General features: G+C 28.9%; 53 protein-coding genes, 1 tRNA gene and 3 pseudogenes. 32 read left to right on the forward strand and 25 right to left on the reverse strand.

Annotated elements, in window-relative coordinates:
• A pseudogene (locus tag JG780_RS02480) lies at positions 1–246 on the forward strand (methyl-accepting chemotaxis protein); the annotation flags it as partial.
• Between the two features lie 251 nt (positions 247–497).
• Here the strand turns inward: JG780_RS02480 and JG780_RS02485 are convergent.
• The 6 genes and pseudogenes from JG780_RS02485 to JG780_RS02510 form a co-directional block, all read right to left on the reverse strand.
• The gene (locus JG780_RS02485; protein ID WP_287569112.1) at positions 498–1,595 is read right to left on the reverse strand and encodes an S-layer homology domain-containing protein; all 1,098 of its coding nucleotides are present in this window, start codon (positions 1,593–1,595) and stop codon (positions 498–500) included.
• 24 nt (positions 1,596–1,619) lie between these two features.
• Positions 1,620–2,656 (reverse strand): annotated as a pseudogene (locus tag JG780_RS02490) (protein-glutamate methylesterase/protein-glutamine glutaminase).
• Positions 2,638–3,117, reverse strand: coding sequence for a diacylglycerol kinase family protein (locus JG780_RS02495; protein ID WP_004103474.1), 480 nt, complete (start codon positions 3,115–3,117; stop codon positions 2,638–2,640). Before JG780_RS02495 ends, JG780_RS02490 begins: the two are co-directional and overlap by 19 nt.
• A complete protein-coding gene (locus JG780_RS02500) occupies positions 3,080–3,682 on the reverse strand; it encodes a 2-oxoacid:ferredoxin oxidoreductase subunit gamma family protein (RefSeq protein WP_287569113.1) in 603 nt (200 codons plus the stop codon). Before JG780_RS02500 ends, JG780_RS02495 begins: the two co-directional genes overlap by 38 nt.
• Before the next feature lie 3 nt (positions 3,683–3,685).
• Positions 3,686–4,510: a 2-oxoacid:ferredoxin oxidoreductase subunit beta gene (locus JG780_RS02505; protein WP_012579345.1), complete on the reverse strand. Its 825-nt coding sequence runs from the start codon at positions 4,508–4,510 to the stop codon at positions 3,686–3,688.
• A complete protein-coding gene (locus tag JG780_RS02510) occupies positions 4,497–5,009 on the reverse strand; it encodes a deoxycytidylate deaminase (RefSeq protein WP_004103479.1) in 513 nt (170 codons plus the stop codon). Before JG780_RS02510 ends, JG780_RS02505 begins: the two co-directional genes overlap by 14 nt.
• A 184-nt stretch (positions 5,010–5,193) precedes the next feature.
• On the opposite strand from JG780_RS02510, the gene JG780_RS02515 reads away from it, so the two are divergent.
• Genes JG780_RS02515 through JG780_RS02570 form a run of 12 tightly spaced genes read left to right on the forward strand, consistent with a single transcriptional unit; the run spans position 5,194 to position 15,362 of the window.
• Positions 5,194–6,396: an adenosylhomocysteinase gene (locus JG780_RS02515; RefSeq protein WP_004103485.1), complete on the forward strand. Its 1,203-nt coding sequence runs from the start codon at positions 5,194–5,196 to the stop codon at positions 6,394–6,396.
• 4 nt (positions 6,397–6,400) lie between these two features.
• Entirely contained in the window at positions 6,401–7,798 is a 1,398-nt protein-coding gene (locus tag JG780_RS02520; protein WP_012579346.1) for an Rne/Rng family ribonuclease, read from the forward strand.
• A 15-nt stretch (positions 7,799–7,813) separates the two neighbouring features.
• Positions 7,814–9,490 carry a nucleoside kinase gene (locus JG780_RS02525; RefSeq protein ID WP_012579347.1) on the forward strand — a complete coding sequence of 559 codons (1,677 nt, stop codon included), beginning with the start codon at positions 7,814–7,816 and terminating at the stop codon, positions 9,488–9,490.
• Positions 9,487–10,389, forward strand: coding sequence for a DUF4941 domain-containing protein (locus JG780_RS02530; RefSeq protein ID WP_287569114.1), 903 nt, complete (start codon positions 9,487–9,489; stop codon positions 10,387–10,389). The genes JG780_RS02525 and JG780_RS02530 overlap by 4 nt, the downstream gene beginning before the upstream one ends.
• Complete coding sequence (locus JG780_RS02535) at positions 10,386–10,844, forward strand: GerMN domain-containing protein (RefSeq protein WP_287569115.1); 459 nt, start codon at positions 10,386–10,388, stop codon at positions 10,842–10,844. The genes JG780_RS02530 and JG780_RS02535 overlap by 4 nt, the downstream gene beginning before the upstream one ends.
• 4 nt (positions 10,845–10,848) lie before the next feature.
• Positions 10,849–11,103 carry an RNA chaperone Hfq gene (hfq, locus tag JG780_RS02540; protein WP_287569116.1) on the forward strand — a complete coding sequence of 85 codons (255 nt, stop codon included), beginning with the start codon at positions 10,849–10,851 and terminating at the stop codon, positions 11,101–11,103.
• Positions 11,090–12,166 (forward strand): GTPase HflX, encoded by a 1,077-nt coding sequence (gene hflX / locus JG780_RS02545; protein WP_287569117.1) that lies wholly within the window; start codon positions 11,090–11,092, stop codon positions 12,164–12,166. The genes hfq and hflX overlap by 14 nt, the downstream gene beginning before the upstream one ends.
• Positions 12,167–13,132 (forward strand): M23 family metallopeptidase, encoded by a 966-nt coding sequence (locus tag JG780_RS02550; RefSeq protein ID WP_004103494.1) that lies wholly within the window; start codon positions 12,167–12,169, stop codon positions 13,130–13,132.
• A 2-nt stretch (positions 13,133–13,134) separates the two neighbouring features.
• Entirely contained in the window at positions 13,135–13,455 is a 321-nt protein-coding gene (locus JG780_RS02555; protein ID WP_287569118.1) for a hypothetical protein, read from the forward strand.
• On the forward strand, positions 13,452–14,639 hold the full coding sequence (gene metK / locus JG780_RS02560; RefSeq protein ID WP_287569119.1) for a methionine adenosyltransferase: 1,188 nt from the start codon (positions 13,452–13,454) through the stop codon (positions 14,637–14,639). The genes JG780_RS02555 and metK overlap by 4 nt, the downstream gene beginning before the upstream one ends.
• A 21-nt stretch (positions 14,640–14,660) precedes the next feature.
• The gene (gene rpsT, locus JG780_RS02565; RefSeq protein WP_287569121.1) at positions 14,661–14,939 is read left to right on the forward strand and encodes a 30S ribosomal protein S20; all 279 of its coding nucleotides are present in this window, start codon (positions 14,661–14,663) and stop codon (positions 14,937–14,939) included.
• 15 nt (positions 14,940–14,954) lie between these two features.
• Entirely contained in the window at positions 14,955–15,362 is a 408-nt protein-coding gene (locus tag JG780_RS02570) for a hypothetical protein (RefSeq protein ID WP_012579353.1), read from the forward strand.
• A gap of 44 nt (positions 15,363–15,406) precedes the next feature.
• Here the strand turns inward: JG780_RS02570 and JG780_RS02575 are convergent, their stop codons facing one another.
• On the reverse strand, positions 15,407–16,219 hold the full coding sequence (locus JG780_RS02575; RefSeq protein ID WP_287569124.1) for a hypothetical protein: 813 nt from the start codon (positions 16,217–16,219) through the stop codon (positions 15,407–15,409).
• Positions 16,220–16,300: 81 nt separating this feature from the next.
• Between JG780_RS02575 and JG780_RS02580 the strand changes: the two genes are divergently transcribed.
• The 5 genes from JG780_RS02580 to JG780_RS02600 all read left to right on the forward strand — a co-directional run bounded on the left by JG780_RS02580 (position 16,301) and on the right by JG780_RS02600 (position 22,445).
• A complete protein-coding gene (locus JG780_RS02580) occupies positions 16,301–16,933 on the forward strand; it encodes an HAD family hydrolase (protein ID WP_287569125.1) in 633 nt (210 codons plus the stop codon).
• Positions 16,934–16,956: 23 nt separating this feature from the next.
• The gene (gene rgy / locus JG780_RS02585; protein WP_287569126.1) at positions 16,957–20,052 is read left to right on the forward strand and encodes a reverse gyrase; all 3,096 of its coding nucleotides are present in this window, start codon (positions 16,957–16,959) and stop codon (positions 20,050–20,052) included.
• Entirely contained in the window at positions 20,049–20,753 is a 705-nt protein-coding gene (locus JG780_RS02590) for a KaiC domain-containing protein (protein ID WP_287569127.1), read from the forward strand. The genes rgy and JG780_RS02590 overlap by 4 nt, the downstream gene beginning before the upstream one ends.
• Before the next feature lie 14 nt (positions 20,754–20,767).
• A complete protein-coding gene (locus JG780_RS02595) occupies positions 20,768–21,202 on the forward strand; it encodes a transcriptional regulator (RefSeq protein WP_004103513.1) in 435 nt (144 codons plus the stop codon).
• A 127-nt stretch (positions 21,203–21,329) separates the two neighbouring features.
• Positions 21,330–22,445: an ROK family transcriptional regulator gene (locus JG780_RS02600; RefSeq protein ID WP_287569128.1), complete on the forward strand. Its 1,116-nt coding sequence runs from the start codon at positions 21,330–21,332 to the stop codon at positions 22,443–22,445.
• On the opposite strand, the gene JG780_RS02605 is transcribed toward JG780_RS02600, so the two are convergent.
• The 9 genes from JG780_RS02605 to JG780_RS02645 form a co-directional block, all read right to left on the reverse strand.
• Entirely contained in the window at positions 22,432–23,382 is a 951-nt protein-coding gene (locus JG780_RS02605) for a sensor histidine kinase (protein WP_004103519.1), read from the reverse strand. The two genes, JG780_RS02600 and JG780_RS02605, sit on opposite strands and share 14 nt — an antisense overlap.
• Positions 23,375–24,043, reverse strand: a complete 669-nt coding sequence (locus tag JG780_RS02610) for a response regulator transcription factor (RefSeq protein ID WP_004103521.1) — start codon at positions 24,041–24,043, stop codon at positions 23,375–23,377. The genes JG780_RS02605 and JG780_RS02610 overlap by 8 nt, the downstream gene beginning before the upstream one ends.
• Positions 24,021–24,689 (reverse strand): phosphate signaling complex protein PhoU, encoded by a 669-nt coding sequence (gene phoU, locus JG780_RS02615; protein ID WP_004103524.1) that lies wholly within the window; start codon positions 24,687–24,689, stop codon positions 24,021–24,023. Before phoU ends, JG780_RS02610 begins: the two co-directional genes overlap by 23 nt.
• A gap of 14 nt (positions 24,690–24,703) precedes the next feature.
• Complete coding sequence (pstB, locus tag JG780_RS02620; RefSeq protein WP_004103526.1) at positions 24,704–25,456, reverse strand: phosphate ABC transporter ATP-binding protein PstB; 753 nt, start codon at positions 25,454–25,456, stop codon at positions 24,704–24,706.
• Positions 25,443–26,264 carry a phosphate ABC transporter permease PstA gene (gene pstA, locus JG780_RS02625; protein ID WP_004103528.1) on the reverse strand — a complete coding sequence of 274 codons (822 nt, stop codon included), beginning with the start codon at positions 26,262–26,264 and terminating at the stop codon, positions 25,443–25,445. Before pstA ends, pstB begins: the two co-directional genes overlap by 14 nt.
• Entirely contained in the window at positions 26,257–27,117 is an 861-nt protein-coding gene (locus JG780_RS02630; protein WP_004103529.1) for a PstC family ABC transporter permease, read from the reverse strand. Before JG780_RS02630 ends, pstA begins: the two co-directional genes overlap by 8 nt.
• 11 nt (positions 27,118–27,128) lie before the next feature.
• Positions 27,129–27,950, reverse strand: a complete 822-nt coding sequence (locus JG780_RS02635) for a phosphate ABC transporter substrate-binding protein PstS family protein (RefSeq protein WP_114702412.1) — start codon at positions 27,948–27,950, stop codon at positions 27,129–27,131.
• Between the two features lie 282 nt (positions 27,951–28,232).
• Entirely contained in the window at positions 28,233–29,570 is a 1,338-nt protein-coding gene (locus tag JG780_RS02640; protein ID WP_287569129.1) for an aldehyde dehydrogenase family protein, read from the reverse strand.
• Positions 29,567–30,097, reverse strand: a complete 531-nt coding sequence (locus JG780_RS02645; RefSeq protein ID WP_004103537.1) for a GNAT family N-acetyltransferase — start codon at positions 30,095–30,097, stop codon at positions 29,567–29,569. Before JG780_RS02645 ends, JG780_RS02640 begins: the two co-directional genes overlap by 4 nt.
• A 175-nt stretch (positions 30,098–30,272) precedes the next feature.
• On the opposite strand from JG780_RS02645, the gene JG780_RS02650 reads away from it, so the two are divergent.
• Positions 30,273–30,701: a MarR family winged helix-turn-helix transcriptional regulator gene (locus tag JG780_RS02650; protein WP_012579363.1), complete on the forward strand. Its 429-nt coding sequence runs from the start codon at positions 30,273–30,275 to the stop codon at positions 30,699–30,701.
• Positions 30,698–31,714, forward strand: a complete 1,017-nt coding sequence (locus JG780_RS02655; RefSeq protein ID WP_287569130.1) for an NAD-dependent epimerase/dehydratase family protein — start codon at positions 30,698–30,700, stop codon at positions 31,712–31,714. Before JG780_RS02650 ends, JG780_RS02655 begins: the two co-directional genes overlap by 4 nt.
• On the opposite strand, the gene JG780_RS02660 is transcribed toward JG780_RS02655, so the two are convergent.
• From JG780_RS02660 to JG780_RS02675, 4 genes are all read right to left on the reverse strand, one after another.
• A complete protein-coding gene (locus JG780_RS02660; protein ID WP_287569131.1) occupies positions 31,679–32,602 on the reverse strand; it encodes a 1-phosphofructokinase family hexose kinase in 924 nt (307 codons plus the stop codon). The genes JG780_RS02655 and JG780_RS02660 overlap by 36 nt on opposite strands.
• 96 nt (positions 32,603–32,698) lie before the next feature.
• Positions 32,699–33,442: a 3-oxoacyl-[acyl-carrier-protein] reductase gene (fabG, locus tag JG780_RS02665; RefSeq protein ID WP_004103556.1), complete on the reverse strand. Its 744-nt coding sequence runs from the start codon at positions 33,440–33,442 to the stop codon at positions 32,699–32,701.
• A 90-nt stretch (positions 33,443–33,532) separates the two neighbouring features.
• Positions 33,533–34,276, reverse strand: a complete 744-nt coding sequence (locus JG780_RS02670) for an energy-coupling factor transporter transmembrane component T family protein (protein WP_012579366.1) — start codon at positions 34,274–34,276, stop codon at positions 33,533–33,535.
• Between the two features lie 13 nt (positions 34,277–34,289).
• Positions 34,290–36,431, reverse strand: coding sequence for a sodium-translocating pyrophosphatase (locus tag JG780_RS02675; protein ID WP_012579367.1), 2,142 nt, complete (start codon positions 36,429–36,431; stop codon positions 34,290–34,292).
• A 210-nt stretch (positions 36,432–36,641) separates the two neighbouring features.
• On the opposite strand from JG780_RS02675, the gene JG780_RS02680 reads away from it, so the two are divergent.
• Genes JG780_RS02680 through coaE form a run of 8 tightly spaced genes read left to right on the forward strand, consistent with a single transcriptional unit; the run spans position 36,642 to position 44,214 of the window.
• On the forward strand, positions 36,642–37,361 hold the full coding sequence (locus JG780_RS02680) for a winged helix-turn-helix domain-containing protein (protein WP_004103564.1): 720 nt from the start codon (positions 36,642–36,644) through the stop codon (positions 37,359–37,361).
• 4 nt (positions 37,362–37,365) lie between these two features.
• On the forward strand, positions 37,366–38,640 hold the full coding sequence (locus tag JG780_RS02685; protein WP_287569132.1) for a sensor histidine kinase: 1,275 nt from the start codon (positions 37,366–37,368) through the stop codon (positions 38,638–38,640).
• Positions 38,627–39,931 (forward strand): thymidine phosphorylase, encoded by a 1,305-nt coding sequence (locus JG780_RS02690; protein WP_004103566.1) that lies wholly within the window; start codon positions 38,627–38,629, stop codon positions 39,929–39,931. The genes JG780_RS02685 and JG780_RS02690 overlap by 14 nt, the downstream gene beginning before the upstream one ends.
• 9 nt (positions 39,932–39,940) lie before the next feature.
• The gene (locus tag JG780_RS02695; RefSeq protein WP_287569134.1) at positions 39,941–41,548 is read left to right on the forward strand and encodes a phosphodiester glycosidase family protein; all 1,608 of its coding nucleotides are present in this window, start codon (positions 39,941–39,943) and stop codon (positions 41,546–41,548) included.
• A 20-nt stretch (positions 41,549–41,568) separates the two neighbouring features.
• Positions 41,569–42,081: an adenine phosphoribosyltransferase gene (locus tag JG780_RS02700; protein ID WP_004103571.1), complete on the forward strand. Its 513-nt coding sequence runs from the start codon at positions 41,569–41,571 to the stop codon at positions 42,079–42,081.
• 32 nt (positions 42,082–42,113) lie between these two features.
• Entirely contained in the window at positions 42,114–43,463 is a 1,350-nt protein-coding gene (locus JG780_RS02705) for a glucose-6-phosphate isomerase (protein ID WP_004103575.1), read from the forward strand.
• Positions 43,463–43,678 (forward strand): hypothetical protein, encoded by a 216-nt coding sequence (locus JG780_RS02710; RefSeq protein WP_004103577.1) that lies wholly within the window; start codon positions 43,463–43,465, stop codon positions 43,676–43,678. The genes JG780_RS02705 and JG780_RS02710 overlap by 1 nt, the downstream gene beginning before the upstream one ends.
• The gene (gene coaE, locus JG780_RS02715) at positions 43,675–44,214 is read left to right on the forward strand and encodes a dephospho-CoA kinase (RefSeq protein WP_004103579.1); all 540 of its coding nucleotides are present in this window, start codon (positions 43,675–43,677) and stop codon (positions 44,212–44,214) included. Before JG780_RS02710 ends, coaE begins: the two co-directional genes overlap by 4 nt.
• Before the next feature lie 14 nt (positions 44,215–44,228).
• Here the strand turns inward: coaE and JG780_RS02720 are convergent, their stop codons facing one another.
• From JG780_RS02720 to JG780_RS02740, 5 genes are all read right to left on the reverse strand, one after another.
• Positions 44,229–45,041 carry a GGDEF domain-containing protein gene (locus tag JG780_RS02720; RefSeq protein WP_004103581.1) on the reverse strand — a complete coding sequence of 271 codons (813 nt, stop codon included), beginning with the start codon at positions 45,039–45,041 and terminating at the stop codon, positions 44,229–44,231.
• Between the two features lie 50 nt (positions 45,042–45,091).
• On the reverse strand, positions 45,092–47,077 hold the full coding sequence (uvrB, locus tag JG780_RS02725; protein WP_287569135.1) for an excinuclease ABC subunit UvrB: 1,986 nt from the start codon (positions 47,075–47,077) through the stop codon (positions 45,092–45,094).
• Positions 47,070–48,734 carry an Rqc2 family fibronectin-binding protein gene (locus JG780_RS02730; protein WP_287569136.1) on the reverse strand — a complete coding sequence of 555 codons (1,665 nt, stop codon included), beginning with the start codon at positions 48,732–48,734 and terminating at the stop codon, positions 47,070–47,072. Before JG780_RS02730 ends, uvrB begins: the two co-directional genes overlap by 8 nt.
• An 80-nt stretch (positions 48,735–48,814) precedes the next feature.
• Positions 48,815–50,659, reverse strand: a complete 1,845-nt coding sequence (locus tag JG780_RS02735) for an ABC transporter substrate-binding protein (RefSeq protein WP_004103587.1) — start codon at positions 50,657–50,659, stop codon at positions 48,815–48,817.
• 112 nt (positions 50,660–50,771) lie between these two features.
• A complete protein-coding gene (locus JG780_RS02740; RefSeq protein WP_012579374.1) occupies positions 50,772–51,860 on the reverse strand; it encodes a hypothetical protein in 1,089 nt (362 codons plus the stop codon).
• A 77-nt stretch (positions 51,861–51,937) separates the two neighbouring features.
• Here JG780_RS02740 and JG780_RS02745 point away from each other — a divergent pair.
• The 4 genes and pseudogenes from JG780_RS02745 to JG780_RS02760 form a co-directional block, all read left to right on the forward strand.
• Positions 51,938–52,012, forward strand: a tRNA-Val gene (locus tag JG780_RS02745).
• A 66-nt stretch (positions 52,013–52,078) separates the two neighbouring features.
• Positions 52,079–52,528, forward strand: a complete 450-nt coding sequence (locus tag JG780_RS02750; protein WP_004103592.1) for a hypothetical protein — start codon at positions 52,079–52,081, stop codon at positions 52,526–52,528.
• Positions 52,525–53,796 carry a nucleotidyltransferase gene (locus tag JG780_RS02755; protein WP_114702402.1) on the forward strand — a complete coding sequence of 424 codons (1,272 nt, stop codon included), beginning with the start codon at positions 52,525–52,527 and terminating at the stop codon, positions 53,794–53,796. Before JG780_RS02750 ends, JG780_RS02755 begins: the two co-directional genes overlap by 4 nt.
• A gap of 1 nt (position 53,797) precedes the next feature.
• Positions 53,798–54,097, forward strand: a pseudogene (locus JG780_RS02760) (DEAD/DEAH box helicase); the annotation flags it as partial.

Here is a 54,097-nt window from a genome sequence, read left to right on the forward strand (position 1 = left end):
AACATCTCAACAATGACAAATGATTTGGCAGCAACAAGTGAAGAGCAAAGTGGAGCATCAGAAGAAGTAAGTGCAGCAATAGATAGAGTAACAAGAACGTTAGATGAGGTAGAAAATGAAATAAAACAAATGGCAATGGATGTTGAAGAACAAGCAAAACAGGCAAGTGAAGTAAAAACTTACTCTGACGACTTAAATGTTGCTGTATCTTCTTTGAATGAATACCTTTCTAAGTTTAAAATATAATTTATACAATTTGATTATTGCATTTATACCCCCTGATTAGTATTAATTTATTCAGGGGGTTTTTGTTTTTATATGATCAACAGCTTCTTCTAAATAAAGTTAAATAAAATTTATTTAACATAGCATAAATTAAACTTTTTATGGTATTATTTCTTTGATATTTTTCTGATAATAATTCATTTATTAAATTAAAAACTCCACCCCTAAACTTTAATGGGTGGAGTTTTCATCTTTTAAAATCTAAACTTTATTTACTTACTTAAAATTAAATAAATTGCCACTCCTGAAACTGCGACAGAAATTACAGAAAGAATCATTGAAAAAGTGCTTAATGTAGAATTCGAAGAATTTTCTAAATTTTCAACTTTTTGTGTTAATTTTTCTACTGAATTGTTTGTGTCATCTTTAAATTGATTAAAATCACTTTCAATTGTTTCAATCTTTGCAACTGTTTGCTCCATACTATTTACCTTTTCATTTAATGAATTAATTTGTTTTTCGAATTGGCTAATTTTTACGTCATTTTGTGAAGTATAAGTTTGGAAATCTACTTTTAATTGTGTAATATCACCAGATAATGCAGATATTCTAGTATCCCATGCTTTAGTTTTTGCATTAATATATTCTTCTAAACCTGTGACTTTATCATTTATACTATCTATCACTGCTATTTTTTCTTTCAATGTTTCAAGGTCTGTTTTTATAACTGATATTTCTCCCTCGAGTCCTGAAATTTTATTTTCCATTGTTGCTTGAAAATTGCTAAATTGAGAGTTTATACTATCCTTAAATGCATTATATTCGTTAAAACTAACTTTGCTGTCTAATATTGTTTTTAAATTGTTACCTGACAATGCCGCTTCTAAATCTTCTAATTTTCTTGAATTATCGGCAACTGAATTTTTAATCGATGATAAATCTATCGAAAGACTTTTTACATCATTCTTTGTATTTACTATTGAAGTTTTTAACTCACTTAAATCCGATGAAAGAACTTGTACAGTATCTTTAATCGTTGCTAGATCTTCAATTTTATTCATTGCCGTACTTACAATATCCGAAAGTGTTAATATCTGCTCTCTTAAACTACTAATATTTGAAGTATTTGAAACAGCTTTATCTATTTTTTCCTGCAAATAGTTCATAGTTCTATAAATTGCCACTGCCACTTGATACCTTGTCATTGCTTGATTTCCTTGAAATGTTCCATCAGGCATTCCACTAATTATACCTAATTTACTTAACTCATTTACAGCATCGTATGCCCAATGATTAACAGGAACATCTTTAAAACTTGCAAAAGTTAAAAACGATAAAAGTAAAGTAATGACAATCAAAACTTTTTTCATATTCTACACCTCCCAAATTTATTTTTATACAATTTCTACCAATTTCTCTGGTATTTTGTATGCCGGAAGCTCAAAATCAGCATATCCTTCCTCAACAACAGATTTTGGCATGCCATAAACAACGCAAGTTTCTTTTGATTCTGCAATAACTATTCCTTTATAATACTTTACCTTGAATGCTCCTTTAGTTCCATCTTTTCCCATTCCAGTTAATATAACTGCAATTGTCTTATCCTTATAAATCTCCGCAACTTTATCAAGAGTAAAATCTACTGCAGGTCTAACATTATTAATCTTTTCACTCTTTTCAAGGTAAACCACACTCTTCTTATCATGTTGCTTAATTCCAAGATGATAATCTCCCGGAGCAATATAAACTTTGCCAGGTTCTAAAACGTCACCTTCTTCAGCTTCTTTAACATAAAGGTTAGAAATTTTGTTTAATCTTTGAGCCAAAGATTTTGTAAAACCAGCAGGCATATGCTGAACGATTATTATAGGTGCTGGATAATTTTCTGGTAGAGGTGGAATAACCAAATCTAACGATTTTGGTCCACCGGTTGATGATCCAATTACAACAATTTTACTTGAAACCAAACTCTTTAAATTTAACTTTTTAGATGTATAAGTAGCCTTTCTCACTAATGACTTTACATCAACTTGCATTGCTGCTCTTATCTTTTGAATTAAGTCACCCGCAATTTTTCTAAAATTCATTGAAATACTTCCGGCCGGTTTAGTAATAAAATCTACTGCTCCAAGTTCCAATGCGGTAATAGTAATATCAGCACCTTCTTCAGTAAGACTACTTACCATAATTACTCTCGTAGGTGCTCTTTTCATTATTTCTTTTAATGCCTCAATGCCATTTAACTTAGGCATTTCAACATCCAAAGTAATGATATCAGGTTTTGTTTTTATCGCAAGTTCTATCGCTTCCATACCATCTTTTGCAATTCCCACAATTTGCATATCTTTTTCTTTTTCCAATACATCCTTTAAAACCATTCTCATAAATCTGAATCATCAACAATTAATATCCTTATCTTTTTTTCTTCCACTTTCTCACTCCTAAAATTAAATATATTAATGGAAAAGCTGTCACAAAGACAAATCCAACAACTTTAGCTATTAATACATTCCAATTAAATAAATAATTTCCAATAATTGCAATACCCACTACCACAGAAAAAAGAGCCGCCCATAAAACTACGCCAGAACTTATATCCTTTATTACTTTAACTATTGGATGATATTCTGGAACAAACAAATCTAAAATTTTTTCTATTAATGTATTAATTAATTCAGAAATTATCACAAAAAATACTGCAAAAAAAATCCATATGTAATTATTTTTATCAATAGGTAAAAACAATGTTATAAAAAGAATTACAAAACCAACAAAAAAATGTATTCTTAAATTTCTTTCACTTGATAACGCATATATAATACCTTCAATTGCATGTTCAAAAGATTCTTTTAAATTATTCGAAGCCAATCGTCCGTTTAATTTTTCTTTCAATTCTTGGTTTGTATACTTTTTCTGTGAGGGTTGTTCCATACTTCACCGCCTCAATATTTTTTTCAACATATTTTGGATTCATATTTTCTTTAATTGATTCAATCAAACTGTCAATATCTACCAAAGAAGTCGCCTTTAAAACAACACCTAACATTATCATATTTGCAAACATCTCATTTCCAAACTTTTCCAAGGCCATTTTTGAAACAGGCAGTGCAATCTTTCTTTTAGTCATTCTAAACATATCAGCTGGTAATTCACTAATATGAGTATTATCTATAATAATTATACCATTATTTCTCACATTTTTACACTGCGAAATCATAGATGGATGTAAAATAATTAAAATATCAAACAAAGTTGCTTTAGGAAAATCTATAGGCTGATTTAAAACAAGTAGATCACAATAACTTGGCCCACCCCTAACTTGTGCGGTATAATTCTGAGTCTGAACAACATACTTTCCTGACTTTACAAGTGCCTTTGCCAAAATCAAACCAGAAACTAAATTCCCCTGTCCTCCAATTCCAGCAATTCTTATAGAAAACGGTCTGTTTATTTCCATAAATTACACCTCCGAATTTTTCACAATTGAAAATATTTTTTTGTAATTTTCATAAAAATCTGGTTTCTCTTCTTTTTTAAATTGACCAATTATTATTTTCCCCTCTAGTTCTTCTTTTGATAATTTTTCCGCTTTTTCTTTCATAACTGTATTGTTTTTAAAATATTCATGTATATCCCATGCATTTCTCATTCCATTGTATCTTCCATAATATGTATGACAATTTGTTAAGACTTCTATAACACTCATTCCTCTATGACTTATACCTTCTTTTATATACTTTACAGTTAAAGGATAATGATAAACAGTGCTTCTTGCAACATAAGTTGCTCCTGAAGTTAAAGCTAGTTCAACTATATCGAAAGAATTCTCTATATTTCCATATGGCATCGTACTTGCTATCTTTTCATGCGGAGTAGTAGGTGAGTGCTGTCCTCCAGTCATTCCATAAATCATATTGTTAAAAATAATAACTGTAATATCTAGATTTCTTCTACAAGCGTGTATAAAATGATTCCCTCCAATTGCAGTAATATCACCATCACCGCCCATAACCACTACCTTAAAATCAGGTCTTGCAAGTTTTACACCTGTAGCAAAAGCTATTGCCCTTCCATGAAGGGTGTGCAATGTATTAAAATCTAGATAACCAGTTGCCCTTGAAGAACAACCAATTCCTGAAACAACAGCTACTCTATCCTTTTCTAACTTTAATTCATTAACCGCATCAATAAAAGATTTTAAAATTATTCCATTTCCACAACCGGGACACCAAACTGTAGGCCACCTGTCAATCCTTAAATAATTTATTAAATCATCCCTTTTCATGAATAACACCTCCATGTTTTTCAACAGAAATTTTAGATGTCTTAAACAAAAAATCTGTGAGTGAATCTGGATAATCATTTAAATACACTACCTTTTTGATACCTGCATTAATTATTAGCCTTGCACAAACTGAACATGGTTTATGAGTTACATATATTGTGGCACCATCAGTTGATATACCAAATTTTGCTGCCTGCATCAAAGCATTTTGCTCTGCATGAAGAGCATAACACACTTCTTGATTTTCCCCAGATTTAATATTCAAATCATCCCTAATACAACCTATGTCATCACAATGAGGAAAACCAGAAGGAGGTTGGTTATAACCTGTCGCCAAAATTCTCTTATCTTTAACAATAACAGCTCCAACTTTTCTATGAAAACAAGTAGAACGGGTAGCTATAATTTCAGCAATTTTCAAAAAGTAGCTATCCCAACTTTCACGTTTGTCCATCGATATAGTTATTTTTAAATTTTTTAAATAAGAATCTAAATTCATTTTATTGCTCCCTCCAAAATAACTGTTCTATAAAAGATTTTAATATATATTAAATTAAAAGCAAGTCCCAAATATTTGAAATAGATTGTATTAACTATTTGTATCTACAAAAAATACCTATTTAGTCAATTAATATGATAAAATATCTTTGTAATGACAAAATAGATACATAGGAGGCGATGAAATGGAAAGTGGTAGAAAAAAAATCGAATGGGTTTCAAATTTTATGCCTTTATTAAATTACCTAAAAAAAGAATATAAAGGAGTTTTTAATAGTACTAAAATTGGTATGGCAATCCATTTGGAAGCAAAAACTGCTTATTTAGCAATTACCTTAAAAGAACTTGGAGCTGATGTTTTCGTTACAGGGTGTAATCCATTATCTACGCAAGATGATGTAGCAGCTGCATTATCTGAATATGGTATAACTGTTCACGCAAAAAGAACTCATGACGAAAAAATTTATTTTAACAATCTAAACAAAGTACTTGATCATGAACCTGAACTAATTTTAGATGATGGTGCAGATCTAAGTGTGATTTTGCATACTGAAAGAACAGAGCTTTTAAAAAATGTTAAAGGAATTTCTGAAGAAACAACTACCGGAGTTAGAAGACTTTTAAACCTTCAAGAAAAAGGCCTTTTAAAAGTTCCCGTTATAGCCGTTAATAATGCAAAAATGAAACATTTTTTTGACAATAGATATGGAACTGGACAATCCACTTGGGATTCAATAATGAGAAATACAAATACATTGATTGCTGGTAAAAATGTAGTTGTTGCCGGATATGGCTGGTGTGGTAGAGGTATTGCTATGAGAGCCAAAGGATTGGGGGCAAATGTTATTGTTACTGAGGTAGATCCTATAAAAGCTATAGAGGCACTTATGGATGGGTTTAATGTCATGAAAATGTCAGAAGCAGCTAAAATTGCAGATATAGTGGTAACATCAACAGGTGTAAAAGATGTGGTAAAATATGAAGATATATTAAACATGAAAAATGGTGTTATACTTGCAAATGCTGGTCATTTTAATGTAGAAATTCCAATAGAAAAAATAGAAAAAAATGCTGAAAAAATTTTTGAAGCAAGAGAAAATGTTAAAGGATATATAATAAATGGTAAAAAAATTTTCGTTATTGGAGAAGGAAGACTTGTAAACCTTGCAGCTGGAGATGGTCATCCAATCGAAATTATGGATCTTTCATTTGCACTTCAAACATTATCTTTAATTTATATTCATAAAAATTATAAAAATCTTGAAAACAAAGTTTATCAATATCCTGAAGAATTAGATGAAAAGGTTGCAACATTAAAACTTAAATCACTAGGTATAGAAATTGACAAGTTATCAGAAGAACAAAGGGAGTACCTGAAAGGATATTGATATTATGGAAAAAATTCTAGTATTAAATTCCATTGAAGATAACTTACATTATGCTATAATTGAAAACAATAAATTGGTAGAACTATTTTCTGACGAAGAAAAAAAACTAACTGGAAATATTTATCTTGGAAGAGTTGAAAAAGTTGTCAATGCTCTTGATGCAATTTTTGTCAACATAGGTGAAAAAAAGAATGGATTTTTGAGAATTAAAGATATACCTGAAAAATACTATGATTACTTTTCAGTGAAAGAAATTAAAGAAGGTTCTAAAATACTTATCCAAGTAAAAAAAGATCCAACAGGCACAAAGGGGCCTCAATTAACCGCTAACATAAGTATTGCTGGTAGATATTTAGTAGTTTTCCCTTTTTCAAATGTTAACGGAGTATCTAAAAAGATAGAATCAGAAGACGAACGGCAAAGGTTATACAAAATTGCAAATGAAATATCTAATAACAATGGATTCGGTGTAGTAATAAGAACTGCAGCCGAAGGATTAAATGAAAAATATATTTATTCTGAAGCAATCACTTTAAAAGAAAAACTTGATGATTTATTATCAAATTTTAAAAGAAAAAGAAAAATACAAATATTATATACCGAGGAAAGCTTAATAGATTATATACTACGTGAAAGATTAACCAAAGAAGTCACTCAGGTAATTACAAATAATATAAAACATATAGAAGTTATAAGAAAATATTTAAAAATATTTCCAAAAAGACCTAAAATAGAAATAATAGATGGAGATAGTTTTGAATACACAAATGTAAATAAATATTTTAAAGAGCTAATTAAGAGAACTATAACCTTACCTTCCGGTGGGGAAATAATAATAGATAAAACGGAAGCATTAACAGTAATTGATGTAAACTCAAAGCATTTTACAAAAGGTCTAAATCAACAAGAAACTGCATTTAAAACAAATTACGAAGCTGTTGAAGAAATATTCAGGCAACTTCGTTTAAGGAATATTGGAGGTATTGTAATTATAGATTTTATTGATATGAACAGTGAAGAAAATAAAAACAAAATACTCGAAAAAGTAAATGAAGAAATAAAAAAAGACAAAAGTAAAATTGAAATTTTTGGATTTACAAAACTTGGTCTATTGGAATTATCACGCAAGAGAACAATCAAATCATTTTTCGAAAATTATGTATCTACATGTCCAGTCTGTGGTGGTTCTGGTTTTATCCAATCACCACGGTTCCTTTTAAAAGAAATTTTTGCTAAAATTGAAAACGCTCCAAAAGAAGCAAAGGAAGTAATTATTAAACTTCATCCATATATGAAAAATTACATAGATAAAAGCGAATTAAAAAAAAGAAAAGATTTAAACTATCATATTCATTTTACACATACTGATCCTAAAACATTTGAAATTACTTGGAAAATATAAAAAGGGGGAAAAGATATGGAAAGAATCGAATTAACATTTAAAGATGATGGAAAAAAAATTACTGTTGAAAAAGGAACAACGCTCGAAAGATTTGTAGACGAATATGAAAAATACTACGAATCTCCAATAGTTGCAGCCAAACTTAACAATTCTATAGTTGAGTTGTTTAGGCCTATTATTAGATCTGGCGAAGTTGAATTCTTAGATATAAACTCAACAGATGGCTTTAGAATATATCAAAGAGGATTGCTGTTCATTTTAAAACATACTTTAAAAAAACTTTACCCTGATTATACTCTAAAAGTATCACATAGCGTAGGAAAAGCTATATATTGCGAATTAAAATCAAAAAATAATAAAAAAATACTCTCTGAGAGCGAAATTAAAAAAGTAAAAGACGAAATGATGAAACTAATAAATGAAAACAAAAAGTTTATTAAGCTTGAACTTTTAAAATCAGAAGCTTTAAAATTATTTGAAGAACTTGGATTTAATGACAAAGTAAGTTTATTAAAATATAGAAAGAAAAAAACAGTAAAAGTATATAAAGTTGATGATAACTTTGATTACTTCTATGGTTATATGCCTTTAAGTACTGGAATACTAAAATATTTTGATCTTGCAAAATATGAAGAAGGATTTGTTTTGATTTTACCAACATTCAAAGACAAAAAACCGATAATAGAATTTAAACCTCTACCCAAACTTTCAGCAGTATTTTTAGAATATGAAAAATGGTTAGAAATTATGAATATAGATAGTGTTGGAGACTTAAACGATTTAATTGCAAGAGGAGAAAGAAGTGTTACTGATTTAATAATAATGTCAGAAGCATTGCACGAAAAAAGAATAGCCTTCATTGCTGAAGAAATCAAAAAGAGAAAAAATGTAAGATTAATTCTAATCGCTGGACCATCTTCAAGTGGAAAAACTACCTTTTCAAAAAGACTCATGGTTCAATTGCGCGCAAGCGGGCTAAGGCCTGTTACAATTTCCTTAGATGATTATTTTGTAGATAGGGAAAGAACTCCGCTTGATGAAAATGGAAAGCCTGACTTTGAAGCTTTGGAAGCAATAGATATTGAATTATTTAATAAAAACCTCCTTGATTTATTTGAAGGAAAAACTGTTGAAATACCAAAATTCGACTTTACTACGGGTAAAAGAAAAGAAAAAGGTACTCTAATGAAAATATCTAAAGATCAACCAATAATTGTTGAAGGTATACATGGTTTAAATCCAAAATTAACAAGCTTAATACCAGAAGAATTAAAATTTAAAATTTATGCAAGCGCTCTAACACAATTAAATTTAGATAATACAAATAGAATCCATACCACTGATACCAGACTTCTTAGAAGAATAGTTAGAGATAGCAAATTTAGAGCTCATGATGCTCTTGCAACTCTAAAAATGTGGCCAAGCGTTAGAAGAGGCGAAGATAGAAATATCTTTCCACATCAAGAAAATGCGGATATAATGTTCAACAGTGCTCTTGTATATGAGATAGCTGTATTAAAGATATTTGCTGAACCTTTGCTTATAGCGGTTCCTGATGATGTTCCAGAAAGTACTGAAGCAACAAGACTTTTAAAAATTCTTGATTACTTCTTGCCAATTACAAATATTGAAGATATTCCAAGAACTTCTCTTATAAGAGAATTTATTGGAAGGAGTGTGTTTAAATATTGAAAAAATTTATTGTTGCTATAGTAATCTTTCTCCTAGCTTTAAATAGCTTTTCAGAAATTATAAAATTTGATAATTATACATTAAATGCAACAAATATAAACTTTGAGACGGTCGAAGAAATTTTAGAAAAGTATTCTAAGTTTCTTTCAACAAGCGAAATTTCGACTGGAACAATTGGCTCATTTAATTACATCGAGTGGGAAGATAAAATTATCTATTTTTCTAAAAATGTAGTTGTCTTAGGAGAAAATGCGTTAGATAATCCAAATTTTGATGACATTTTCAATTTTTTTAATATAAAATACTTAAAAAAAGAAAATGAATATAACTTTGCTGAAATGGTAATAACAAAAGTAGAAGATTTTGGAAGTTATTTACAGTTTGATTATCTCGGCAAAAATTTTATTGATATTGAAGCAACTGATAATGCAATTAATATAATTTCAAAAGGTTTAATATATTTCAAGGATAATCTATACGAACCTGGAAGTATATTATTAACCAAAAATATTGATTCTTCATACAAAACTGAATTAAATATTTTACCTAAACGAACAATCGTGCAATTTATTAAAGAATACAATATTAAAAATATTATCGTAAAGCTTTTTGGCGAAAAAATTGAAAAGTACGATTCTAAAAGTTTTGCTATAATATTCAAAGATAGCAATATAAATGCTGTATTTGTACCAAACTACTCCCCGGATTTTTCCGGAAATGATTGGAAAGTTTTTTCGATATCAGATAAATTTGGAAAACTTGTTTCAAAAAAATTTAATTTAAAACTCTTTTATGTCCCATTTGTTCAAGTTCCAAAAGATCTCCCTGCTATTGTAATCTTTACTTCACAAAATAGCTGGAAACAAATTTCTGAATTTGTTGAAGGTGAGTTACAATGAAAAGGATAATTACATTACTTTTTATACTTATAGCTTCTTTTACATTAGTTGCTTCAAAAATTGCTTTTATTGAAAATAATGGTATAATTCTTTTAGAAGTAGGCGAATTTTCTTCAAATAAGGTTGTAGCTGTACAAGAAATTTTTGAAAAATTTTCAAAAGTTAAATTAAGTGGCAATCAAAAAAACTTTGTACCTCAAGGCATTTTAAATGCTTACTATTTTGTTGATACAGCATTAATAATTGATCTAAATTCTAAAAATATACAAAATTACAGCAGTGAAGAAGAAATCTTTCTATTATTACAAATTCTATATTCACTTTTTGAAAACATAAATGGTATTGATAGAATTTATATATTAGTTGATGGAAAACAAAGTGAAATTTTTATTAGGAGCGTTAATATTTATTTTTCTTTTCCAAAAGATTTATATAAAATTAAAAAGGGGGATTAAAGGTATGGCAGAAAAATTTAATTTACAAGACAGATTTTTAAACATTCTAAGAACTAACAAAATACCAGTTAAAGTTTACTTGGTTAATGGTTTTCAAACTAAAGGAATTATAAGATCCTTTGATAATTTTACAATGCTTTTGGAAAATGGTAGCCAACAAAATTTAATTTATAAACATGCAGTTAGTACAATTATGCCAGAAAGTTTTGTCAAACTAACTAAGCAACAAAACGAAGAATCTGAAGATGATGGAAAGTAAAGCATTAATTATAGGTTTATATAAACCTTCATATACCGAATCTTTTCTAGAGTTGGAAGAGTTGTGTGAAACTATAGGCATAAAAGTTGTAGATAAAATTTTTCAGAAAAGAAACAAACCTAATCCTTCTTTTTACATAGGAAAAGGATTATTAGAAAAAGTTAAGGAATTTTTCATACGTGAAGATATTGATTATTTGGTTATTGATGATAATATATCACATATTCAAAGAAGGAATATAGAAAAATATCTTGAAAAAAAAGTTTATGATAGAACAGAGATTATATTGGAAATCTTTGCAAAACATGCAAAAACAAATGAGGGAAGATTACAAGTTGAAATTGCAAGATTAAAGTATTTGTTGCCATACCTTGTCGGACAGGGGAAGGAACTTTCAAGATTAGGTGGAGGTATAGGAACAAGAGGGCCAGGAGAAAAAAGCTTAGAATATTCAAAAAGATATATTAAAAATAGAATTAAAAAGTTAGAAAGCAAGTTAAAAAAACTTGAATCTATTAGGCAAGTTCAACGAAAAAAGAGAAATCAAAGCAATATTTACAAAGTTTCTATAGTTGGTTATACTAATGCCGGAAAAACTACATTATTATCAAATTTAGCCAAGGAAACTTTGTTGTCAAAAAATGAAATGTTTACAACTCTTTCGCCGGTTTCACGGAGAGTACTACTTCCAAGTGGTAGATATGCAATTTTTTCTGACACAGTTGGTTTCATTAGAAATCTACACCCTTTGATAATAGAAGCTTTTCATTCAACTTTAGAAGAAATAAATTTTTCAGACTTGATAATAATTTTAGTTGATGTAGCTGATAAAAACTTCGAAGAAAAATTAGAAATAATTGATGAAACGCTTGAATCAATAAACATAGCTAAAATAAAGACTTTACTAGTATTCAACAAAATCGATTTATGCCATAAAGATTATATTAAAAATTTGCAAAGAAGATTTTCAAATGCAGTTTTTATATCTGCAAAAAACAAAGAAAACATATCAACACTCTTACATCAAGTAGAAAATTTACTACAGAAGGAGGTCAAAATTTAAATGAAAAAAACAGTCGCGTTTATTCTTTTAATATTAATCACTTTATCATTTTCAAATTTTATTCCACCGGTAGATGATAGTTATATTACTTCTTCCTTTGCTGAATTCAGAAGCACGGGTAATTTACCACATTTTCATGGGGGAATTGATTTCAGCACATTTTCGAAAGAAGGTATACCAATCAAAGCAATTTATGAAGGCTATGTTGTTAGAGTTGAATTAAATGATCCTATCTACGGAAACGTTATTGTTTTACAACATCCTAACGGTTATAGATCTTTATATGCACATCTCAGTAATTTTAATTATACAATCGAAAATATTATAAAAAGTTTACAAGAAGAATTTCAAAACCAAAAAATTGTTATTAATTTTCCAGATAATGAAATTAAATTTTCACAAGGTGATATTATTGCATATTCAGGAAAAACAGGTGAAGCTGTAAAGCCTCATTGTCATCTTGAAATAAGAAATAGTGATGAAACGTTAATGTTTGATCCTATTGATTTTTTAAATGTTCAAGCTCCAAATGGTGAAATAATTTTAAAAGAACTAATTATAAATGGGAAAAGTTATAACTACACTGAAGGTGAAACTTATTCCTTTAAAGGAGAATATCCTAAAATTGAAATAAATTCTTATTTATTTGTTAACAATAATTTGCTTGGTCTTAAAGAAATAAAGCTTTACATTGCAAACAAACTAGTGTATGATATATTACTTGATGAAGTATCAAAAGAAGAATTTTATAAACCATACATTGTTTATTCAAAAGATTCAATTGCAGCAGGGTATATATACAAAACATATTATAAACTTTATCCGGAGATACTTGGTGGACCAATTAAAGTTAATAATTTTCCAACTCTAAATACAAATACAGACTTTTTCCAAGTAAGAATTGAAGCATATGACCCATGGAAAAGAGTTAAAGAATTTACATTTAACCTTAAACGGGAGAGATAGATATGTTTGGTTTTTTTAAGAAAAAAAAGAATATAGAGAAAAATCCATTCTATAACGAAAAAGATTCTTTGGTTATATATATAAAATGTGATAAATGCGGAGAAGTTTTTAGAAGCCACTTAAGAAAGGGTTATGATTTTTTTAATGAATACGACAACCCAAATGTCAGATACAAAATAGAAAAATTATACGTTGGTTCTAAATGTCCAAACAAAATTGAAGTTAGAGCACAATTTACTGGTTCATATAAGCCAGTAAGTTTTGATATATCTGGAGGAAAGTTTATTTCAAAAGAAGAGTATGAAAAGGAGGTTGAGGAATGAAAAGACTATTCACAAGTGAAAGCGTTACTGAAGGTCATCCAGACAAGGTAGCAGATCAAATCAGCGATGCTATCTTGGACGCGATGTTAGAACAAGATCCAAAGTCTAGGGTTGCTGTAGAAACACTAGTTACAACAGGTATTGCTATAGTTTCTGGTGAGGTAACAACAAGAGCATATGTTGATATTCAAGACATAGTAAGAAAAACTATTTTAGATATTGGTTATACCAGGGCAAAATATGGTTTTGATGGTGAAACATGTGCAGTATTGTCATCGATTCACAGTCAATCTCCAGATATTGCACTAGGTGTTGATAAAGCTCTTGAAGCTAAAGAAGGGGAATTAATAGCAGAAGATGAACTCGAACAAGTTGGAGCAGGAGATCAAGGAATGATGTTTGGTTACGCTACAAATGAAACAAAAGAATATATGCCACTTCCAATAATCCTTTCTCATAAGCTTGCTATGAAACTATCTGAAGTAAGAAAAAATGGTACACTTCCATTTTTAAGACCAGATGGAAAGACTCAAGTAACAATTGAATACGACGAAAACGACAAACCAGTAAGAGTCGATACTGTTTTAATTTCCACACAACATGAGCCTGATGTTACAATTTCAGAAATAAAAGAAGCATTAATTAAGCACGTAATTGATCCTATAATTCCAGAAGAACTTAGAGATGACAAAATGAAAATTTTAGTAAATCCCACTGGAAGATTTGTCCTAGGTGGTCCATCAGCAGATACAGGACTAACTGGAAGAAAAATTATCGTTGACACATACGGTGGTGCAGTACCTCACGGTGGAGGTGCCTTTAGTGGAAAAGATCCAACAAAGGTAGATAGATCCGCACACTATTTTGCAAGATACGTTGCTAAAAATGTTGTTGCAGCAGGTCTTGCAGACAAATTCATGATTCAAGTTGCTTATGCAATTGGAAAAGCACAACCAGTATCAGTAATGATCAATACCTTTGGAACTGCTAAAACTGATGAAGATAAAATTTTAAAAGCAATTCTTGAGATTTTTGACTTTAGACCAGGTGCAATAATCAAAAAATTAAATCTTTTAAGACCAATATACAAGAAAACTGCAGCTTATGGTCACTTTGGAAGAGAATTAGAGGAATTTACTTGGGAAAAATTAGATATGGTTAATGAACTTAAGAAAATTTTATAATAAACGGGAGGTATGAGATTTATGCCAAACATAAAATCTGCAAAAAAAAGAGTTAAAGTTTCAGAAAGAAATAGATTAATCAATAAAGCATATAAAACAAGAATGAAAAATTCCATAAAAAAGGTTTTATTAGAACTTCAAGAAGGAAAATCACGTGAAGAAGTTGAACAGTTGTATAAAGTAGCTCAAAGTGCAATTGATAAAGCTGCTAAAATAGGTGCAATACACAAAAACCAAGCATCAAGAAGAAAATCAAGATTAATTGCGAAAATAAACAAACATTTTGCAAGTAAAGAATAATTTTGGAGGTGCAGCATGCCGTTTCATTATACAATAGAAATGCTAGTAAATGAACCAAAAGCTAAATCAATTCTCCAAAATGAAGAAATAATTAACTTAGCAGAAAAAAATGAAACCAAAATAGAATATCAAAACGGAAATCTTATTTTGACTTGTGCTGAAAATCAAGATCTTGACGAGGAATTAGTTAAAAAAATTTTAAGTACTATAAGTGGAAGTGTTACAGCAAAGGCTTATCTAATTGACGGAAAATCAAAAATTGAAATTTTTAATGGAAAACTTGATCCTAAAAACCCGTTTGGAAACTCTCAAGATGACATTCAGGAAAGAACTATTGAAAGCATAGAAGAAGAAATTGATGATAGCGGAATAGTAATCGACGAAGATTTAGAAGACTTCTTAGATTATGATGAAGAAGAATAAAATTAAATTAACATGGCTTTGAGTTAAAACTCAAAGCCATGTTTTTATTTTACAAAACTTGATAAAATTTTAGAAAGAACATTTGCAAAACTAATATACTCATTATTTTCAAAAGCAATTTCACTTTCAAAACTATAAAGTGATAGAAATCCAACGCATTCTTTATCTTTAAATATTGGGATTGATAGTGATGAAGTTAGCCTTAATAAATTACCATGTTTTACCAATTCATTAACTTTTTCCATTCTTTTATTATCCACTTCCAAATAATATTCATCTAAAATCTCATCCAATTTTACTACCATAGGTTTTTTAAATCTTTCAGTATAAATCTCATCTTCAAAGAATAACAATTTTTTCATAAATTCATCATTATCAAATCCATAAGACGATTTAATTTTAAAATAGTTATTTATCTTTTTTGATAATAATGCAGCATCAACTTCAGCTAAATTTTTTACAATTATTTCTAAAAAATTATCTAAACTATTACTTGAAAATAATCCTTCTCTTTCCCATTCTTCATAAAACTTCGTATAAATTAATTCTATCAACTCAAAAAATTTTGCCTTCAAATTATTCTTTAACAATTCACTTGCATTTTTGAAAGTTATAATAAAGTTTAATCCATCTTTTATTATACTTACTTCAAAGATACCATGATCAGTATCAAACGAAAAATTATTTGCATTATCTAACATTTTTATTCGATACTGACTCAAGAAAATTTCTATAATATCCTGAGTTGTATCTAAATCAAATTTTGAATAATAAACTTTGTAGTTATTAACGCTAAATTCTATAACTATATCAAATAATCTACTTAACATTAAATCGCTAATAAAAATCACCTCCATTTTCGTCTATTTATATTATTTTACCATGAAAACTTTATGATACAATCTATTTAGATTAACTTAAAATGAAGGAGGTATAAAATGTATATCTTTGTAGATTATGATGGAACATTAGTTAAAAACAGTGAAGAAAAATTTATGAAAACATACTTTTCTATCCTTTCAAGAAAAGTAAAATTACCTATTGAAAAAATTTTTAATCTAGTAATGGACAGCATTTACGAAATTACAAAAATTGAAGATCCTTCCAAAAATCTTTTTGAAAGATTTTTGGAATCAATTTCTAAAAAAACTGGTAAAAGTAAAGATTATTGGTATAATATTTTTCTTGACTTTTACAAAAATGAATTCGATGAATTAAGAAAGATTATAAAAGTCAACAAAAAACTAACAAATTTTATTAAAAACTCCAACTATAAATTCATATTTGCATCAAATCCATTATTTCCTGAAATTGCTGTAAAAAAAAGAATAGATTTTGCAAATTTATCCCCCGAAAACTTTTTCTACATTGCTACAATGGAAAATTCACATTATGCAAAACCAAATCCAAAATTTTTTGCTGAGATTTTAAAAAAAATTGGTGTTGCTGCTGATAAATGTTTAATGATAGGAGATACTGAAAATGATAAAGCCTCTGAAAAAGTTGGTATTAAATTTATAAATGTGAATAATTTTAAACCAGAACTAATTAAAATATATTTCGAAAAGTAATTTAGCTGACAAGGGGGAAAAATATGCCTGTAAATCTAAAATTTGATCACTCATGCATTAACTGTGAAAAGATTAACACAGATGATAGAAATTTAAAAGGACTTCCCTGCATTAAATGTCTTCCAAATGAAACTAATGATTATATTAATAGTTTAATAACGACTAATAAACTATACAAATTAGAAAAATATATTAGATTTGAAAATGAATTCAAAGACTTTTTTAATTTTTTTGTGGAAAAAACAGGATTAAAACTAAATGGATACCAAAAACTATGGACAAAGAGAGTTTTACTCTCAAAAAGCTTTACAATGATAGCACCAACTGGCCTTGGGAAAACTACCTTTGGAATTTTAATGGCTATTTGGCTTGCCAAAAAAGAAAAAAAATCCATATTAATATTTCCAACAATTACAATTGTAAAACAAGTTGTTGAAAAAATTAAAAAACTAGATAAAACAATAAAAGTATTGTACTACAATTCAAATATGAAAAAGTCTGAAAAAGAAGATTTTGAAAAACGATTCAAAAAAGATGACTATAAAATACTTATAGTCTCTACTCAATTTATTTCAAAACGTAAAGAAGAATTAAAAAACAAATTCTTTGATTTTGTATTTATTGATGATGTTGATTCAGTGTTAAAATCGTCAAAAAACATTGAAACAATTATTATGCTAACTGGCGTACCAGAAAATATAATAAATGAAACATTAAAAAAGTTAAAAAGTGGGCAAAAGCCGGAAATTAAAGATCTTAAGAAGGGAATATTAGTCGTATCTTCTGCAACTGCAAGGCCTAATGGAATAAGACCTTTATTATTCAGATACATCTTTAACTTTAATTTAGGAAAACCAAGTTTTTTTTCCAGAAATATAATTCACATTAGATATAAAAACAAAGAAATTAATCAACTAATCGAATTATTAAAAATTTTAAACGATGGAATAATAATCTACGCCGAAAATGAAAATGAAGCAAAAAAGCTAAAAGAAGCGCTTAAAAAAAATAATATTGAAGCTGGAACAAGCTGGGAAAACTTTGAAGAATCTTTTGAAAAATTCAAAAATGGAAAATTAAATATTTTAATTGGAATTTCTTCCTATTATGGAAAACTTGTTAGAGGAATAGACTTGCCTGAAAAAATAAAAGCTGTAATCTTCTGGGGAATCCCAAAGTTTAGAATCGAAAAAGAAGATTTAATTTTACCGGATATTTACACCTATGTACAAGCAACCGGAAGAACTTCAAGATTATTTAAAGGAAATTTATTAAAAGGTGCTAGTTTTGTTTTTGAAGAAAATGATGAAATATTCGAAAAACTTTCTTCTAGACTTTTTTGGATTACTGATGAAGAATTCTACAATTACAATGATATAGACATAAAGAAATTAGCTAATGAATTAAATGAATCAAGGAAAAATATACAAAATAAAGAATTAGAATTTTCTTCAAAACTCATAATAGTTGAATCTCCAACAAAAGCTGAAACACTAGCAAAATTCTTTGGTATATCTTCTATAAGAAGTTTAAACGGGTTAATTTCTTTTGAGTCAATAACTAAAGAAGGCTTAATAACAATAACCGCAACAAAAGGTCACACATATGACTTAATTACAAGAGAAGGTTATCATGGTGTAGAATTTTCAAATAATACCTTTATTCCAATTTATAACACAATTAAAAAATGCAAAGATTGTGGATATCAATTTGTAGATAACTACGATAAATGTCCAAAATGCAATTCAAAAAATATTGATGATAAATTAAATGTTTTAAAGGCTCTAAGAGAACTATCCCTTGAAGTTGATGAAATTTTAATAGCATCGGATCCCGATGTTGAAGGTGAAAAAATTGCATATGACATTCTACAATATATTTATCCCGTAAATAGTAATATTAAAAGAATAGAACTTCATGAGATAACTCGTAACGCATTTTTAAAAGGAATCGATGAAAAAAGGGAAATAAAAGAAAATTTAGTAAAATCTCAAATTATAAGGCGAATTGAGGACAGATGGATTGGGTTTGAACTAAGTCAAAAACTACAAACCAATTTTAAAAGAACACTTTCTGCCGGAAGAGTTCAAAGTACCGTGTTAGGTTGGATTATTCAACGAGAAAAAGAGTACAAAAATAGTATTAAAAAATTCACATCTTTTACATTTGAAAATGGATTAAAAGTAGAATTTGAAGGAATACATGAAAATGCTACACTCAAAATTGAAAACATATATGAAGATACAATAGCTCCACCAGCACCTTTTAATACTTCAACTATTTTATCTGAAATTTCAAAAAAATACAAATTATCAGTAAATGAAATTATGTCCATTCTGCAAAATCTTTTTGAAAATGGATTTATAACTTATCACAGAACCGATTCAACTAGAATTTCAAAGACAGGGCAAGCAGTTGCAGAAAAATACTTTAAATTAATTAATAAACCTCATTTATATAAACCAAAAAGTTATGGAAATGAAGGTGCTCATGAGGGAATTAGGCCAGTAAAGCCTATTTCCCCCGAAGAACTTAAAGATATGATAAAGGAAAAAATAATAAATCTTGATAAAAAACATTTACTAATCTACAAAGAAATATTTAATAGATTCCTTGCAAGTCAATCGAAAGAAATTAAGGTAAAAAAAGCAAGACTAAACATAATCACTGAAAATTCGAAAAAAAGTGAAGAAATAATAACCGAAATTTTAGAAGATGGTTGGAACATTTTTATGCCAATAAAAGTCATACAAATAATGGATGAAAATAAAGTAACTGATAGAAAAGTTTACAATAAGCATACGGTGCCACTTTTTACACAAGCAACTATAATAGAAGAAATGAAGTCAAAAAATATAGGAAGGCCTTCAACATACGCTAAAATAATCTCAGTTTTATTTGAAAGAAAATATATATTTGAAGATAAATATAAAAGAATAATTCCCACAAAACTTGGAAAAATTGTATACAACTTTTTAAATTCAAAATACAACAAATTTATAAATGAAGAAACAACTAGAACATTAGAAAAAATAATGGATGAAGTTGAAAAAGGCATAAAAGAATTTCAACAAACACTTCATGAAATATATAATGAAATAAAAGGGGGAATTAAATGAAAAAAGTAAGTACCGGAATAATAGGGTTAGATGAAATACTCAATGGCGGTATTCCAGAAAAAAATGTTGTACTACTAAGCGGTGGGCCTGGAACTGGTAAATCAATATTTTCACAGCAATTTCTATGGCACGGGCTTCAAAATAACGAACCTGGAATTTATGTAGCACTTGAAGAGCATCCAATCCAAGTTAGACAAAATATGTCCCAATTTGGATGGAACATAAAACCATTCGAAGAAAAAGGATTATTTGCACTTATAGATGCATTTACTGCTGGCTTTGGAAAATCAAAAGAATTTGAAAAGTACATTGTTAGAGACCTAAACGATTTACACGATTTCATAGATGTATTAAGACAAGCAATAAAAGATATAAACGCTAAAAGAGTTGTTATAGATTCTGTAACAACATTATATTTAAACAAGCCAACCTATGCTAGAAGCATAATTCTTCAACTCAAAAGAGTACTAGCAGGTACAGGTTGCACTTCTTTATTAGTTAGCCAAGTTAGTATTGATGAAAGAGGCTTTGGTGGTCCAGGTGTGGAACATGGAGTAGATGGAATTATAAGACTTGATCTAGATGAAATCAAAGGTGAACTTAAAAGATCATTACTAATATGGAAAATGCGCGGAACTCCGCATTCTCTAAAAAGACATTACTTTGAAATAACACAAAGCGGTATAAAAATAACAAGCTAAGGAGGTGAGCCATTATGATACCACTAACTCCTATGGGAAAACAAGAAATTCACAAACTTGAAAGTATATTACTTTATGCGACATTATTTAGAAAAGATGTTTTAGAACTAATAAAAGATCCGTCTGAAAGACTCACATGGGTTGACAGTTTAGCGGTTGCCTCAAGTGCAATAGCAAGAGAAAAAGCTGGGATGAGAGTTCCAGAAATAGCTGAAGAACTTGGTAGAACAGAACAAACAATTAGAAAACATTTAAAAGGAGAAAGTAAAGCGGGTCAAATTGTTAGAGAAACATACGATTTACTAAAACAAGGTCAAATCGATGAATCACAAATCTCAATTAGTTCAATTTTAGAAGAAAACGAAAAATTAAAACAAGAAAATTATATTTTGAAAAATTTCATAAAAGAATTCTATAACAAAGTTAAGGATTACCTTCCAGAAGATTAATCTCTTTGATTTACTTTTCAATCTATTTCTCGTTAATTAGTTTTAAAATTAAATTTAACTTTAAATAAATTAAGATATATGATAAAATTAAAACGTATATCAAAAGCAAATTAAAGAGGTGAATTAAATGGAAATATCAACATCACAAAAAATACTTAATGAATTATTAATCAGCTATAAAATTAGTAGAACAGAACTTGAAAAAAAATTAAATATTACTCCATCTACGTTGTCTTATACTATAAAAAAAATTAAAGACCTTATTGAAATATATAAAGAACCATCATTGGGACAAGGTAGACCTAAGCAGTATCTATCATTAAATAAAGATTATTGGATTTCACTGGGAGTTAAAGTTGGAAGAGACTATGTAAACATTACAAAATTAAATGGACGCTTTGAAATTCTTGAACGCTATACTTTTAAACTTAGTAAAAAAAATATTGGAAATGAAAATCTCTCAAAATTTTTAAATGATGCTTTTGAAAAAATTTCTGAAAAAGAAAATATCAAAGCTGTTGGAATGGCTTTTTCTGGAGAAGTTGTAGAACAAAAAATAAATTCAAAAATTCTAAAACTTGAAAACTTTTCCCCTGAAAAAATTGTTAAAACTCACTTTAAAAATTCCGTGCATTCAATATTAAATGATGTTGAAGCAATTGCAACTGAAGAATATATTAAATACAAAGGTGAAGACATTTTAGTTATTAATTATGGTACAGGAATTGGTGCATGTTACTATGGAAATGGTGAACTCAAAAATAATAAAAATAGAAAAATAATAGAAATAGGACATTTTTTTGCTGGAGGACATGAAAAGTGTTATTGTGGAAGTACGGGTTGTCTTGAAACTCTTGCTTCTGATTACGCTGTTTTAAAAAAGTTTAAATTCAATAACCTTAAAATTGTAGATTTTATAGAAAATGAAGAAAATTTTGAAAATGATCTAAAAGAAGTAAGAACGCTTTATAAAACCTTTAAAAAAAGAGCCGAGGAAATATATGAAGACACTTTTAATTATCTAACAATATTTATTTCAACAATCTTTAGAATTTTAGAGCCAAAAAAGGTTATTTTAACAGGTGAAGGTGTAACACCATGGTTTTCACAGATGTTACAAAAAAAGATTATCAATTCAAACAAAATACCAATACCTATAATTTTCCGTGGACTTGAAAACAACATCGAATTAGGCGCATCAATTAATGCCTTACAAAAATATATAATGACTAAAATTGAATGATAACTTTCGTACCAATTAAATAATTGGATTCTATAATCAACTTATAATTTAATATATTACAAATATGTTTTACAATCGAAAGCCCCAATCCTGACCCTGTTGCCATTTTGGTGGCTTCTTTGCTTCTATAAAATCTTTGTGTAACTTTTTCTAAATCTTCTTTTTTTATACCAATTCCACTATCACTAATTATTATTTTGTCTTTATATGCCTCTATGATAATTGTGGAATTATTGTATGAATATTTTATAGAATTAGAAAGCACGTTTTTAATTATTGTATAAAGCATAAAACCATCACTTTTATACTCTTTATTTAAAATTTTTAAATCAATCGTTAAATTTTTACTTTTCAATTTCTGTGAAAGTTCATCAATAACCTCGTTTAATATCTTTTCAAAATCTACTATATCAATCTTAGGTTTATACATTCCAAGTTCTAACATAGCCAGTACTTTCAACTGCTTTATAATTCTTTCCATCCTATTTGAAGATTTTTCAATATCTTCAAGAGCTTCCAAAATATCTTTATTTTTTTCATTAAGAGTATCCTTTAGATAAATTGTATTAGCTTTAATAATCGAAAGTGGATTAAATAATTCATGGGAAATTGCTGTTGTAAAATTAACTTTTGCCTCTTTAATTTTTATATATTCAGTTAAATCCGATAAGTAAAGTAAATTATCAAAAAATTTAATTTTTACATATCTCCAATCTGAAAACTCAAAAAAATAAAGCTTTTCTTCAAGTTCAAAATTTTTTCTCTCTATTAAATACTCAATAATTACATCAATATTTTTTGATGTAAAAACATCCAAAATTTCAAAATTTTCTTTAAAACCATATTCCAATGCTTTATTATTTGCCTTGGCTATTTTTAAACCATCAAGCATTATAATTGGTTCATCAAAATTCTGAAAAATTTCAAAATTAAACATCATATCCCCTCGGATTAAATTTGTATCCTGCTCCTCTTATTGTTTTTATCCAAGATTTTCCTAGCTTATTCCTTATATTACTTATATGAACATCAACAACTCTATCTGAAATAAATTCATCTTCCCAAACTGTATCTAAAATTTTTTCCCTTGAAAAAACATAATCTGGATTTTTTGCAAGTAAACATAAAACTTCAAATTCTTTAGCTGTCATCTCAACTTCATTATTGTTTAATTTAACAACATAATTTTCACAAAATATTTCTAAAGGTCCATATTTTATATATTCATTATTTTTTGAAACCCTTCTAAAATACGATTTTATCCTTGCAACAACTTCCCGTGGATTAAATGGCTTTGCAACATAATCATCGGCTCCAATTTCAAGACCATATATTTTATCATTATCACTATCTCTTGCTGAAATAATAATTACTCCAAGATCTGGAAAATTAACCTTTATATCCGGCAATTCATTTATCGAAAAACCATCAGGAAGCATTATATCAAGCAAAACCAGATCAAATTTATCATTATATAACTTTTTACGAAAATCGACTATACTTCCTGCTTCGTCAACTTCATATCCATGAGACTTTAAATATTTTTTCAGAATATTTCTTATTGACAAATCATCCTCAACTATTAGAATCCTTTTCATAATTTATTATCTCCTTTATTTCCTTTCCAGTTTCTATATAAATTATCTCTTCACATAAATTTGTTAAATGATCGCCTATTCTTTCTAAATCACGCGCTATTAGAATATTGTATATAATAGATTCTTTATTATCAAGATCCTTTGATTTGTTTCTTATCAACTTTTCTAAATCATCTAAATTTTTATCATCAAACCATATTTTTTTTGATAATTCAATATCTTTTTTTGAAAAAGCCAAAAATGTATCATGCAGCATTTTTAATACTATTCCAAACATTTCTTTTACTTCCCTTATCATCTTGTAATCAATATTGTTCTTTTCAAAATAAATGACTTTTTCTGCACTATTGCAAGACAAATCAGCAATTCTTTCTAAATTATTCGAAAATTTAATCATTGTAATTATATACCTTAAATCCTTCCCAATAGGATTATAACGAGCTATAATATCGTAAACTTTCTCTTCTATCTGTCTATTTAATAAGTCTATCTCATCGTCCCTATTAATAACATCTTTTGCAAGAGAAACATCAAAAAATTCTAACGCCTCAATTGCATTTTCAAAAGATTGAGATACTAGTGAAAGCATTTTTGAAATATAAGCTCTTAACATTGAATATTCTTTTTCAAAATGTATAGTATCCATATTTTATTCCTCCTTTAACCTATTTTACCATTTAAGTATTCTTCTGTTAATTTATTTTTTGGATTTCTTACAACTTCAGATGTTTCTCCAAATTCAATAAGTTCTCCTTTAAACATAAATGCAATGTAATCTGATATTCTAATTGCTTGTGCTATATTATGTGTCACTATAACAATTGTATACTTTTCTGATAATCTTTCCAAAAGCGATTCTATTCTTTGTGTTGCTATTGGATCAAGTGCAGATGTTGGCTCATCTAAAAGTAATACTTCAGGTTCAATAGCTAGAGATCTTGCAATACACAACCTTTGCTGTTGCCCTCCTGAAAGCGAATAAGCATTTTTATCAAGTTCATGCTTTACCTCATCCCATAGTGCTGCTTCTTTTAAAGTCTTTTCAACAATTTTATTTATTTTACTTTTATCTTTTACCCCATGGATTTTTAATCCAAAAGCTATGTTTTCATAAATGCTCATTGGAAACGGAACAGGCCTTTGAAAGACCATACCAACTTTCTTTCTCAAAACTGTTAAATCATCTACATCTTTATAAACGTCTTTTCCATCAATTAAAAGTGATCCTTCAACTTTAAATCCTGGAATTTCATCATTTATCCTATTTATACTCCTTAAAAGAGTTGATTTTCCACAACCTGAAGGTCCTATTATCGCAGTAATTTTATTTATATAAACTGGAAAAGTCACATTATTAACAACCTTTTTTTCTCCATAATATGCTCCAAAATTTTTAAATTCAATTATTTCCATTACTAATACCTCCTATTTTATAAGCAATCAAGTAAATAACCAAAATCAAAATTAGAAGAAATGCTGCTGTTCCACTTGTCATCCACATTGATTCTTTTCCATATGCAGAAATTAGATAGTATATATGAGTTGGCAATGTCATTACTGGAGAAAAAATATTTTTTGGCATACTAGTAGCATAAAAAACAGATCCTGTTACCAACACTGGTGCAGTTTCTCCTAAAGTTCGCCCAAGTCCTAATAAAACACCCGTAGTAATTCTTGATTTTGATGCTTTTAATAACACTTTAAAAATAGTTTCGTTTCTTTTTGCACCTAATGCATATGCAGATTCTTTAAGTTCTTTTGGTAAACTTGCCATAGCTTCTTTTGTTGAATTTGAAATTATTGGTAAAGTCATTATAGAAAGTGTAAGAGATGCTGACAATATTGAAGTTCCAAATCCCAAAGCAATTGAAAACATAGCATATCCAAATAAACCATAAACTATAGATGGCATTCCACTTAACCCAGTAACTGCTAATTCTACTATTTTTGATATCTTCTTATCTTTATACTCTGCTAAAAATATGCCAGTAAAAATTCCTAACGGAACTGAAAAAATAACACTTGTAATAATAATATAAATACTGCCAACTATTGCTGGAAATATTCCACCTTGCCTCATGCCATTTTCTGGATACTTTGTAAAAAAATCTAAAGAAAAATATTTTATTCCATTTGCTAAAACTTCTATAATTATAAACACAATAAAAACTACTACTATATATGACAAAATCTTTAAGATAATTTTTGCAAATTTATCCATATGTTTTCCAGCTCCTTAACTTTGATAAATAAGTTAAACATAAAGAAATTACTAATAAAATTAAACCAGCTAGGAATAATGAATGATAATGCATACTTCCGACTCCAGCCTCACCAATTTCACTAGCTATAGCTGCCGTTAAAGGTTTTATAGGATCAAAAAATGAAGTTGGAATCATTGCTGCTCCTCCTCCAACCAATAAAACCACCATTGTTTCTCCTATTATCCTATTAATTGTTAAAATTGTTGAGTTAATTAATCCAGAACGTGATGCCAAAGTTGTAATTTTTAATGTAGTAATAAATTTAGAAACTCCTAAAGAAAGTGAACTTTCAATTAATTCTTTTGGAACACTATCTAAAGAATCTGTCATAAGCGAAACAGAATAAGGAAGTGAAAGCAAAGAAAGGCCAATAACTGCTAGAAGAAAATTCTCAGTAGACCATACACCAAAATTCAAAAATATTGGCGAAATATAAAATACCAAAAACATTCCAATTATAACAGATGGAATTCCAGACAAAATACTAATAATAAATTTAATGAATCTCTTTTCAAAACCATTTGAATAAGTATGAAGATAAAATGCTATAAAATAACCAATTGGAATAGTAATAATTGATGAAACTAATGTTACAAGTAAAGTATCAGCAATTAGTGCTAACATACCAAATTCAGGAGGATCATATGTTGGATACCAATAAACGCTCATCAACGGTTTTAACTTTAGTTCAACAATTGCTGGCAATGCTTCTTTAAATATAAATACTATCAAGAGAAAAAGCGCTGTGATGGACAACAGCGCAAAAAAGTATATTAAAAACATCTGAAAATAATACTTAAAAGTCCTCATTTATTTACCCCCTAAAATCCATATGCAGAAACATATCCTGCTTTTTCTACTAAATCTTGTCCTTTTTTAGAAACTGCAAAATTAACATATTTCTTTATGAGATCATCAACTAGGTATCCGTTTGATGCATCAACAAACATGTACAATGGCCTTGAAATTGGATAGGTTCCTTCTAAAATATTTCTTTTAGTTGGTAATACACCATCAACTTTTAAAACTTTAACATCTTCTGTAACATATCCAATTCCAGTATAGGCAATTGCATATGGATTATTTTTTACAGATTCAATTTCAAATTGAGTACTTTCAACCATCCTAACCCATGGAGCCATTTTTTCCTTATTCAAAACTTTATTTTCGAATGTTTCAAAAGTTCCAGATGCCGTATTTCTTGAATAAATTACTATTTGCTTTTTAGGTAAATTTGGATCAACTTGACTCCAGTATCTTATTTTTCCAGTGTATATATCTTTCAAAGTATCTATTGATATATTTTCTATTCCAAGATTTTTATTTACAATTACTGCTATACCGTCATAACCAACAATAATAGGTACAAAATATTTTTTCATACTATGCATTTTTTCAATTTCACTTTCTTTTAACCATCTACTTGAATTTGCAATATCTGCTGTCTCGTTAAAGAGGGCTGCAATCCCAGTCGATGAACCTGCTCCTTCAAGTGTTATCTCCATATCTGGATACATCTTTTTTAACTCTTCTATCCAAAGTTGAGCAACTGGGAAAATAGTGTTTGAACCCTTGATTACCAAAGTTCTTGAAAATGCGAAAAACACCAACAATAACGCAAAAATGACAAAAATCTTTCTCATAAGAAACACCTCCTGGTTTTTGGTCTCCAGGAGTATTATCTAAAATATACATTTTACTTTTTTTTAGAAATATTAAGAAATGTTAAGAGATAAAGGAGAGATTTATTAAGGATGGTATAAAAAGTAAATGAAAGCCTATAAATACTGCTGAACTTTCCTAAAGTTAAAGTGCAAATAAATACCAAAAGTTTAAATTGCTCATAAATAAGCAGTCAATTATTCTCTGATTTTGCAAATAAAACTGTAGCAATGTAAACTGCTATAAAAAGTTAAAAATCAAAATCATAAGTACCACTTTCTTAACATTTTTTGAATTTTTTCAAAACCTTTATATGGTTGATATTTTACGTTAATTTCAAACTTTCCTCTAAAAAATACCGGTTTTAAGTGTGAAAATGTTTCAAAACTATATCTACCATGATACCTTCCTATTCCACTTGTTTTTATTCCTCCAAAAGGAAAACTTTCTGGGACAAAATGAGAAATTGTGTCATTTACACTTATCCCACCAGCTTGAATTTTATTAATAACATTTTTAACAAAAGCTTTGTTATTCGAAAATACATAAAGAGACAAAGGATATGGATTTTTACTAATTATTTCAAATATATCTTTTTCATCTTTAAATGTAATTATAGGCAAAATAGGACCAAATATTTCTTCACTCATTAATGAATCGTTTATTTTCACATCATCTACAATAGTAGGTTCAAACTTTCTTTCATATACTTTCCCTCCAAAAATTACTCTTCCTTTTGTATTATTTAACAAATTTTTTAGTCTTTTTACATGCCTGTCATTAATTATACAAGCCATCTTACTTTGAAAATCTTCGAAATATTTAATTAACCTTTCAACTAGTTGCTCCTTAATACTTTCTTCAACTATTAAGTAATCAGGAGAAATACATGTTTGCCCTGCATTTAATAATTTTCCCCAAGCAATTCTTTTAGCTGAAAGTTCTAAATCACAAGTTGAATCTACAATAGTTGGATTTTTTCCCCCAAGCTCAAGTGTTACTGGAATTAGCCTTTCAGATGCTTTTTTCATTACATATTTTCCAACACCTGGACTCCCCGTAAAAAATATATAATCAAAATCTTGATCTAAAAGTTTTTTAGAAATTTCTGCATCTCCTGTAACTACTTTTATATAATCTTCTGAAAAATACTTTGTTATCATTTTTTCTAAAACTTTAGTAACATTTTCTGAATATTCAGAAGGTTTTAAAACAGCACAATTTCCAGCTGCAATAGCTCCAACTAAAGGAGTTAGGGTTAAATTTACAGGATAATTCCAAGGCGAAATAATTAAAGTTACACCGTATGGTTCAGGAATTAAAAAACCTTTTCCAGATTTATTCTCAATACCAACTTTTACTCTTTTAGGTTTTGAAAGTTTTTTTAAATTCTTAATAAAATATTTTATTTCTCTATAAACAATAAATATTTCTGTCAAAAAAGATTCCTCTTTTGATTTATTTAAATCAAGAAAAAGAGCACTATATAAATCTTCTTCAAACTCTTCCAATGCATGTTTTAAAATTTTTAATTGATTAATCCTAAACTCTAAATCATATGTTTTTCCAGTACTGAAAAATTCTTTTAAAGAATTTATCAACTGTTCCACTCCTTTCTTAGCAAACCCATAACAATTACATTATAATATTTACCATTTCTAAATATCTCCTCTCTTAAAGCCCCTTCTATTTTAAATCCTACTTTTTCATAACTTCTTATTGCTCTTTCATTGAATGAAAATACCTCTAACTTTACTTTATTAATATTCATTTCGTTAAAAATAAAATTGACTAATACTCTCATAGCATCTGTTCCATATCCTTTATTCCAATATGGTTTTCCCAAAAAAATACCAACTTCAGCAACTGAGTTTTTCCAATCAACTTTGTTTATACCACAACCTCCAATGTATTTCCCATCTTCAATCCTTTCAATAGCAAAAGAATATTCTCCTCTTCCAAATGGGTTTAAACTGTTATACCATTTTTCTTCATCATCAACCCTTAATGGAAACGGAATTCCAGGGATCAAATATTTTTTAACCTCTGGATCATTTACAAATTTCCTTGCTATTTCCAAGTCATTTTTTTCATACGCCCTTAACCTAACTAATTTTCCATTGTACATTTTAATCCCCCCTTCTTTCTTAACTTAATTATATCAAAAAGAAAGAATAAAAAAGATAATTAACTGTAAATTGCTTTCAAAAAGACACAAACAGTTTATTCTAATTTTGGTTCATAATATAAATTGTTTATAATATAAATAGTTTATATATTAAACCATATTAGGAGGTGCTATTTTGAATAAAGAAGATATCTTGAAAACAATCTTCTCACTAGTAGTAAATTTTGTCAATTTTTTTCATTCAAACAAAGTATTTTCAAAAATGACTACAAATGAATTTTATGTATTTGTTTTTATTGCCTTAAATAACAACGTTACAATGAAAGAATGTTCTCAAAAACTAAATCTTTCAAAAAGTACTATAACAGTCATTATTGACAAATTAGAACAAGAAAATCTTGTCAAAAGAATAAGGTCTAGAAAAGACAGAAGAAAAATATTCTTAATTTTAACAAAAAAAGGCGAAAACATTTTTAATAAATTTTTGGAAGATTTTAATAAAATTGTCGACTATACCATTTCTAAAATTCCTGATAATGAACTTCAAATTATTAACAAAGGCTTTGAATACTTTATTAAAAATTTAGGAGGTGAGAAAAAATGATATTAATTACTGGTGGTTCAGGACATTTAGGCAATGTTCTTATCCGAAAGCTTTTAAAAATGGATGAACAAGTTGTAACACTTGTTCATCCAAGTGACAAATGTGAAAGTTTGAGAGGATTAAATGTAAAAATAGTAAAAGGTGATGTAAGAGATTATACACTAGTTGAAAAACTATCAAAAGATGCTGACATAATTATTCATCTTGCTGCACTTATATCAATACTTCCCTGGAAGAAAAAAGCTGTTTACTCAGTAAATATAGACGGGACTAAAAACATACTAAAAGTTTGTAAAAAGTTAAATAAAAAACTAATTTATATTAGCTCAGTTCACGCATTTGAAGAGCCAAAGCCTGGAACTGTTATAGATGAAAACACTAATATCGATCCTTCAAAAACTTCTGGAGTATATGGCAAATCAAAAGCATTTGCAGCACTTGAAGTTCTTAACGCAATAAAATCAGGTTTAGACATTACCACCGTATGCCCAACTGGTATTATTGGTCCATTTGATTTTAAACCATCTGAAATGGGAATAATGTTTTTAAAATATTTAACAAACAAACTCAAATACATTATTGATGGAAGTTTTGATTTTGTAGATGTAAGAGACGTTGCAGATGGAATTATTAAACTTATTTACCTTGATAAAAGAGCTAATTTTTATATACTTTCAAACAAAACTTTTAAAATGACTGAACTTATACATCTTTTAAATGAAATCACCGGGAAAAACATAAAACCAAAAGTTATAAATACAAATTTTGCATATTTTTTATCATTATTTTCAACAACTTTTGGGTATCTTGTAAATAAAAAACCACTATTTACTCCTTACTCAATACATACGTTAACAAGAAACTATACATTTTCACATGAAAAAGCTACAAAAGAAATAAATTATAATCCAAGAGATATAAAAATAACTCTTTACGATACATTGGAATGGCTTTCAAATTACTTTTTAAAAGAGAAATTAATAAATCCTCTCAATTTGCACTCTATCAAGTAAATTTAAAACATCGTCCTTTTTACATAACTCGGTTCCAGGAGTCATAACTGCTGCATTTCCTGCTGCATTTGCCCACTTAAAGGCTTCATATCTACCTTTTTCTCTCATTAAAACATAAGCTGCTAAAAATGAATCTCCGGCCCCTACTGCACTCTTTACTGGAACATCAATAGGTTTTGCAAAATATCCTTCATCATTTGCCAATAATAAAGATCCTTTTGATCCTAAAGTTAGTAATATTTCTTTAAGATTATACTCCAAAATCAATTTTTTACCTTGTTCTATAAAATCTTCAAACTTTTCTATTTTCTTACCAACAAGCCTTTCAAACTCATGTTGATTAGGTTTTATTACATCAGGACCACCCAATAACCCTGATTTTAACTTTTCACCATCTGCATCAAAATAAACATATACTCCCCATTGTTTTAGTGCAAAAATTATTCCTGTGTAAAAATCAGGAGAAACTCCAGTTGGAAGACTTCCAGAAATTACAATAATATCTTCTTTTCTAACTATAGCATTTAAAACTTCTAAAACTGTTTCTAGCTTTTTTCTCGAAACTTTTTTAGTTGGAACGCTTATTCTAAACTGTCCACTATTTGTTTCTAAAATAATATTTGTTCTTGTTTCTACACTAACCCTTATCGTCGTATATATAACGCCTTCCATATCAAGCATTTCTTCAATTTTTCTTCCAGTATCACCACCTAAAAGAGAAATAGCTACTGAAATCCCACCAAGCTCTTTAATAACCCTTGATACATCTATTCCTTTTCCTGCAGGATAATCCACTACTTTTTTTGCTCTGATTGTGTCATCAAGCTTTAAATCATCTACATAAATATACCTATCAAGGCACGGATTCATTGTAAGTGTAAATATCATATATATTACCTCCTTTAATCTTTTAATTAATTTTAACATAAAAAATAAAAAAAGGTGCCTGGCATTTTACAGGCACCTTTTCAATATATAAACTCTTTAAATTACCAATCCACCATCTATACCAATTACTTGCCCTGTAATATATGAAGATTCATCTGAAGCTAAGAATAAATAGAGATTTGCAACTTCTTCAGGTTCACCCATTCTCTTTAATGGAATTTTTTCATTCAAAGCGTTAATTATTTTTTCAGGAACTTTTTCAGTCATAGGAGTTTTTATAAATCCTGGAGCAACGGCATTTACTCTAATTTGGGCACCTTTTCTTGCAAGCTCTTTTGCCCAAGTTTTAGTCATACCAATTACACCTGCTTTTGTTGCGGAATAATTTGTCTGGCCTATATTTCCAAAAACTCCAACTATTGAAGATGTATTAATAATACTTCCTTTACCTGCTTTAATCATAAAAGGTGCAACTGCTTGCGTCATATTAAATACACCTTTTAGATTAACATTAATTACTGCATCCCAATCTTCTTCCTTCATTTTTAACAAAAGAGCATCCCTCGTTATTCCTGCATTATTTACTAAAACGTCAATTTTACCATATTTACTAGCAACTTCTTCAACAACCTCATTTATTCTCTTTCTATCTGTAACATCCAAAACATAAGTATCAATAACTCCAGGACCAGGATTTTCTTCTTTTAATACTTTTAAATTTTCTTCGGACATATCACACGCAATGATTGTAGCACCTTCTTTTGAAAATAACAATGCAGCTGCCTTTCCTATCCCACTTGCTGCTCCGGTTATAATACAAACTTTATCTTTCAATCTCATATAAAAACCCCCTTTTTGTTGATAAAATTAGACTCATTTAACTTTTTCAATTATAATTATACTATTATTATTGCATTTTAACAACCTTTATTAAAAAATAATTTTTAAAATAAAAAGAAATAAAAAAACTAATAATGAAAATGTAATAAAATATGTATCAATTTTCTTCCATTTTAAAACATAATAACTACTTCTTTCAAAAACTCCATATTTTCTAGCTTGAAGTGCTATTGAAATTTCTTCTGCCTTTCTGATTGCAGAGATTAGCAATGGTATAATTATAGCCACGATACCCTGAACTTTATACCTTATCCCAGGTTGATCGAACTTTGCCCCTCTTGCAATTTGAGCTTTAATAATCCTATCAACTTCATCAAATAGAATTGGTATAAATCTAAAAGAAATAGTCATGATCATACTAAAGTCTTCTCTATATCTTTTTTTCACACCAAAGTATTTCAATAAATCAGCCAAACCTCTGGCAATAAGTAGCGGAGAAGTTGTGTATGTAAGAAACGATGCAAACAAAACTACAAAAATTAATCTCAATGCAATAAAAGCCGCAGTTTCAATACCACTTACAAAATACTGTATAACAGTTGCAAAAGCTATTAAAAACCACATATTCTTAACTGATCTAAGATAGATCTTTATTGAAATCTTTGACAACTTTACTATTACCATAAACAAAAGAAATAACCATATATAATCATATAAACTACTAACTGACAAAACTGTTGCTATAAAAAGAAATGAAGATACAATTTTTGATCTTGGATCTAGAGAATGAATAACTGAGTCTGTAGGAACATACCTTCCAAAAGCAAATTTCATAACTTACCCCCTGTTAAAAAATATGGAATTTCAAAAATAATGGAGCCAAAATTAAAGAAATTACAGACATAATTTTTATAAGTATATCCAAACTTGGTCCTACTGTATCTTTTAAAGGATCTCCTACTGTATCACCTATGACTAATGCACTATGTTCATTACTACCTTTACTAGTTCCAGGAATTTTACCTTGCTCAAGATGTTTTTTAGCATTATCCCAAGCGCCACCAGCATTTGCAGTAAATAACGCTAACATTATACCACTTAAAGTAGTTCCTACCAACACTCCTCCAACAAATTCTGTACCTAAGAAAAAACCTGAAACTATTGGTGTAAATACTGCAATAAAAACTGGCTTAGACATTTGTTTTATAGCACCTGATGCACTAATTCTTATACATTTTTCATAATCAGGTTTTTGAGTCCCTTTTAAAATACCTGGCTTTTCTTTAACTTGATTTCTAATTTCATCAACCATTAAAGCAGCCGTCTTTACTACCGATTCTATTAAAATCCCACTAAACATGTATGGAAGTGCAGCACCTATTATTGCTCCAGATAGTGTTTTTGCATTTATTATATTCAAATTAAGAAAATCAAATATATTTTTCACTGACATCCCTGGTGAAGTCTGTGAAAAAACATAAGATGCAAATAAAGATAATGCTGCAAGTGCTGCAGAACCAATTGCAAAACCTTTTCCAATTGCAGCAGTAGTATTACCAACCATATCAAGTTTATCAGTTATTTCCCTAACTTCTGGTTCAAGTTTTGCCATTTCACTTATTCCACCTGCATTATCTGCAATAGGGCCGTATGAATCAACGGAAACAGATGTTGCAACAAATGACAGCATACCAATTGAAGCCATTGCTACTCCATATAAACCTGAAAAATAATCGGCTAATAAGATTGAAATAAACAAAAATATAGAAGGAATAAAGACACTTTTCATTCCTAATGCCATGCCACTACTAATTACTATTGCTGTTCCTTCTTTTGATTTATAACTTAACTCTCTAGTTGGTCTAAACTCATCAGATGTATAATATTCTGCAAGAAGACCAATAATAATACCTGAAAAGATCCCCAAAATTGAAGAAACATAAGGTGAAAATTTTCCAAATCTAAACCCAAATTTTTCAAGACCATCTACATTTCCAAAAAATATATTTGTCATTAAAAAATTCCCAGCCAGACTTAAAAAAGCTGATAACATAAGTGCAGTATTCAAATCTTTGTGTGGCTTTCCAGAGCCTTTTTTAAATATTATATAATAAATACCTATAATACTTCCTATTAAACCTATTATTGTATACAAAAAAGGATAAAAAATTAACTTTTTTGCAGTTTCATAATATATCCCACCAGAAAGTGCAAAGATATATGAAGCTAAAACTATCGCTGAAAGTATAGACCCTACATAACTTTCAAGTAAATCTGCACCAAGTCCTGCAACATCTCCAACGTTATCTCCAACGTTATCTGCAATTGTTGCAGGGTTTCTAGGATCATCTTCAGGAAGTTTTAATTCAGTTTTTCCAACCAAATCTGCCGCCATATCTGCTGCCTTTGTATACACACCTCCACCTACCCTATCAAACATTGCAATTATTGAGCAGCCCAAAGAATACCCAGAAACTGTCATTGCAAACGGAATAAAATTTATACCAAGATAATTTTCTACAATTACTAAATATTCTTTTTTTAACTGATATCCAAAAATTAAAAAAACTAATCCCAATCCAAGGAGAGCAAATGAACTTACAGAAAGCCCCATAACTGAACCACCTTGAAAAGCTACTTTTAATGTCTTATCTATGTCTTTTGTTAGACGAGCAGTGTTTGAAACTCTTACATTTGCACGCGTTGCTATTTTCATACCAATATAACCTGCTATCGAACTCATTAGAGCACCTATTAAGAATGAAACTGAAACATACCATTCAGTCAATAATCCAAGGATTATTGCAATTGGAACAGATATTTTAAAAACAACTTTGTATTCATGGGAAATAAATGCATCAGCACCTTCTCTTATAGCTTTTGCTATTTCTATCATTTCTTTAGTACCTTCTGGCTTTTTTGTTACACTCCAAAAGTTTAACAAAGCAAAAAATACACCGACAATAGGTAATAATAAATATATAAACATATCATCACCCCCTCAATCTTTGTGAAAATTCTAACTTAAATTTATAATGTAAAAGTTCTTTAAACATTTTATTATCACCTTTTGTTAACAGAATTATAACATTTTTTTGTTCCAAAAACATGCAAAAGTATTTCCATTTTGTTAAAAAATATGATATAATGTTTCAAGAAGATATCAGTTAACATTTAAAATCGAGAGGAGGTTAATTTTATGGGAAAGAGAAGGATCATGGTTATTGATGATCAGCCTGAGATATTAGAACTTATTAGCTTTACACTTGAAAAAGAAGGATATGAGGTTGTTCCTGTTGAAGATGCCGAAAAAGCTTTAGAAGAAATAAAAGACAAAGAAATTGATATGTTTTTAGTTGATATTATGTTACCTGGAATGGATGGATTTGAATTTGTCAGAAATATTAGAAGTCAAGAAAAATATAAATCTACACCTGTAATTTTTCTAAGTGCTAAAGGTGAAGAATTCGACAAAGTATTAGGCTTGGAACTTGGCGCAGATGATTATATAACTAAACCATTTAGTATAAGAGAATTACTTGCCCGTATAAAAGCAGTCTTCAGAAGAATGCAACTTTCCACTCAAGTTAAAGAAGAAAAACCTAAAAAAATTGTTGCAAAAGATCTCGAAATAGATGTGGACAAATATGAAGTTAAAATTAAAGGTAAAAAAGTAAACCTTACTCCTCTTGAATTCGATCTTTTAAGATTTTTAGCTGAAAATGAGGGTAAAGTTTTCTCAAGAAATGTACTACTCGATAAATTATGGGGTTATGACTACTTTGGCGATACAAGAACAGTTGATGTACATATAAGAAGACTTAGAACAAAAATAGAAGAAGATCCTTCTAATCCAAAATATATTGTAACTGTTAGAGGGAAAGGGTACAAGTTTAGAGATCCTGGAAAGGAAGAATAATGACATGTTTCTTGAAGTTTCAACAATACTTATAACAATAATCTTATTAATAATAATTGCCTATTTTAGAAAAAAATTATCAAAAATGAAAATTTACAAAGAAGCTTTAAATAAATTAGCACAGTTAATAGAGGAGGAAAAAGATTCTCCTCCTCTTTATATTGCAGAAAAAATAAGAAAAAAAATTACAAAACTTGAGGAAGAAAATTATGACCTTGAATTATCTTTAAAAAACCATTTAACCATACTCAATAACATAGTTGATCCTATTATAATTACTAAAAAGGATGGAACTATTACTTTCGCCAATAATGAAGCACGTAAAATTACTAGACCCGGGATTGAAGAAAGGAAAGTTTATGAAGTTTTTGAAGATTATTATGTCAATCAAATGTTTGATGAAACCATTAATAATAAAAGCTTAACTTCTGGAGAAATAAACATATTTGTTAATGGTGAAAAAAAATATTATGAAGTGAAAATTGTACCTGTTACCTTAGAACAAAATAATGAAAGGTTTATTATAGTATTGCATGATGTAACACAAGAACGCGTACTTGAAAATGTTAGAAAAGAATTCATATCCAATGTATCACATGAACTTAGAACACCTCTTACTTCTATACATGGTTATGCTGAAGCTTTACTTGAAGATGATCTCGAAGATAAAGAACTAATCAGAAAGTTCCTATCAATTATAGAATCTGAGGCTGCAAGAATGACCAGGCTTATAAACGATCTTTTAGATCTAGAAAAACTTGAATCAGGAAACACACAATTTGTTTTCGAAAAAATAAATTTTACCGAAGTTTTAGAACATGTTAGAAATATAATTGAGCCGCTTGCAAAAGATTATCAAGTAGAAGTTGAATTTGTTTATCCTGACGAGTTATATTTAGTTGGTGACAAGGATAGGTTAACTCAAATGACATTAAATTTAGTTGATAATGCAATCAAATATACTTCATTAAAAGAAAAAGGCGAAAAGAAAGTCACTGTTGAAGCTTGGAAAGAAAATAACTCTATTAAATTGGTAGTGAAAGATACAGGAGTTGGTATTCCTGAAAAAGCTCAAAAGAAATTATTTGAAAGATTTTATAGAGTTGACAAAGCAAGGAGTAGAAAAATGGGTGGAACAGGTTTAGGACTTTCAATCGTTAAAACAATAGTTGAAAAACACAATGGAGTCATTGAATTTACAAGTAAAGAAGGTGTTGGAACAAAATTTGTAGTCACACTACCAATCAACAGGGAGGAAGATAACAATGAGACCGTATGATGTAATTTTAAAAAAACGTAATGGTGGTAAATTAACAAAAGAAGAAATTGAATATATGATAATGGGTTATGTAAATGGGGAAATTCCAGATTATCAAATGTCAGCTTTTTTAATGGCAATTTACTTTAGGCACCTTGACAATGACGAAAGAGCTATTTTTACAGAAATAATGGCAAAATCCGGTGATATGCTTGATCTTTCTCCAATAAAGGGAGTTAAAGTTGACAAACATTCAACTGGTGGTGTTGGTGATAAAACAACATTGGTTGTTGCACCGATTGTAGCATCGTTAGGAATTCCTGTTGCAAAAATGTCAGGGAGAGCGTTAGGTCACACAGGTGGAACCATTGACAAACTAGAATCAATTCCAGGTTTTAAAACTTCATTAAGTCTTGAAAAATTCTTTGAGAATGTAAATAAATATAAAATTGCGGTTGTAGGACAAACTGCAAATTTAGCACCTGCAGATAAGAAAATATATGCTCTGCGTGACGCTACTGCAACTGTCGATGAAATTTCGCTGATCGCATCAAGTATTATGAGCAAAAAACTTGCAGGTGGTGCTGATGCCTTTGTTTTAGACGTAAAAGTAGGTAGTGGAGCTTTTATGAAGGACATTAGTTCGGCAAAAGAACTTGCAAGCGCAATGGTTGAAATAGCAAAATCTCATAACAAAACTGCTGTTGCAGTTTTAACAAATATGGATGAACCACTTGGAACCTTTGCAGGAAATTCTCTTGAAGTATTAGAAGCAATTAATACTTTAAAAGGACAAGGTGATGAAAAATTTAGAACTCTTTGCTTAACACTTTCTGCCTGGATGTGCCATTTAGCTGGCCTTGGATCATATGAAAAATGTTTTGAGCTTTCTAAAGAAGCTCTAGATACGGGCAAAGCACTTGAAAAATTTAGAGAGTTTGTTAAAGCACAAGAAGGAAATGAAATGGTTGTAGAATCTCCTGAAAAGATATTACCGATCTCCAATAAAATAGTTGAATTCAAAGCATCCGAGGATGGATATATTTCAAGCATTGATACTGAAAAAGTTGGAATTGCTTGTAATTATTTAGGTGCGGGTAGAGTCAAAAAAGAAGATAATATTGATCATTCTGTTGGATTAGAATTCTTGAAAAAAATTGGCGACAAAGTAAAAAATGGAGATACACTGGTAAGGCTTTATGTAAGTGAAAAAAGTAATATTGATGAAGCTATGAACTTACTCAAACAAGCTTACAATATATCTTCTACAAAAACAAATCCTTTGGAAATTATTTTAGACATAGTAAAGTGAGGTGTCTTTTTGAAAAAGTTAATTCTTATTCTTCAAATTTTTATTTTTAGCGGGCTATTTTTCGCTAATTCCTTGTTGTTTCAAAACAAAGCTTATTTTTTCCCCGACAAATGGATTGATGAAAAAATTTTAAAAGATATTGGATTTAAATATGTTAAAAATGAAAAAATCTTTATGGTATTTAATGATGATCTTTTTATTGGAAAAGATGGTACATTTACCATAAATTTTGATGGTGAGTATAAAAATGCTTTTAAGATAGAAAATAACGAACTTTATTTAAATATTGACTTCTTAAAAGAATATCTAAATCTTTCGGTTATTAAAAAGGACAATCTCTTTATATATTATGATACTTTACCATTACTAAAAAGTGTCGAATTTAAAGATAATAATCTAACATTTTTCTTTTCTAAAGAAATAACAAAAGAGTTTATTAATCTATTGGTTGACAACAGAGATTTGACAATAGAATTAAAACCGATTAATGGTAATCCTGTGATAATAGGTAATGTTAGTTTTCAAAAAAATGAAAATTCATTCTTATTTTTCATTTTAAACAATAGGCTTAAACCTGTACCAATTATTTCTTTTCAAAAAAATATTGTCAAAATTGTTCTTAATTTTACTGAAGATGATAGAAAAACGTTAAAGGATGGACTTGAATGGGAAAGAAAAATTGAAGTTTTTAATGAAAAAAAATATTTAATAAATTATCTACACATAGATCCAAAAAAAGTAGAAATACTTCCAATCATTTCAAGCAATGGCATAGGCACCAGACAAGACTTGAGAGAAATGCTTAAAAACAATAATTGCATTGCAGGTATAAATGCAAACTATTTTGATCCATCTACTAATATACCAATTGACTTAGTTATAAAAGATGGTAAACTTTTATCGGACAAATACGGATTGAGGCCTGTATTTATAGTAACATATTCAAACGAAGTATTTATAAAAAGAATTAACTTAGAGGTAAATATTTATCTTGATGATCTTCTATTTCTCGTAAAGGGTGTAAATACAAATGCAAAGGGTGAAGTTTTGCTATATACAGATGAATATGCATTAAAAATTCCTAAAGATGACGATAAAAATTATTTTGTAATATCCAACAATCAAATAATTTCAAAAGAATACGTTGAAAAAGTCCCAAAAGACTCGATGGTTCTTTTAATAACAAAAAAGTACGATAAATATCTTAAAAATATAGAAGTGGGTTCAAAGGTGAATTTAACAATTAATTCTGATTTTCCATTCCCTATTAAGCATGCAATAGGTGCCGGCCCTTTGCTAATCGAAAATGGGAAAAAATTAATAGACAGTGACGAAGAAAAATTGAGATATGGTAATGGTCTTGCACTATCAAAGACCAGTAGAACTATTATTGCAATTACAAAGGAAGGTAAAGTTGATTTTATTGTAATTGAAGGATATAATGATTCACCTGGAATGAATTATGATATAGCAACAGAATTTTTACTTGAAAAAGGATATTTTTATGCTATGATGCTAGATGGTGGTGGATCAAGTGCTATGGTAATACAGGACGAAGTTGTAAATCAAGATGGTACTATTCAACGTGGTATACCAGTTGGATTGGGTGTAAAATAAAAAATTTGGAGGTGCCTGTTGTGGATTTAAGAACTTTTATCAGAGATATTCCTGATTTTCCAGAAAAAGGAATTATATTTAGAGATATTACACCATTGCTCAAGGATAAAGAGGCTTTTAAACATGCTATTGATATGCTCGCTGAAAAATTATCCGAAATTGATTTTGACTTAATAGTTGCCCCAGAAGCTCGTGGATTTATTTTTGGTGGTGCATTATCTTACAAATTAAATAAAGGATTTATTCCTGTAAGAAAACCTGGAAAATTACCATATGAAGTAATATCTGAAAAATATACCCTTGAATATGGAGAAGCAGAACTTCAAATGCATGTTGATAGCATAAATAAAGGACAAAAAGTTATAATTTTCGATGATGTTCTTGCAACAGGTGGTACAGCAAAAGCATTAAAAAAACTTGTTGAAAAAGCAGGTGGAGAAGTAGTTGCAATGTCATTTTTAATTGAACTTAGTTATCTTAACCCTAGAGATATATTAAAAGATGAAAATATTATATCATTAATAATCCTTTAAATAAAATTGTTAAAGATAAAGGGGTGTGTAAAATGCTAAAATTTGATTTTACAAATTTATTTAGCAATAAAGTTCCCAATAATATTACACTTGATGAAGTAAAATCATACGAAAATAAAATAAATCAAATCATAAAGGAAATAGATACTAACCGCCCTGGTTTTGTTGAAACTATTTTTTCAAGAAAATGGATAGATTCTGTTTTAGATTTAAAAGATACTATTTTTCAGTTTGATAATTTAGTAGTTCTTGGTATTGGAGGTTCAGCTTTAGGGAATATTGCTCTTCAAAATACATTGAAACCTCTTAACTGGAACTTTCTTTCTAAAGAAGAAAGAAACAGAAAGTTAAGAATTTTCGTGATAGATAATGTTGATCCGGATTTTGTTGCTTCCATTTTAGATACAATAGATATAAGAAAGACATTGTTTAATGTTATTTCAAAATCTGGAAGTACTGCTGAAGCAATGTCAAATTATCTAATTGCTCGTGGAATTATTGAAACATATGGTCTCGATCCAAAAAAACATCTTATCTTTACTACCGATCCAGAAAAAGGAGTTTTAAGAAAAATTGCTAATGAAGAAAACATAAAAACTTTAGAAATACCACAAAATGTTGGCGGCCGTTTCAGTGTTTTAACACCAGTTGGTCTTTTATCAGCATATGCAGCAGGTATAAACATAGAAGCCTTATATGATGGAGCAAAAATTGCCTATTCAAGGTTCTTAAAACCACTATTTGAAAATCCTGCAGCTTTAATAGCAATCACACACTATTTATATTACAATAAAGGAAGAAATATCTCCGTTATGATGGCTTATTCAAATAGGCTCTATCACCTTGCTGATTGGTATAGGCAGCTATGGGCAGAAAGCCTTGGGAAAAAGCTTGATAAAGATGGAAATATAGTTAATGTAGGACAAACACCTGTTAAAGCACTCGGAGCTGTTGATCAGCATTCACAGGTCCAATTGTATAACGAAGGTCCAGATGATAAAATTATTACTTTCTTAAAAACTGAAAAATTTAATAGAGATATTAAAATACCAAATGTTCATGAGGAAGAAGCTCTTTCTTACTTACAGGGAAAATACCTCTCTGAATTGTTAAATAACGAACAACTTGGAACTGAAAGTGCAATTTTAGAACATGGTAAGCCATCATTAAAAATAACATTCCCTGTTATTGATGAGGTACATGTTGGTGAATTTTTTATGCATTATGAACTTGCAACTGCAATTGCTGGTGAATTGTTTAATATAAATCCTTATGATCAACCTGGCGTTGAACTTGGTAAAAAAATAACATATGCTCTTATGGGAAGACCAGGTTATGATGACCATAAAATAAACATTGAGGAAAAAAGGATTGAATTGTAATGAATTATATTGAAATTTTATCAAATATTTTTTCTCCAATAAATATTTATGAATCAGATGACTTTGTTACTATCGTAATTGAAAATGATGAAAATCTTGAAGAAAAAATTAAAAAAACTCCTAAAAACATGTTACCCGAAAAAACTCTTAGAATTATTACCAAAGAAGAGTTAGAAAATAATGCAATTAAAGATTTAGGAGTGAAGCTAATTTGAAATTAATATTATGTGTAACTGGCAAAATTGGAACAGGAAAATCCACTGTATCAAAATTTTTTAAAGAAAAAGGTTTTGAATATATAAATATGGACGAGTTAGGAAAAATTGCCTTTGAATACGAAAAAGACAAAATCTTAGAAGTTTTTAATACATTAGAGAGAAACAAAATTAGAGATATTGTATTTCAAGATCAAAAAATGCTCAAAAAATTAGAAAAAATTTTACATCCAAAAATGTTAGAAATACTTGAACAAATGACTGCCAAAGAAAATTATTATGCAATTGAAGCAGCTATAAAAAGAAGATTAAAAATAAAATGTGATTTTACAATTACAGTAAAATGTAGTTTAGATACAATTTTAAAAAGGGTTTCTGAAAGAGGACTTTCTCAAAAAGATATAGAAAACATATTAAAAAACCAAATGGACATACTTGATGAGGGAATTATTATAAATAATGACGGAACAATCAAAGAACTTTATGAAAAACTTGAAAAAATCTATACTTTTATTATGAAAAGTGCCTCTTTTTAAAAGAGGCACTTTTTTTAATTATTTTTCATCTTTTTTAAAAATTTTTGTTTATACATAAGTTTATCTGCATATTCAATCGCTTCTAAAATGTCATTAAAACCTTCTGGAATTATAGAAATTCCCCATGAAAACTTCGTCTTGATCAAACTTTCCAACCTATTTATTACACACTTTGCATCCATAGTATTTAAAAACAAGACAAACTCGTCACCACCCCATCTAATTATAAAATCACCTTTTCTTATCAACTCTTTAATAACTAAAACAAACTCTCTTAGCAATTTATCACCTGCAAAATGTCCAAGTTTATCATTCGTCTCTTTTAAACCATCAATATCTATAAACACAATACTTGCTTTTTTGTTGGTTCTTTTAATTTCATAAAATTTTTTTTGTAAAATTTCTATTCCAGCTTTCCTTGTTAAAGCACCTGTTAATTCATCATATAACGAATTTTCCTTTACTTCTTCAAATTTTTTAACATTTCTGTAGTGAATTTCTGCAATCGTCAAAATGTATTTTAAAAGACTTTCTTCAAACTGACTGATTTTATTATAATACAATCTAAAAATTATATTATCAAGTTTGTAATCTTTATTTTTGCCGCTAATTGTCCCAAACGATGCTATTAATTTATCACTATCAAAAATCTCTACAGCATTTACTGATGGAATAATATTAAACAAAGTTCTAGCCATTTTATAAAAAAATTCTTTTTTTTCAATTGTTCCAATTATATCAATAACAGAAATCGAAAATAATGGGAATAACGCCTTTTCCTTCAATGTATCACTGGCTTCAAAAATAACATCTGAAATCTTTTCCATATTCTCACCTTATTATACAATTTTTTATTATTTTTCACTTATATTATCGTTTAAAAAGATTTATTCTTTAATTTTTCTCTGATATTAAATAATTCATCTCTTAATCTTGCCGCATCCTCATACCTTAACTCTGATGCTGCCTTATACATTTCTTCTTCAAGCAATGCAATATACTCTTCAATTGATAGAGATTCTTTTAATTCAAATATTGTTTTAATTTCTTCTTTTTCCTCATCTTCATCTGTCATAAACTGCTTAAATATCTCTTCATCAAGTGGTTTAATTATAGTTTTTGGAGTAATACCATGCTTCTTGTTATACTCAATCTGAATTTTCCTTCTTCTATTTGTTTCATCAATTGCTTTTTTCATAGCCGGTGTTATTTTATCAGCATACATAATTACTTTACCATTTATATTTCTGGCAACCCTGCCAATAATCTGTATTAATGTAGTTTCGCTTCTCAAAAATCCCTCAGTATCACTATCTAATATTGCTACTAATGAAACTTCTGGTAAATCCAATCCTTCTCTTAACAAATTTACACCAACAACTACTTCTACATCTCCTCTTCTAAGTTTTTTTAATACTTCAACACGTTCTATAGTATCAAGTTCAGAATGAATGTACAAAGCCTTAATACCCATCTCTATTAAATATTCTGCTAATTTTTCAGCAGTTTTTTTAGTAAGAACTGTAACTAATGCACGTTCGTTTCGCTTTCTTATTTTGGCAATTTCATTAACAAGATCATCTATTTGATTTTGAGTAGGTCTTACTTCAACCTCAGGATCAACAAGTCCTGTTGGCCTTATTATTTGTTCTACAACTTGCTGAGAATTATTAATTTCAAAATCGCCTGGTGTTGCTGAAACAAAAATAACATTTTTAACCTTATTCCAAAATTCCTCAAATTTCAGTGGCCTATTATCATAAGCGCATGGAAGTCTAAAACCATATTCTACCAAGTTTTTCTTTCTTGAAAAATCTCCTCTATACATTGCTCTAAGCTGGGGAATAGTTATATGTGACTCATCTATAAATACTAGATAATCATCTCCAAAATAATCTAAAAGACTGTATGGTGGATCTCCAGGATTTCTACCATCAAAATGTCTTGAATAGTTTTCTATACCTGAACAATATCCAAGTGCTGTAAGAAGTTCAATATCATTCATTGTTCTTTGTTTCAATCTTTCAGCCTCTAGGTGCTTTCCTTGCTTTTTAAAATATTCTAACTGTTCTTCTAATTCTTTTAAAATTGACTTGACTGCTCTTTTTATTTTTTCTTCTGTCGTAATAAATTCTTTTGTAGGATAGATAACTACCCTGTCAAGCTTTTCTAAAATTTTCCTGTTCAATGGATCAAAAGTATAGATCGAGTCTATTTCATCACCAAAAAGTTCAATTCTTATTCCTTCATCTTGATATCTAGGATATATTTCTATAACATCGCCTTTAACTCTAAAAGTCCCTCCAAGTGCAACTTCTTCTTTCCTTTCATAACCAATTCTAGCTAAATGTGTTAAAAATCCTTCTAAATCAATTTCTTGTCCTACAGATAAAACAAAATTTAAATCACTAAAATCTTTAGGATCTCCACAATTGTATATTGCTGAAACACTTGCCACAACAATAACATCTTTCCTAGTCATAATTGACTTTATTGCACTAATTCTCATTTTTTCAATTACCTCATTAATGTCTGCATTTTTTTCAATATACAAATCTCTTGTTGGAATATATGCCTCTGGTTGATAATAATCATAGTAACTTACAAAAAATTCAACTTTATTCTCTGGAAAAAAAGATTTAAACTCAGAATATAATTGAGCAGCTAAAGTTTTATTAGGCGAAATTATAAGAGTTGGCTTGCCAACTTTCTCAACAACCTTGGCCATTGTAAATGTTTTTCCACTTCCTGTGACACCTAATAAAGTTTGTATTCTATATCCTTTTTGTAAACCTTCAACTAATTTTTTAATTGCCTCAGGTTGATCTCCTGACGGTGAAAAATCCGAATAGACCTTAAACATTATCAATCCTCCTCGGTTTTACATAAATTGTTTTATAATTACTGTACAATACAAGGCCAGGTTTTAATCCCTTAGTTTTTCTAACATATTTTACTTTTGTATAGTCAACTGGAACCTTTCCTGAATTTTTACCTTTACTATACCCAGCTGCAAGCTCTGCAGCAAATCTTATAACTTCTTCGTCTATATCCTTTCCATTGTTCTTCAACACAACATGTGATCCAGGCATTTCATGAACATGAAACCATAAATCTTCATCATTTGCCTTACGAACAAGTTCATCATTTTGTTTGTTATTTTTCCCAATATATATTACAAACCCATTATGCTCTACCTTTCTTGGTTCTGATTTGATAACTTTTTTACTTCTACCTTTCTTATCTTTTATTAACCCCATATTTTGCATTTCAAACTTTATCTCTTCTATTTCTTCCTCACTTTCAGCATCTTCAATTGTGTACCAAATTTGATATAGGTAGTCTAGTTCGTCTTCTAATACTTTCTTTCTTTCTAAAAGACCTTTCAACTTGTTTTTCATTTTATTGTATTTTTTAAAGTAATAATTTGCATTTTCTAGTGGTTCTTTATTAGAATCTAGAGGAACCTCAATATTTTCATCATTTTCCCAATCATATAAAACTACTTTGTTCATCTTTTCATCAATTTGATAAAAATAAGCCTTTAAAAGCTCTCCATATTTTTTATACAAATCGTAATTTTTATTTTTTTCAATTTCACTATTAATCTTATCTAATGTATTTTCCAACTTGCTTATATATTTCACTAATACATCTTCCAAAGCCTTTTTCTTTTGATATATTAAGCTCTTTTTTTCATTCCAACTAAAAAACAAATTAATTGCTTCATCTGGCTTTGAAAATTTTCTAAATTTTTCAGCTAAATGATTTAAAGAAAATGCAGAAATTTCAAATGGTTTATTATTCTCAAAATAAACATACATATTTTTCTCGCTAAATTCCTGAATAATTTCCTTCAAAAATTTTTCTAATTTATCATCCCATTTAATAACTTCATCTTCACCTAAACCTGCTCTAAACAACAATTCTCTAGCAGTTACTTTAGAAAATCCCTGAATATTTTTATAAATCAACTCTAAAGCCTTGTCACTTTCATTAATAGTTTTAAGCTTTTTAATTTGATCTACATCAAGCGGATTAATTTTATTTGAACTGAAAATTTTAAATTGTTCTCCTGGAAAAATATTTCTAAATCTATTTTTTATTCGTTTATAGGCATCCAAAATTATCCCATTTTCTACAAAAATTATATTTGAATGTTTTCCCATTATATCAATATAAATTTCATAATTATGTTTATTTCCAACATCATCAACTTTATAAACTTCAAACTTATAAGTCCTTTCCAATCCAATTTGCTCAATATTTTTTATCACACCACCTCTAACTTTACTTCTTAAATACTCAACAAAATAATGACTTTTGGTGTTTAAAGGTAAATTTCTTTTTTCAAAAGTTATATAAGAATAACTTGGATTAAGTGAAATTTTTAAATCAAAACTTTGAAAACTAAAATAGATTATCTTATTAAAGATATAAAAATTTCTAATATGTGCATTAAGCAAATATGGTTTTGAATATTCTAAAAATTGCCTCATAACAAACCCATCGTATGGCATTTTATCTACCTCCTATACCTAAGTATATCATAAAAAAAATGCGGCCCATAATGGGCCGCAAGAAATTAATTACTTTTTAATTATTCTTTTCCTTCAAACCAGTATGCGTAATAATCATCACCTGGTCTCATTGCATTTGGATACCAACCTTTGAGCCATTTCCTGTGAACCCTAACTCCAATTGGTTGATAAAGTGGTACACTAATTGCATACTTTACAACAAATTTTTGAACTTGTGCATATAACTCCGCCCTTTTTGCTGCATCTGTTTCAGCTGCTGCTTGTTCAATTAATTCATCCAAGCTCTTTCCACCAAGTTCTTCCATAGGTGTACTTACAAATTCTCTGAATTTTGCTCCTTGTCTTGAACTGTAGTCACCTTTTGAATCATAATATGTAAATATGAAGTTATCTGGGTCTGGGAAGTCTGCAAGCCATCCAAGAATGAATATTGGAAGCTCACCACGTTTTGTTGCATCTAAGAATGTTGGCCATTGCAAACCAACAACATCAACCTTAATCTTTGGTGATAACATTTCAAGATACATCTTTACCATTTCTGCTGTTCTTTGTCTTGCTTCGTTTCCTAAGTTATATGCAACTGAGAATTTGAATCCTTTTTTCCATGCTTCTCCGTTCCATGCTTGCATTAATTCTTGTCTTGCTTTAAAGAGATTGAAATCATACAATGGAAGTGAAGGATCAAATCCAAGAAGACCTTCTGGCAATGCTGTTGGTACTCTCTTACCAAATCCTTTTAATACCTCATTAATAAGTGCGTCGTAGTTAATTACGTGTGCAATAGCTTTTCTTGCGTGAACATCACTGAAGAAATCCAATGGAATTCCATTTCCATCAAGCTTTCCACTACCAACGTACTTGCTTCCTTCTTTAATTGTCCAGTTAAATCCAAGAACTGTAACTGACAATGTTGGTAATCCTTCTATTATTTCAATATCTGGATTTCCTCTTACTTGGTCAAGATATTGTGTTGGAATATATGCAATATCTGCATCACCTTTTTCAAGCATTGCTTTTCTGGTTGAATATTCATCAATACCCCATATAATTACTCTCTTAATCTTTGCAGGTTCTCTCCAATAATTTTCATTTGCTTCAAGTATTACTTTTTGTTGTGCTCTATCCCATTCTACAAATTTGTATGGACCTGTACCGTTCATTTGTGTGAATAATGGTGATTCTTCCTTTCCTTGATCATGCCATTTCCACCATGTGGTTGGTTGCCCATCCCAAAGTCCTATTTCAATACACCATTCTTTATCAAGTATTGCTCCCCAACTTCCACCTTGTGCAATTACGTTCAAGAATGGTGCATATGGTCTTGCAAGATGAAATACAACATTGTCTCCGTCTACTTCAATTGCTTTGTCAACTGCATCATACACTTGTTTAAATACTTCTTCTGCTCCAGGTACTGGATTTCCTTCTTCATCAAACAATTCATCCCATGATTTTCCTGTTAAGTCTTCAACAAACATTGTAACATCCCATGTTCCAAAAATTGAATACCAAAGCATCCATACTGGTCCCCCAGATGGATTGTAAAGAAGTGCTCTTTCAAAACTGTATTCAACATCTTCTGGAGTTAAATCATTTCCATTATGAAATTTAACTCCTTTTCTGATTGGAAATACGTATGTTTTTCCACCATCTCTTATGAGTCCATTTTCAACTGTTGGAACTTCTGTTGCAAGCCTTGGTTCAAATTCGTTCAAGCTGGAACCTTTATATTGTATAAGGTTCTCATATACTTGATAAATAACCTCACCACTAGCTGTATCGTATGCAAGATGTGGGTCAAGAGTATCTGGCTCACCAATAGTTGCGTCTACCAAAGTGTTTGGGTCGGCAGCAAATAATACTACCGCAAATACTACCATCAAAAATGCTAAAAGTTTTTTCACAAAAATCCCCCCTCTTCTGGAGTAATGTAATGGTTCGTAATTATTATACCACATATTTTACAAAAAAATCAACTCTTTTACATTTCATAAAAATATATATTAAATATTATAGCTATTTAATAAAAAATTTAGCACTTGGAATGTATATTCTTAACCTTGTCCACGGAGTAATAATCTCCTTATAATTATTGTAAAATTCTAATTTTTCATTTTTAATTATATTACAAATTAACCTTCCAATTGAATCAGAACAATTTTCAACTATTTCAATTTCTTTATTTTTGAACGTTACATTATTTGGAACTAATTCTCCAAAATTTTTATAAGTATACTTATAGCTTCCAAATTTAAACATTGCTTCATCAAACAAAGTTGTTTTTTTATCTATTAAAAATGACATTATCATATATAAACTACTTAAGTCAATTGGAATATCATATGCATAGCTAAAATCTAAAGTTATATGTTTGATATCATCATTTTTTGCAATATTTTCAAATTCTTCAAAAATTTCTGAAAATTTATCTCCCAAAAAATTAAACGAGAAAATTTTTATATCAGCAAAATCATTTGATTTTTTTTCTATCAAAACTGGTTCTTTTCTAATAAACTCTTCATACGGAATCGTTTCAACAATTGTTTTTTCGCTCTTTCCTAAATATTCGTATTCAACCTCAATTCTCTTTTTCCTTAAAAATTCTCCTAAAAATGGAAAAATATATCTTGAAAAAAATTGTTTATTCTCATTAAAAATATTTTTTTCTAAATAAAAATCTGATAGGTATTCGATCAAATTCCTGTTATTAATTTTACTAACCACTGCTCCTTCCTCAATACTACATGAAGAATTAATAACCACAAATTTTCCATCAACAAATCTAATTTCAAATGGTAGAACATAAGTAGATTTATTAGATTCAGGCAATAGCACATATACCCCAGGATATTTTGAAATTTCTTTAACTAGGATCTTATAAAACTCGTATTTATTCATCCACCTACTGATTTTGATATCTTTAAAATTAATTACCCTCTCATCATCAATATAATGTAATTTAAGTTTGGAATTAATAAGCTCAATTTCCTTGTTCAAAGTTTTGGGCAAAAATTTCTGATATTTAAAAACATAGGGAGAAATAACTATAAAAATCACAACACCCAAAACAAAAAATAGCGTAAAGTTAATAAATTTCTTAATCATTTTTTAATTCACCCCCATAAAAAATATACACCAAATTCTTGATTTTAAAAAATTTTTATGGTATTATTTTTTTGCATGGGTGCGTAGCTCAGTGGGAGAGCGCTTCCTTCACACGGAAGAGGCCGCAGGTTCAATCCCTGCCGCACCCACCAAAAAAATAAATGAAGGGCCTTAAAAGGCCCTATTTTTGTGGTAAAATATTTAAAGAGGTGTAAAACATGGAAAAATACTTAATTTATATTTTAGGCACATTACTTGCAACAATTGGATTAATCTTTTTAAGTTTTTACATAGCTATTTTCTTTTTTTCGCCTGTAATAGAAAATATTTTTTCTATCAATATGAATATTTCATCAGCATTGCTAATAATAGCGATATCTTTCACGCTCAATGGCTTTTTTATAGGCTTCTATTCAATTTCTAAAGATTCATGGGAATATGCTAATGTATGGATAATAATTTCCTTTTTACTATCATTTATATCATTTCTCTTTCAATTATACAAATTAGCATCTCTAGGCCCAACCTGGTTGGGTTTAGAATTTTTTGGAATTAACGGCAATAAAATTGAGACTATGTACATTGGTATGATGCTTTTCCTAATAAATCTTGCCATATTAGTTATTTGTGGAATACTTGTTTTCAGCAGGTTTAGAGGTGAAGAATGAAAGTTTTAGGAGTTGTAGTTGAATATAATCCTTTCCATAATGGCCATCTCTATCATTTAAAATCTGCTAAAAAGCTAGTAAAACCTGATTTTACAATTGCGGTTATGAGTGGAAATTTTTGCCAAAGAGGAGAGCCGGCTATTGTTAACAAATTTGCAAGAGCTAAAATGGCTCTTTTAAATGGTATTGATGTAGTATTTGAAATTCCAACTGTCTATGCATTACAAGATGCAGGTGGCTTTGCATTTGGTTCAGTTGGCTTAATGCATAAACTTGGTCTTGTTACAGATATTGTATTTGGAAGCGAAAGTGCTGATATTTCATTTCTTGAAAAGATCTCCAAAATCTTATATGAAAATTCAAAAGAGTTTGATTACCTAATAAAAAGAGAACTAAAAAAAGGTTTGTCATATCCAAACGCAAGAAAATTTGCACTTCAAAAATTTTTGAAGACTGATTTAGATACTATTAAAAAGCTAGAAAACTCAAATGATATTCTAGGAATCGAATACATCAAAGCAATTTTTAAATATAACAGCAACATTAAGTATCATGTTATTAAACGTGTTGGTGCAAAATACAATGAGCAAAATTTATCTGGGAAATTTTCTTCAGCTACTGCAATTAGAAATGCTATAAAGTTTGAAAAAAACATTAAAGAATATGTTCCTGAAAGTACTTATTTAATTTTAAAAGATGAATTTGAAAAAGGGAGAGGTCCAGTCTTTTTGGAAAATTTAGAACAATTTATACTCTCTGAATTTAGATTAAAGGCAAGAGAAAATTTAGAAAATATATATGGTTTTAGTGAAGGTTTAGACAAAAGATTTATTGATAGTGCAAATATTTCAACCAATCTTAAAGAATTCATTGAAAATATAAAAGCAAAAAGATTTACATTCTCAAGAATAAGAAGGTTGATATTCCATGCGATCTTTAATTTTGAAAAAAACTATATGGAATTTTCAAATAAACTAGGACCTCAATATGCAAGAGTTCTCGGATTTTCAAAAAAAGGTCAAGAATTTTTATCATATGCAAAGAAAAAATCAACAATTCCAATTATCACAAATCCTTCACTCAAAAACAAAATACTAAAAGATGTTTTAAAAAACAGTGAAAGAAAATGGGATTTTAACATAAGCTTATACAACTGGCAATTTGAAAAAGATATACTTGCAAGTAATATCTATACTTTATTTTATCCTAACTCTTCTCAAAGAAAATCTGGTATGGATTTTAGAAAGCCAATAATAATTGAGGGATAATATGAATAAAATTTTAATAGTTCCATCTGAAAAAGATTGCAATATTGAAGGATATTTTTACATTCCTTCCTATGATGTTTTTCCATATGAAAATCTTGAAAATTCATGGTTTGTAAGATCAAAAAGAATATACTCTTTATATCTTGCCCTAAATAATAAGCTAAACGGGGTAGCTACGTTGTATTCTGTAACAAGATTTATAATGCCTCCCTCAATTTTAAAAAAATATGTCATTGAATTAAAAGTTGGTGATATATTTGAATCACCTGAAGAATTATTTTCAAAGCTTGGTTATGAAAGA

This window comes from Thermosipho sp. (in: thermotogales) (assembly GCF_020054775.1).
Taxonomy (GTDB): Bacteria; Thermotogota; Thermotogae; order Thermotogales; family Fervidobacteriaceae; genus Thermosipho; species Thermosipho africanus.

What these genes read in the sequence shown, in the direction of transcription:
- JG780_RS02605 (WP_004103519.1), bottom strand. Translation starts at nt 23,382, where the DNA reads ATGTTTAATTTTGAAATTTTTCAGAATTTTGATGAACCAATTATAATG.
- fabG (WP_004103556.1), bottom strand. Translation starts at nt 33,442, where the DNA reads ATGAGATTGAAAGATAAAGTTTGTATTATAACCGGAGCAGCAAGTGGG.
- rpsT (WP_287569121.1), top strand. Translation starts at nt 14,661, where the DNA reads ATGCCAAACATAAAATCTGCAAAAAAAAGAGTTAAAGTTTCAGAAAGA.
- phoU (WP_004103524.1), bottom strand. Translation starts at nt 24,689, where the DNA reads ATGGATACTATACATTTTGAAAAAGAATATTCAATGTTAAGAGCTTAT.
- pstA (WP_004103528.1), bottom strand. Translation starts at nt 26,264, where the DNA reads ATGGATAAATTTGCAAAAATTATCTTAAAGATTTTGTCATATATAGTA.
- JG780_RS02515 (WP_004103485.1), top strand. Translation starts at nt 5,194, where the DNA reads ATGGAAAGTGGTAGAAAAAAAATCGAATGGGTTTCAAATTTTATGCCT.
- JG780_RS02510 (WP_004103479.1), bottom strand. Translation starts at nt 5,009, where the DNA reads ATGAATTTAGATTCTTATTTAAAAAATTTAAAAATAACTATATCGATG.
- JG780_RS02755 (WP_114702402.1), top strand. Translation starts at nt 52,525, where the DNA reads ATGAAAGTTTTAGGAGTTGTAGTTGAATATAATCCTTTCCATAATGGC.
- JG780_RS02600 (WP_287569128.1), top strand. Translation starts at nt 21,330, where the DNA reads ATGGAAATATCAACATCACAAAAAATACTTAATGAATTATTAATCAGC.
- JG780_RS02595 (WP_004103513.1), top strand. Translation starts at nt 20,768, where the DNA reads ATGATACCACTAACTCCTATGGGAAAACAAGAAATTCACAAACTTGAA.
- JG780_RS02580 (WP_287569125.1), top strand. Translation starts at nt 16,301, where the DNA reads ATGTATATCTTTGTAGATTATGATGGAACATTAGTTAAAAACAGTGAA.
- JG780_RS02550 (WP_004103494.1), top strand. Translation starts at nt 12,167, where the DNA reads ATGAAAAAAACAGTCGCGTTTATTCTTTTAATATTAATCACTTTATCA.
- JG780_RS02675 (WP_012579367.1), bottom strand. Translation starts at nt 36,431, where the DNA reads ATGTTTATATATTTATTATTACCTATTGTCGGTGTATTTTTTGCTTTG.
- JG780_RS02645 (WP_004103537.1), bottom strand. Translation starts at nt 30,097, where the DNA reads ATGTACAATGGAAAATTAGTTAGGTTAAGGGCGTATGAAAAAAATGAC.
- JG780_RS02660 (WP_287569131.1), bottom strand. Translation starts at nt 32,602, where the DNA reads ATGATATTTACACTTACAATGAATCCGTGCCTTGATAGGTATATTTAT.
- JG780_RS02690 (WP_004103566.1), top strand. Translation starts at nt 38,627, where the DNA reads ATGAGACCGTATGATGTAATTTTAAAAAAACGTAATGGTGGTAAATTA.
- hflX (WP_287569117.1), top strand. Translation starts at nt 11,090, where the DNA reads ATGATGGAAAGTAAAGCATTAATTATAGGTTTATATAAACCTTCATAT.
- JG780_RS02630 (WP_004103529.1), bottom strand. Translation starts at nt 27,117, where the DNA reads ATGAGGACTTTTAAGTATTATTTTCAGATGTTTTTAATATACTTTTTT.
- JG780_RS02710 (WP_004103577.1), top strand. Translation starts at nt 43,463, where the DNA reads ATGAATTATATTGAAATTTTATCAAATATTTTTTCTCCAATAAATATT.
- JG780_RS02520 (WP_012579346.1), top strand. Translation starts at nt 6,401, where the DNA reads ATGGAAAAAATTCTAGTATTAAATTCCATTGAAGATAACTTACATTAT.
- JG780_RS02730 (WP_287569136.1), bottom strand. Translation starts at nt 48,734, where the DNA reads ATGCCATACGATGGGTTTGTTATGAGGCAATTTTTAGAATATTCAAAA.
- JG780_RS02575 (WP_287569124.1), bottom strand. Translation starts at nt 16,219, where the DNA reads ATGGAGGTGATTTTTATTAGCGATTTAATGTTAAGTAGATTATTTGAT.
- JG780_RS02750 (WP_004103592.1), top strand. Translation starts at nt 52,079, where the DNA reads ATGGAAAAATACTTAATTTATATTTTAGGCACATTACTTGCAACAATT.
- JG780_RS02525 (WP_012579347.1), top strand. Translation starts at nt 7,814, where the DNA reads ATGGAAAGAATCGAATTAACATTTAAAGATGATGGAAAAAAAATTACT.
- JG780_RS02670 (WP_012579366.1), bottom strand. Translation starts at nt 34,276, where the DNA reads ATGAAATTTGCTTTTGGAAGGTATGTTCCTACAGACTCAGTTATTCAT.
- JG780_RS02610 (WP_004103521.1), bottom strand. Translation starts at nt 24,043, where the DNA reads ATGAAAAGGATTCTAATAGTTGAGGATGATTTGTCAATAAGAAATATT.
- JG780_RS02555 (WP_287569118.1), top strand. Translation starts at nt 13,135, where the DNA reads ATGTTTGGTTTTTTTAAGAAAAAAAAGAATATAGAGAAAAATCCATTC.
- JG780_RS02505 (WP_012579345.1), bottom strand. Translation starts at nt 4,510, where the DNA reads ATGAAAAGGGATGATTTAATAAATTATTTAAGGATTGACAGGTGGCCT.
- JG780_RS02535 (WP_287569115.1), top strand. Translation starts at nt 10,386, where the DNA reads ATGAAAAGGATAATTACATTACTTTTTATACTTATAGCTTCTTTTACA.
- JG780_RS02570 (WP_012579353.1), top strand. Translation starts at nt 14,955, where the DNA reads ATGCCGTTTCATTATACAATAGAAATGCTAGTAAATGAACCAAAAGCT.
- JG780_RS02635 (WP_114702412.1), bottom strand. Translation starts at nt 27,950, where the DNA reads ATGAGAAAGATTTTTGTCATTTTTGCGTTATTGTTGGTGTTTTTCGCA.
- JG780_RS02705 (WP_004103575.1), top strand. Translation starts at nt 42,114, where the DNA reads ATGCTAAAATTTGATTTTACAAATTTATTTAGCAATAAAGTTCCCAAT.
- JG780_RS02500 (WP_287569113.1), bottom strand. Translation starts at nt 3,682, where the DNA reads ATGGAAATAAACAGACCGTTTTCTATAAGAATTGCTGGAATTGGAGGA.
- uvrB (WP_287569135.1), bottom strand. Translation starts at nt 47,077, where the DNA reads ATGTTTAAGGTCTATTCGGATTTTTCACCGTCAGGAGATCAACCTGAG.
- JG780_RS02720 (WP_004103581.1), bottom strand. Translation starts at nt 45,041, where the DNA reads ATGGAAAAGATTTCAGATGTTATTTTTGAAGCCAGTGATACATTGAAG.
- JG780_RS02655 (WP_287569130.1), top strand. Translation starts at nt 30,698, where the DNA reads ATGATATTAATTACTGGTGGTTCAGGACATTTAGGCAATGTTCTTATC.
- JG780_RS02485 (WP_287569112.1), bottom strand. Translation starts at nt 1,595, where the DNA reads ATGAAAAAAGTTTTGATTGTCATTACTTTACTTTTATCGTTTTTAACT.
- metK (WP_287569119.1), top strand. Translation starts at nt 13,452, where the DNA reads ATGAAAAGACTATTCACAAGTGAAAGCGTTACTGAAGGTCATCCAGAC.
- JG780_RS02680 (WP_004103564.1), top strand. Translation starts at nt 36,642, where the DNA reads ATGGGAAAGAGAAGGATCATGGTTATTGATGATCAGCCTGAGATATTA.
- pstB (WP_004103526.1), bottom strand. Translation starts at nt 25,456, where the DNA reads ATGGAAATAATTGAATTTAAAAATTTTGGAGCATATTATGGAGAAAAA.
- rgy (WP_287569126.1), top strand. Translation starts at nt 16,957, where the DNA reads ATGCCTGTAAATCTAAAATTTGATCACTCATGCATTAACTGTGAAAAG.
- JG780_RS02590 (WP_287569127.1), top strand. Translation starts at nt 20,049, where the DNA reads ATGAAAAAAGTAAGTACCGGAATAATAGGGTTAGATGAAATACTCAAT.
- JG780_RS02685 (WP_287569132.1), top strand. Translation starts at nt 37,366, where the DNA reads ATGTTTCTTGAAGTTTCAACAATACTTATAACAATAATCTTATTAATA.
- hfq (WP_287569116.1), top strand. Translation starts at nt 10,849, where the DNA reads ATGGCAGAAAAATTTAATTTACAAGACAGATTTTTAAACATTCTAAGA.
- JG780_RS02740 (WP_012579374.1), bottom strand. Translation starts at nt 51,860, where the DNA reads ATGATTAAGAAATTTATTAACTTTACGCTATTTTTTGTTTTGGGTGTT.